The sequence below is a fragment of the Psychrobacter sp. NZS113 genome (assembly GCF_015864825.1).
GTDB lineage: Bacteria > Pseudomonadota > Gammaproteobacteria > Pseudomonadales > Moraxellaceae > Psychrobacter.
This window is the reverse complement of sequence record NZ_JADYWL010000003.1, coordinates 1-57,671: the sequence shown is the minus strand read 5'-3', so window position 1 is coordinate 57,671 and position 57,671 is coordinate 1. Positions and strand designations below refer to the sequence as shown.

The 57,671-nt window shown below is 41.8% G+C and carries 50 protein-coding genes and 3 pseudogenes (1 of these 53 running past the window's edge); 44 read left to right on the top strand and 9 right to left on the bottom strand.

Going from position 1 to position 57,671, the window contains the following annotated elements; genetic code table 11:
* Positions 1-744, top strand: partial view of an MDR family oxidoreductase gene (locus tag I6E61_RS05245; RefSeq protein WP_197130967.1) — the 3' portion only. 240 nt of this gene lie to the left of the window's left edge; the window shows 744 of its 984 coding nt (coding positions 241-984); its start codon lies off the left edge, out of view; it ends in the stop codon at positions 742-744.
* Between the two features lie 407 nt (positions 745-1,151).
* On the top strand, positions 1,152-1,784 hold the full coding sequence (locus I6E61_RS05240) for a hypothetical protein (RefSeq protein ID WP_197130964.1): 633 nt from the start codon (positions 1,152-1,154) through the stop codon (positions 1,782-1,784).
* Between the two features lie 293 nt (positions 1,785-2,077).
* Here the strand turns inward: I6E61_RS05240 and I6E61_RS05235 are convergent, their stop codons facing one another.
* Positions 2,078-3,952, bottom strand: a complete 1,875-nt coding sequence (locus I6E61_RS05235) for an autotransporter domain-containing protein (protein ID WP_197130961.1) — start codon at positions 3,950-3,952, stop codon at positions 2,078-2,080.
* A 385-nt stretch (positions 3,953-4,337) separates the two neighbouring features.
* On the opposite strand from I6E61_RS05235, the gene arfB reads away from it, so the two are divergent.
* On the top strand, positions 4,338-4,751 hold the full coding sequence (arfB, locus tag I6E61_RS05230; RefSeq protein ID WP_197130942.1) for an alternative ribosome rescue aminoacyl-tRNA hydrolase ArfB: 414 nt from the start codon (positions 4,338-4,340) through the stop codon (positions 4,749-4,751).
* 182 nt (positions 4,752-4,933) lie between these two features.
* Positions 4,934-5,635, top strand: a complete 702-nt coding sequence (locus tag I6E61_RS05225) for a hypothetical protein (protein WP_197130939.1) — start codon at positions 4,934-4,936, stop codon at positions 5,633-5,635.
* Positions 5,636-5,840: 205 nt separating this feature from the next.
* Here I6E61_RS05225 and I6E61_RS14390 read toward each other — a convergent pair whose 3' ends face one another.
* Together I6E61_RS14390 and I6E61_RS05215 are read right to left on the bottom strand one after the other, a co-directional pair.
* Positions 5,841-6,053 (bottom strand): RNA 2'-phosphotransferase, encoded by a 213-nt coding sequence (locus I6E61_RS14390; RefSeq protein WP_369074422.1) that lies wholly within the window; start codon positions 6,051-6,053, stop codon positions 5,841-5,843.
* Between the two features lie 30 nt (positions 6,054-6,083).
* The gene (locus tag I6E61_RS05215) at positions 6,084-6,773 is read right to left on the bottom strand and encodes a Crp/Fnr family transcriptional regulator (RefSeq protein WP_197130936.1); all 690 of its coding nucleotides are present in this window, start codon (positions 6,771-6,773) and stop codon (positions 6,084-6,086) included.
* An 85-nt stretch (positions 6,774-6,858) separates the two neighbouring features.
* Between I6E61_RS05215 and I6E61_RS05210 the strand changes: the two genes are divergently transcribed.
* The 4 genes from I6E61_RS05210 (at position 6,859) to I6E61_RS05195 (ending at position 10,490) form a co-directional block, all read left to right on the top strand.
* On the top strand, positions 6,859-7,650 hold the full coding sequence (locus tag I6E61_RS05210; protein WP_227685692.1) for a class II aldolase/adducin family protein: 792 nt from the start codon (positions 6,859-6,861) through the stop codon (positions 7,648-7,650).
* Positions 7,651-7,657: 7 nt separating this feature from the next.
* Positions 7,658-8,530, top strand: coding sequence for an alpha/beta fold hydrolase (locus I6E61_RS05205; protein ID WP_197130934.1), 873 nt, complete (start codon positions 7,658-7,660; stop codon positions 8,528-8,530).
* A 410-nt stretch (positions 8,531-8,940) separates the two neighbouring features.
* Positions 8,941-9,945: a 23S rRNA pseudouridine(2604) synthase RluF gene (gene rluF / locus I6E61_RS05200; protein ID WP_197130931.1), complete on the top strand. Its 1,005-nt coding sequence runs from the start codon at positions 8,941-8,943 to the stop codon at positions 9,943-9,945.
* Between the two features lie 101 nt (positions 9,946-10,046).
* Positions 10,047-10,490 (top strand): SRPBCC family protein, encoded by a 444-nt coding sequence (locus I6E61_RS05195; protein WP_197130928.1) that lies wholly within the window; start codon positions 10,047-10,049, stop codon positions 10,488-10,490.
* A gap of 70 nt (positions 10,491-10,560) precedes the next feature.
* On the opposite strand, the gene I6E61_RS05190 is transcribed toward I6E61_RS05195, so the two are convergent.
* Positions 10,561-10,872, bottom strand: a complete 312-nt coding sequence (locus I6E61_RS05190; RefSeq protein WP_110922810.1) for a DUF1244 domain-containing protein — start codon at positions 10,870-10,872, stop codon at positions 10,561-10,563.
* Between the two features lie 460 nt (positions 10,873-11,332).
* Here I6E61_RS05190 and I6E61_RS05185 point away from each other — a divergent pair, with 460 nt between their 5' ends.
* The gene (locus tag I6E61_RS05185; protein WP_197130927.1) at positions 11,333-12,127 is read left to right on the top strand and encodes a tetratricopeptide repeat protein; all 795 of its coding nucleotides are present in this window, start codon (positions 11,333-11,335) and stop codon (positions 12,125-12,127) included.
* A gap of 133 nt (positions 12,128-12,260) precedes the next feature.
* Here the strand turns inward: I6E61_RS05185 and I6E61_RS05180 are convergent, their stop codons facing one another.
* Positions 12,261-13,058: a hypothetical protein gene (locus I6E61_RS05180; protein ID WP_197130925.1), complete on the bottom strand. Its 798-nt coding sequence runs from the start codon at positions 13,056-13,058 to the stop codon at positions 12,261-12,263.
* Positions 13,059-13,514: 456 nt separating this feature from the next.
* Between I6E61_RS05180 and I6E61_RS05175 the strand changes: the two genes are divergently transcribed.
* Complete coding sequence (locus I6E61_RS05175; protein ID WP_197130923.1) at positions 13,515-14,012, top strand: hypothetical protein; 498 nt, start codon at positions 13,515-13,517, stop codon at positions 14,010-14,012.
* Between the two features lie 337 nt (positions 14,013-14,349).
* On the opposite strand, the gene I6E61_RS05170 is transcribed toward I6E61_RS05175, so the two are convergent.
* Complete coding sequence (locus I6E61_RS05170; protein ID WP_197130921.1) at positions 14,350-16,914, bottom strand: membrane-bound PQQ-dependent dehydrogenase, glucose/quinate/shikimate family; 2,565 nt, start codon at positions 16,912-16,914, stop codon at positions 14,350-14,352.
* 550 nt (positions 16,915-17,464) lie between these two features.
* Between I6E61_RS05170 and pqqA the strand changes: the two genes are divergently transcribed.
* From pqqA to I6E61_RS05135, 7 genes and pseudogenes are all read left to right on the top strand, one after another.
* The gene (pqqA, locus tag I6E61_RS05165; protein WP_075107140.1) at positions 17,465-17,539 is read left to right on the top strand and encodes a pyrroloquinoline quinone precursor peptide PqqA; all 75 of its coding nucleotides are present in this window, start codon (positions 17,465-17,467) and stop codon (positions 17,537-17,539) included.
* Between the two features lie 79 nt (positions 17,540-17,618).
* Complete coding sequence (pqqB, locus tag I6E61_RS05160) at positions 17,619-18,530, top strand: pyrroloquinoline quinone biosynthesis protein PqqB (RefSeq protein WP_197130919.1); 912 nt, start codon at positions 17,619-17,621, stop codon at positions 18,528-18,530.
* Between the two features lie 42 nt (positions 18,531-18,572).
* The gene (gene pqqC, locus I6E61_RS05155; protein WP_197130917.1) at positions 18,573-19,331 is read left to right on the top strand and encodes a pyrroloquinoline-quinone synthase PqqC; all 759 of its coding nucleotides are present in this window, start codon (positions 18,573-18,575) and stop codon (positions 19,329-19,331) included.
* Positions 19,328-19,624 (top strand): pyrroloquinoline quinone biosynthesis peptide chaperone PqqD, encoded by a 297-nt coding sequence (gene pqqD / locus I6E61_RS05150; RefSeq protein WP_197130915.1) that lies wholly within the window; start codon positions 19,328-19,330, stop codon positions 19,622-19,624. Before pqqC ends, pqqD begins: the two co-directional genes overlap by 4 nt.
* Positions 19,621-20,787, top strand: coding sequence for a pyrroloquinoline quinone biosynthesis protein PqqE (gene pqqE, locus I6E61_RS05145; RefSeq protein WP_197130912.1), 1,167 nt, complete (start codon positions 19,621-19,623; stop codon positions 20,785-20,787). Before pqqD ends, pqqE begins: the two co-directional genes overlap by 4 nt.
* A 2-nt stretch (positions 20,788-20,789) precedes the next feature.
* Positions 20,790-21,839 carry a dipeptidase gene (locus tag I6E61_RS05140; protein WP_197130909.1) on the top strand — a complete coding sequence of 350 codons (1,050 nt, stop codon included), beginning with the start codon at positions 20,790-20,792 and terminating at the stop codon, positions 21,837-21,839.
* Between the two features lie 338 nt (positions 21,840-22,177).
* Positions 22,178-23,430: pseudogene (locus I6E61_RS05135) on the top strand (IS3 family transposase).
* A gap of 275 nt (positions 23,431-23,705) precedes the next feature.
* On the opposite strand, the gene I6E61_RS05130 reads toward I6E61_RS05135, so the two are convergent.
* On the bottom strand, positions 23,706-24,503 hold the full coding sequence (locus I6E61_RS05130; RefSeq protein WP_197130907.1) for an IclR family transcriptional regulator: 798 nt from the start codon (positions 24,501-24,503) through the stop codon (positions 23,706-23,708).
* Positions 24,504-25,126: 623 nt separating this feature from the next.
* On the opposite strand from I6E61_RS05130, the gene I6E61_RS05125 reads away from it, so the two are divergent.
* From I6E61_RS05125 to I6E61_RS05015, 23 genes are all read left to right on the top strand, one after another.
* On the top strand, positions 25,127-25,438 hold the full coding sequence (locus I6E61_RS05125) for a non-heme iron oxygenase ferredoxin subunit (protein ID WP_197130904.1): 312 nt from the start codon (positions 25,127-25,129) through the stop codon (positions 25,436-25,438).
* A gap of 38 nt (positions 25,439-25,476) precedes the next feature.
* Positions 25,477-25,776 (top strand): recombinase-like helix-turn-helix domain-containing protein, encoded by a 300-nt coding sequence (locus tag I6E61_RS05120; RefSeq protein WP_197130901.1) that lies wholly within the window; start codon positions 25,477-25,479, stop codon positions 25,774-25,776.
* Positions 25,777-25,803: 27 nt separating this feature from the next.
* Positions 25,804-26,847, top strand: coding sequence for an aromatic ring-hydroxylating dioxygenase subunit alpha (locus I6E61_RS05115; protein WP_197130898.1), 1,044 nt, complete (start codon positions 25,804-25,806; stop codon positions 26,845-26,847).
* Between the two features lie 52 nt (positions 26,848-26,899).
* Entirely contained in the window at positions 26,900-27,658 is a 759-nt protein-coding gene (locus tag I6E61_RS05110; RefSeq protein WP_197130896.1) for an SDR family oxidoreductase, read from the top strand.
* Between the two features lie 49 nt (positions 27,659-27,707).
* Positions 27,708-28,640 carry a VOC family protein gene (locus I6E61_RS05105; RefSeq protein WP_197130893.1) on the top strand — a complete coding sequence of 311 codons (933 nt, stop codon included), beginning with the start codon at positions 27,708-27,710 and terminating at the stop codon, positions 28,638-28,640.
* A 53-nt stretch (positions 28,641-28,693) separates the two neighbouring features.
* Positions 28,694-29,914 carry an NAD(P)/FAD-dependent oxidoreductase gene (locus I6E61_RS05100; protein WP_197130890.1) on the top strand — a complete coding sequence of 407 codons (1,221 nt, stop codon included), beginning with the start codon at positions 28,694-28,696 and terminating at the stop codon, positions 29,912-29,914.
* A gap of 138 nt (positions 29,915-30,052) precedes the next feature.
* Positions 30,053-31,291, top strand: coding sequence for an MFS transporter (locus tag I6E61_RS05095; protein WP_197130888.1), 1,239 nt, complete (start codon positions 30,053-30,055; stop codon positions 31,289-31,291).
* Between the two features lie 84 nt (positions 31,292-31,375).
* Positions 31,376-31,897, top strand: coding sequence for a cupin domain-containing protein (locus I6E61_RS05090; protein ID WP_197130885.1), 522 nt, complete (start codon positions 31,376-31,378; stop codon positions 31,895-31,897).
* A 79-nt stretch (positions 31,898-31,976) separates the two neighbouring features.
* Positions 31,977-32,786: an alpha/beta fold hydrolase gene (locus I6E61_RS05085; protein ID WP_197130880.1), complete on the top strand. Its 810-nt coding sequence runs from the start codon at positions 31,977-31,979 to the stop codon at positions 32,784-32,786.
* Positions 32,783-33,577 (top strand): SDR family oxidoreductase, encoded by a 795-nt coding sequence (locus I6E61_RS05080; RefSeq protein ID WP_197130877.1) that lies wholly within the window; start codon positions 32,783-32,785, stop codon positions 33,575-33,577. Before I6E61_RS05085 ends, I6E61_RS05080 begins: the two co-directional genes overlap by 4 nt.
* A 22-nt stretch (positions 33,578-33,599) precedes the next feature.
* Positions 33,600-34,391 (top strand): aspartate dehydrogenase, encoded by a 792-nt coding sequence (locus tag I6E61_RS05075; RefSeq protein ID WP_197130874.1) that lies wholly within the window; start codon positions 33,600-33,602, stop codon positions 34,389-34,391.
* A gap of 24 nt (positions 34,392-34,415) precedes the next feature.
* Positions 34,416-35,885 (top strand): aldehyde dehydrogenase, encoded by a 1,470-nt coding sequence (locus tag I6E61_RS05070; RefSeq protein ID WP_197130871.1) that lies wholly within the window; start codon positions 34,416-34,418, stop codon positions 35,883-35,885.
* A gap of 70 nt (positions 35,886-35,955) precedes the next feature.
* A complete protein-coding gene (locus tag I6E61_RS05065; protein ID WP_197130868.1) occupies positions 35,956-37,596 on the top strand; it encodes a thiamine pyrophosphate-binding protein in 1,641 nt (546 codons plus the stop codon).
* 73 nt (positions 37,597-37,669) lie between these two features.
* Complete coding sequence (locus tag I6E61_RS05060) at positions 37,670-38,857, top strand: hypothetical protein (protein ID WP_197131977.1); 1,188 nt, start codon at positions 37,670-37,672, stop codon at positions 38,855-38,857.
* 835 nt (positions 38,858-39,692) lie between these two features.
* Complete coding sequence (locus I6E61_RS05055) at positions 39,693-40,601, top strand: LysR substrate-binding domain-containing protein (protein ID WP_197130867.1); 909 nt, start codon at positions 39,693-39,695, stop codon at positions 40,599-40,601.
* 234 nt (positions 40,602-40,835) lie between these two features.
* Positions 40,836-42,113, top strand: a complete 1,278-nt coding sequence (locus I6E61_RS05050) for an aspartate aminotransferase family protein (protein WP_197130866.1) — start codon at positions 40,836-40,838, stop codon at positions 42,111-42,113.
* A gap of 62 nt (positions 42,114-42,175) precedes the next feature.
* Positions 42,176-43,630 carry a VOC family protein gene (locus I6E61_RS05045; protein ID WP_197130865.1) on the top strand — a complete coding sequence of 485 codons (1,455 nt, stop codon included), beginning with the start codon at positions 42,176-42,178 and terminating at the stop codon, positions 43,628-43,630.
* A gap of 142 nt (positions 43,631-43,772) precedes the next feature.
* A complete protein-coding gene (locus I6E61_RS05040; protein WP_197130864.1) occupies positions 43,773-45,263 on the top strand; it encodes an aldehyde dehydrogenase family protein in 1,491 nt (496 codons plus the stop codon).
* Between the two features lie 139 nt (positions 45,264-45,402).
* The gene (gene nhaC, locus I6E61_RS05035; protein WP_197130863.1) at positions 45,403-46,860 is read left to right on the top strand and encodes a Na+/H+ antiporter NhaC; all 1,458 of its coding nucleotides are present in this window, start codon (positions 45,403-45,405) and stop codon (positions 46,858-46,860) included.
* Between the two features lie 17 nt (positions 46,861-46,877).
* Positions 46,878-48,164, top strand: coding sequence for an FAD-binding oxidoreductase (locus tag I6E61_RS05030; protein WP_197130861.1), 1,287 nt, complete (start codon positions 46,878-46,880; stop codon positions 48,162-48,164).
* Positions 48,165-48,331: 167 nt separating this feature from the next.
* Entirely contained in the window at positions 48,332-49,729 is a 1,398-nt protein-coding gene (locus tag I6E61_RS05025; RefSeq protein WP_197131974.1) for an FAD-binding oxidoreductase, read from the top strand.
* 93 nt (positions 49,730-49,822) lie between these two features.
* Positions 49,823-50,851 (top strand): ornithine cyclodeaminase family protein, encoded by a 1,029-nt coding sequence (locus I6E61_RS05020; protein WP_197130860.1) that lies wholly within the window; start codon positions 49,823-49,825, stop codon positions 50,849-50,851.
* A 95-nt stretch (positions 50,852-50,946) separates the two neighbouring features.
* Positions 50,947-52,200 carry an FAD-binding oxidoreductase gene (locus tag I6E61_RS05015; protein ID WP_197130858.1) on the top strand — a complete coding sequence of 418 codons (1,254 nt, stop codon included), beginning with the start codon at positions 50,947-50,949 and terminating at the stop codon, positions 52,198-52,200.
* 230 nt (positions 52,201-52,430) lie between these two features.
* Here I6E61_RS05015 and I6E61_RS05010 read toward each other — a convergent pair whose 3' ends face one another.
* Complete coding sequence (locus I6E61_RS05010; RefSeq protein ID WP_197130856.1) at positions 52,431-53,306, bottom strand: LysR substrate-binding domain-containing protein; 876 nt, start codon at positions 53,304-53,306, stop codon at positions 52,431-52,433.
* Between the two features lie 110 nt (positions 53,307-53,416).
* Here I6E61_RS05010 and I6E61_RS05005 point away from each other — a divergent pair, with 110 nt between their 5' ends.
* Complete coding sequence (locus tag I6E61_RS05005) at positions 53,417-54,121, top strand: SDR family oxidoreductase (protein ID WP_197130854.1); 705 nt, start codon at positions 53,417-53,419, stop codon at positions 54,119-54,121.
* A gap of 39 nt (positions 54,122-54,160) precedes the next feature.
* The gene (locus I6E61_RS05000) at positions 54,161-55,069 is read left to right on the top strand and encodes a DMT family transporter (protein ID WP_265091281.1); all 909 of its coding nucleotides are present in this window, start codon (positions 54,161-54,163) and stop codon (positions 55,067-55,069) included.
* A gap of 7 nt (positions 55,070-55,076) precedes the next feature.
* Here I6E61_RS05000 and I6E61_RS14175 read toward each other — a convergent pair.
* Positions 55,077-55,502, bottom strand: a pseudogene (locus tag I6E61_RS14175) (IS3 family transposase); the annotation flags it as partial.
* 289 nt (positions 55,503-55,791) lie between these two features.
* On the opposite strand from I6E61_RS14175, the gene I6E61_RS04990 reads away from it, so the two are divergent.
* Positions 55,792-57,420 (top strand): sodium/solute symporter, encoded by a 1,629-nt coding sequence (locus I6E61_RS04990; RefSeq protein ID WP_197130849.1) that lies wholly within the window; start codon positions 55,792-55,794, stop codon positions 57,418-57,420.
* 60 nt (positions 57,421-57,480) lie between these two features.
* A pseudogene (locus I6E61_RS04985) lies at positions 57,481-57,671 on the top strand (NAD(P)(+) transhydrogenase (Re/Si-specific) subunit alpha); the annotation flags it as partial.

Genomic DNA, 57,671 nt, shown 5'->3' with positions numbered 1-57,671 from the left:
GGTGACAAAGTATTGTTGAATGGTTGGAGTGTGGGTGAGAAGTATTGGGGCGGTCTGTCACAGAAAGCCAGATTGAATGGTGACTGGCTTATCCCGCTCCCTGAATCGATGACTGAACGTCAGGCGATGGCAATTGGCACAGCAGGATACACAGCGATGCTTTGTCTAATCGCATTGGAGCGTCATGGACTGACACCAGAGCGTGGTGAAGTGTTGGTGACTGGTGCTAATGGCGGCGTGGGTAGCTTTGCCATCGCACTTTTGGCAAACCAAGGTTACTCTGTCACAGCCTCTACGGGACGTCTAGAGGAGTCGGAGTACTTAAAAAGCCTTGGTGCAACGACTATCATTGATCGTGCCGAACTGAGTAGTCCGGGCCGCGCACTTGGTAAAGAGAGATGGGCCGCTGCAATTGATTCTGTTGGCAGTCATACGCTTGCCAATGTTTGTGCCAGTATATGTGAAGATGGTTTAGTCGCTACTTGTGGATTGGCTCAAGGCATGGATTTCCCTGCTACTGTTGCGCCATTTATTTTGCGCGGTGTGAGTTTGCTTGGTATCAATAGCGTGACGCGACCTTATGATGAGCGTATAGAGGCATGGAAACGCTTGAGTACGAGTCTGGATATGACACAGTTGGATGCTATCACAAGAGAGATTGGTCTAAGCGAAGTCATTCCGACAGCAAGTGAGTTGTTGGATGGCAAAATTCGTGGTCGCATAGTCGTTGATGTAAATCGTTAAGACATAGGTGATATGCTTAATGCTTTAACACTAGCGTTTCCATACTAATACTTAGCTTCGTACTAGCATATAAACAGGCGACTTATAGAAATACCGAAAGCTGAGTGTTTAAAGTGAAAAACAATTATTCACAAACAGGCACACACATCGGTATTTATTTTTTATCATTTAATATGCTATCATTATTGCGTTGTCTATCGTGGGTTTAACAGTTTTGTCATCACCGACTATTTTTGTAATAGCAGTGGTGCGCAAACCTTGCAACTTCCAGCACGATATAAAAGAACTCTGGTAAAGCGCATGAGCCTGTACTCCGACATCCTCATTTGTGCCTGATTTTATTTGCCCATATTGGCTTATATCATACTTTTTTGTCGGAGTTACAGGAGTCTAAGGTGTTTAATCTCATGAGCCACGTTGCTAACCAATCTAAATATATTCGTCGTTATCATCCACATCATCTTTTAGCGCAATACGTGATCAATCAAATAGACACGCTTGAGCTGCGTTCGCAAGCTATTATCAAAAAGATGGGTTATCCGCAAAAGCATACCATTCCTGCGTGTGAGCGCCTGCGTCATGTATTGTCGAGCAAGTTCCTTGGGCTTGATGGCAGCTATATTGATAAATATTTCACCGCTGATGAATTTTTAGCGACGCTATTTTCAGTGCTCGATATACCTTATGAACCCTTTGCAGATGATATTGCTCAAATCAAACACGACTTAGTCAATCCTCCAAAGTCTCTATGGAAATATAGTTTACGAGCAGAGATAGATTTTGAGTTTGTGAATGCCAATTGGATGGTTCGTTGCGGAGTATCACGTTTGGCTCATATACGTCTACCCAATGATTTTGCTGAAATGAATAAAGTAAAACGCACCTCGATCGTAAAAGACGCTATCTATGATCATTATCAGCAGTATGTGAGTGGTTTGCCTTATGATGGTGTGATAAAAGGCTACCGATTGATTGCTGAGCAGAATAATGAGGTAATTGAGAACATAGCGTATGGATTGCCAAAATCTAGCAATGTTTGAATATAAAGACTTCTATAGTATTAGTGATTCAACGATTAGAAAGTATTAGGTGTTGTAAAACAAAAAAGTCCCTATTCAAATGAATAGGGACTTTTTTGGGTCTATATTTTAAATCTATAACCAGTGCAAAGAAAATTATATATAGTCAAAGAAATCTAAAGCTATTGAAAATAGTCTCAGACACACAAAGAAAAACCGTCAAACGCTTTTTGCGTCAGACGGTTTTATAAGATTTTCAATGCAGTAGTTTTACACCCTAGAATTTACATTTCAATCCCTAATGACAGACTTATTTAAAATGCACCGCTAAGGCCGACGAATAAACTGGTTGATTTATCATCCTCACCTTGTGAATGGGTCACCCCAGCATTAGCATTTAGCTGACCAAAGTTTTTAGATAATCCAAGAGTCATGCCGAGGCTGTCATCATCAGTTTCTATCATTGGTGTGCTAAAGCTAATATTAGACAACGTGTTTAACCGTGCGGTGACGGCGTCACGATTGTCACTCAGTTGTTTTTGGTAATAAATATCACCGAACACGTTTAGATTTTCCATGACATTATGATTGGCTTTAACCCCAAGCTTGCCATAAGTGGTTGTATATTTTTGCTCATCGAATTGCATGGCAATTCCAGAGTTTTCTTGTTCTTCAAGTTCACTAATTTTTACACGGCTAGCGGTTGCACCAACATACGGAGTGATAGCCACGCTGCTGACTTGCATTGGGTAGCCTGCCTGCACGTTGGCGTAAAAACGTTTACCATCAGCATTGGATTTAAATTCTTGCTTATTGCTGCCCAGTGTGACGGCGCGCGTGACATCGACATCCATATTACCAAAGCCAATGGCACCGTTGATTTGTATGCCACCAAAATTGTCTAGCGTATTGCTATGGTAGACACCAAACCCTACTTCATCCAGCTCAATATTGCTTAAACCAGTAGAAACACCTGAGTCATCAAATTCTTTTTGGGTAATATTGCCATATAAGCCAGTGACTGCATTTGCTGAGTTGGGGTGAGCAAAGTCTACGCCGAACAGTACTTGTGTATTGTTGTCACTATCAAATCCTGCGATGTCTTGATTTTCAAATTCTCCTACAGCCCATAACGTGCGGTCAGGCTTTTGCTCGCTGCTTTGAATTTGATTAACGTGTGATTGTAAACGATCATTGGTCGCTAGTCCTGTGGTAGTCGCAATATGTGGTAGGACACCGATTAGGCTAGGTGCTGTGACAACTGCATTGGCGTAGTCAGCAATCAGTTGGTGGGCACTGCCTGTCGGATGGATGCCATCGGCAAAAAAGTAGGTTTCATTAGCATCTGTGGCGACTAAGTCGCTTGATCCACAGGTGAGCGAGCTGTCTGTAGTACAAGCAGGTGTTGTGATATTGGTAAAGCCGTAGGCGGTAGGATTGTCTGCGACCTCTTGCAATAAGCTAAAGGTATCAAGCGGTATGATATTTGCGCCAGTCGTCTCAGCACCAATATACATGGATTGGTTATAAAGGTTGGTAATGTAAGTGCTTTGCGCTTGTGCTGCAGCCCCTTGTTCTATGGCTCTAGGTGTGAGGCCAACATCAGGAATATTCGGTACTAAAATATAGTTTGCACCATTGCTTTGTAGCGTTGCTATGGTTTCGACTTGACTGTTTACTGCTGATGTAATGATGGTCGCAGCATTGTCAGAATCTTCTGCCGCGGCAAGTAAGTCATTTGCACCTGCCCAGACCACATACAGTCCATTAGGGTCAACCTGATTACTGGCAATGTAGTTGTTGACTTGGGTGTTGGCCGAGGCCACAGGAATACCAAAAGCAGTAACATCTTCGCCCGCTCTTGCGCCGCCAATGGCATAGTTATTCCCTGTTTGGCTGCCATCATAAGTATTGGCAACAGCAGTTGTACCCAGTTGTTCAGCGAATGAGGTGGCCCATGTATTGTCAGGGTTGGTTGTGAACTGACCTGATTCTCCTAGTCCAAAGATACCTTGGGTAAGAGGGCTAAAATAACCACCATCCGTTAAGCTGTCACCAAAAAATGTCACGCTACTATAGTCATTAGCATGAGCGAGTCCGGCCGTACATAGTGTAATGGCTAGTATGCTCTGAGTAAGGGTTTTTAGAGTAGGGCGTTTAATAACAGCATGAGGTGTATGATGAGGCATATCGACTTCCTTGTCGTAAATATGGCGGGATTATTAACCGATTGTAACTACTTTTTAAAAACCTAGCAATCTATTTGACTGTAGAGTCCTGTCTTATTTACCGGGTCTTGTTAGACTTGAAGTAGGTATGCTCTCAAAAATCTAAGCCATATTTAACGCTAGGGAACTTTGAAATGTCACTCGTTCATACTTGCGGTCGCTATCAGTATTGTATAATTGATTCAGTTTAAAAGAGAGTCAAGGCAACCGAGTGCAGATATATGTGATACTTCAAGCGAGGCTAACGCTGTCACTCTTTTGTAGAGGATTGACTATAAAGTAGCTGCTTTGTCGATGATGATTTATCATGAGCAGACATTATGGATTATTTATATAAAAGCAAATCATGATTTTCATTAGTAACACTATCCGGTTCAATGACCACGAAGTAGAGATTAGCGCCATACGTGCGCAAGGTGCTGGCGGGCAAAACGTCAATAAAGTCTCTTCTGCCATTCATCTGCGTTTTGACATTAATGCCTCAAGTCTTAGCGCTACGCAAAAAGAGCGTCTATTGGCCAGTAACGATAATCGCATTAGCAAAGAAGGCGTGTTTGTGTTGAAAGCGCAGCAATTTCGCACTCAAGAAAGAAATAAGGCAGATGCTATTGAACGCCTTCAACAATTTATCATACAAGCCACTTCTATCAGCAAAAACCGAAAGCCTACTAGACCTAGCAGAAACGCCAAGCGTAAACGTATGGATAAGAAAACCCAGCGAGGTAAAACCAAGGCGCTGCGAGGTAAAGTAGACTTTTAGCATACTAAAATCATCTCTATTTTGAGCAGCATATATATCTAAAATTGTCTGAATAAGAGACAATACGCCCATAGATTTTAAGGCACTGCGACATTGAAAGTAGTAGTGCGCTAAAAGGCTATTACAAATGAGTAATAGCACACATTTAACAACGTTAATCCAAATAAAAAAGGCAGTTCTGAATGACCAGTGATAATCCGTTTAACTTTTTACCCTTGCAGCCTATCGGCAGGAATGAGACTAATAGTGCTAATGCCTATGCTCCTGAAGACATGATTAAGATATACGAGCAGCAGTTTCTCATTCAAGTGCCTGAAGAGCAGCTGACTGAGTTTTTGCCAGCACTAAAAAGATTTTATGACATTGATAATAATACGTTAGACGTCAGTGCTATCATTTTTGAGGCCATCGCGGAATCCAGTATCATTTACAACCACAAAATCAAAGTAGGCGAATATCAAATACTAGGCGGATTGATAGAAGAAGCGATTGAATATGATGAAGACAATAAAAATGAAGAAGGTGTCGAAGAAGATATCCAAGCTTACACATTAGAATGTAAACGTGATTTTTTCATCAATGATGTAGAGATACCTTATCATTTCAATTTGTTTATTTATGGTGATGGCTATTCTACGTTAACAAAAAAAGAAAGCTTGTTAGAAAAAATGTATTGGTTCGTTAGAGGTAGATTCGAAGAGCATCTATTGGATGACGCTGAAGATAATGAAAGCTTAGAATCTATCAATGAGCAGCTAGCCAGCTTAGGCATTCGTGAAATGGATCTGTCGACTATAGATGGGATAGTTAACTATGTAGAAGACAACATCATAGATGATGCGATGGTCGAGGCATTGAACAAGTTATTAGATGATGCCGAGTAGTATGAAAGGTAAGCCTATAAACTAGGCTGTCGCGGCACATTGCACATTGCACATTGCACATTCTATATGAGCTGTGTCTAAGGCGTGTTGAGCATTCACCGATAGCTGCTATTAGGGCTATTATTGAACGTTCAATACGCCTTTATAGTGAGGGCATATGATAAGCTCATCAGGGTTTTAGTTGATGTAATCTAAAGAGTCTGTACTATTTATAGACGTTTATATAAGCGGGTGGCACTGCTAAAGTAAGCCAAATATTATTTTCTGCTTGATAAAACTTGCACCCATCTTCTTGCATTTTTTGACTATCAATATTTAATACAACAGATTTGCCATAACGCATGCCAACTTTTACAGCTGTCTCATAATCTGTTGCCAGATAAACATATTGCCTGTTTGAAAAATAGCATTGTCTAATAGCAGCGAGTAAAACAAATGATAAGACCAGTTATGCAGGATTCATCATCGCCATCAACTGAGTTTTGTCCTTTATAGTGATAAAGCCATAATGCATATCGATAAGGCTCTGTTTTTGCCACGATTGGATGATTTTATTGATGGTTTGTCTCGTAGTGCCTAGCATAAAACCAAGCTCTTCTTGCGATAAGCGCAGATCTATTTTGATATCATCTCCCATCTGCTTACCATAAATATCGATGAGCCCAATAAGCATGCTAGCCAGTCGCGCTGAGGTGTTGAGTGAAGTAGCATCGTCAATCCAATCAAATGCTCGGCGAATTCGTTGGCAAGTTATAAGTGCGAGGTGCTTGTATAAAATCGGATACGATTGCGCTGTCTGAATGACTAGGTTTCTAGGGATGGAGATTAGAGTCACTTTGTTAATCGTCCACGCATCATGGGTGCGAGGATTGTCATCTATGATAGATATCTCACCAAACCACTCGCCACTAGATAGATGCGCCAGTGTCATGGCATGCCCACTAGCGCTCACATTACACACTCTAATCGTACCCGACACAACAAAGTGTAGAGCGGCATCATCACCATCACCGATGGCATGAATCATTTGACCTTTTTGGTATACCTTTAGCACCGCATCGCCTGCCAGTAGCGGCTGCACAATGGCTGGTAGTTGACTAAACCATAGGTCGTTATTTAAATAATGATTAATATTCATAAGTGTAATGTTTTTGACAGATTTGGTTTTATAAAATGGTGTAAGGTAATCATTCGGGATATCTAAAACAGTAAAGGAATACACCATGCAAACAGCTATGCAAACCACTACATCAATGGATTCATCATCGAGTGTACACCATAATATGAGCGAACAAGAGTGGCAGATGCGAGTAAATCTTGCTGCCTGTTATCGAATGATTGCCTCTTATGGCTGGGACGATCTGGTATTCACTCATATCTCTGCCCGCGTGCCAGGCACTGAGGATGAGTTTTTAATCAATCCATACGGAATGTTATTCGAAGAGATTACAGCATCCAGTCTGGTCAAGGTCAATAAATCAGGCGAGAAAGTAGCACCATCAGAGTTCGACGTAAATCCAGCTGGATTTATCATTCATAGTGCTGTGCACGAAGCTCGCGAAGACGCGCACTGCGTCATTCATCTGCACACAAATGATGGCGTTGCCGTTTCAGCGCAAGAAAAAGGCCTACTGCCCATCTCGCAACAATCATTATTTCCGCTATCCAACTTGGCATATCACGATTATGAAGGCGTCGCATTAAACCCTGAAGAAAAAGTACGCTTGGTTGCCGACTTAGGCGATGCTCATTTCATGATTTTACGCAATCATGGTCTGCTTACTTGTGCCGATACGGTCGCCAATGCGTTTTTGTACATGTATATCATGCAAAGAGCTTGTGAGATTCAGATCAAAGCGCAGAGCGGCGGCGGTGCTTTGACGCCGATACCAGCTCAAATATTGGCAGGTATCCAAGCTGCATCAGAGCAAGTGACCCGAGGTGCGAATGGCGATATCGCATGGCCTGCGTTACTAAGAAAACTGCGCCGCACTGATCCATCATTTGAGGAGTAAGTCTCTAATGATAACTTTGGATGAGTGGCAACGGCAGGGGCAGTATGAATCCGTTCATGGGCACCAAATCTTTACTCGGTATGCAGGGGATAAAAGTGCGCCTGTATTGCTATTGATTCATGGTTACCCTAGTGCCAGTTGGGACTGGGAGGGCATGTGGGAGGCGCTAACCGAGCATTATTATGTCATCACCCTTGATATGCTGGGGTTTGGTTTGTCAGACAAACCCAAAAACGCGCGCTATCTAATCAGTGAGCAGGCCGATATTTATCAAGCGGTTTTAGAAAAGCTGGGCGTTAGTGATTATCATATATTAGCGCATGACTATGGTGATACGGTGGCTCAAGAGTTGCTAGCCAGACAAGTTGATGGTAGTACTGAGCGATACATTGCTAGCGTATGCTTCTTAAACGGTGGTCTATTCCCTGAGACGCACAAACCTATCTTGGTACAGAAGCTATTGCTATCGCCATTAGGCCCTCTGGTATCGAAGTTAATTAATAAACAGAAATTTGCAGGCAGTCTACAGCAGATATTTGGCCCTGACACGCAGCCTACGTCAGAGGTAATAGACACGCTATGGCAGTTGTTAAATCACAATAACGGATTGGCAGTGATGCATAAGTTGATTAACTATATTCCCCAACGCCAGCAGTACCGCGAGCGATGGGTAGGTGCCATTATCAACAGTACTGTACCTGTGAAATTGATTGCTGGTGCCAAAGATCCCATCTCAGGACAGCATATGATTGATCGTTATCGTCAGTTGATACCCGATGCTAATGTAACCAATATGCCTATGTTGGGTCACTATCCGCAGATAGAGGATGCAGCGGCAATCACAGCGGCCTATTTACAATTTAGAAGCAGCATTCTGTAAATACCGTTCAATCTAAAAAAGCAGAGCATCAAATGGTGCTCTGCTTTTTTTATTCTATTATCATTACTTGATTCTCAAGTGCAGATAAGTGATGAGCCGAGTTAGAAAAACGCATCACGGAATGAATAGCATAGGTCAAAGTGAGTTAGTTTCAAAAAACTGCCGAGACAAGCTTAATCTGTCGTAGATTTTCCAATGCTTATCTATTTTTTAAACCTTTGATATGATAAAGAAGTGATTTTGACGCCATTCTGGTTGACACAACTCTGGATATATTTCTAACTCTTCGCTCATCTCTCCTCAAAGGGACACTGAATTTCCTATATAATGAGAGCTATTTCGTTATTGATAATCCATTCAATTTAGGCTTTTTGAGCAAAAAAGCTTTTCCTCAGGTAAAACGGTGCTCTATGTTTAACGCTTCCTCGACTCGTTTGAATAAATACATCAGCGAAAGCGGTATCTGCTCCAGGCGAGATGCTGATCGCTTTATTGAACAAGGTAATGTGTATATTAATGGCAAGCGTGCTCAAGTAGGCGACCAAGTGGTTGCTGGAGATGCGGTAAAGGTCAATGGGCAGTTGATTGAGCCACGAGAGCCCGATGATTTTGTGTTTATCGTCTTGAATAAGCCGGTAGGTATTGTGAGCACCACAGAAAGCTCTGAGAAAAATAACATTGTCGATTTTGTGAGACATAGTTTACGTATTTTCCCGATTGGACGTTTGGATAAAGACTCCCAAGGGTTAATATTTTTGACCAATAATGGCGATCTGGTCAACAAGGTGCTACGTGCTGGTAATAACCATGAAAAAGAGTATCTGGTCACGGTCAATAAGCCGTTAACCGATAGTGTTATTGAAGGTTTGGCGGGCGGTGTGCCGATGCTCGGCAAGATGACGAAAAAATGCCCAGTGACTAAAGTAGCGCCTAATGTGTTTAACATCACGCTAGTTCAAGGTCTAAACCGTCAAATTCGCCGTATGTGTGAGCATTTTGGCTATGAAGTCGTGAAGCTTGAGCGTACACGGATTATGAATGTAAGTCTCAAGGGTACGCCCGTTGGAGACTGGCGAGACTTAACGCCAAAAGAGTTGTCTGTATTACTCAAATCTGTAGAAGACTCTTCTTCGCAAGACAGTAAGTCATCTAAGAAATCTAGTAATGCGCCACGAAAAAAACCTCGTACCGATGCTTCATCAAAGTCAAAATCGTCTTCAAAATCGGCAGGTGCAGCAAAGGGGCGTAACAAATATGCTAAGGATGATGCTAAAAAGCCAGCAGGTTCTAAAGGTAGAGATGGACGTCCTGCTGGTCGTGGTAAGCCGTCAGGGGGTAATGGTAAGTCTGGAGGCAATGGAAAACCTGCTACCAATGGTAGGCGTCCTTCGAAAGGTAGAGGGTCTAAGCGGTAGTAGTTTCGCGATCATAAGTTTTTAACGTGCGACTGCTTTATTCATTTTTTAAATGTCAGTAAGCTAAATAATTTTAACTTTGACCTTAACAGGATAATATTATGTTTAAAATAAAAGTAGAACGCATTGTCAAGAAACCGATTGATGAGGTATTTGAGGCACTGAGTGACCACGCCAGTTATGGCTCATTTAAAGCGGTGGGGGTTGCTAAGTTGGTGAATGAAGGTGACGAGGAGCGCAATGGCGTTGGGGCTTTACGTAGTATTCAAACGGGACCTGTTAAGTTTTGGGAGCGAATTACGGCGTTTGAGCGTCCTACTCACATGCAATACCAAATCGAAAAATCTAAACCTATAAAAATGCGACATGATAAAGGCGTCATTGATTTAAAAGACTTGGGTGATGGCACCACATACGTGACTTGGGTATCTGAGGGTCGATTGACTGTACCATTGCCATTAGTCGGTCGCCTATTTGACCGTCAAATGCAGAAACGAGGAACCATAGGGTTTAGTAGCATACTCAAATCTATAGAAAGCCACTAAATGTATTAATGTGCTAATTGATGACACGCCCTAGTGATGGCTTATTTTATTTGAGCCATCACTGTCAGCTTTAATCTGCTTTGTTCTTAGCAGCTTCAATCTCGTTAAAACGTGCTAACTGCTCTGGTGTGGCTTTTTGTTGATACTTCTCCTTCCACTCAGAGTAAGGCATGCCATACACAAGCTCGCGCGCATCCTCGTATTCGATTTCAATACCACGCTCTTCACCGGCAGCTTTATACCATTTGGATAGACAGTTACGACAAAAGTCGGCAAGGTTCATCAGTTCAATATTTTGTACATCTTTACGTTCATCTAAATGAGCCAATAAGCGACGAAATGCTGCGGCTTCTAATTCAATGTTTGATTCTAATTTTGCCATAATATTTTTCCTAATTATTAATGCTGTTACTGTTTTATAGAGGATTGATTATATAATCAAGAAGTCGATGTTGCTGTTAGGGTCTGTTGAACATTCAAATATTAGGGCTGCTGATTGCTAAAATTGCACCAAACTAGGCGCAAGCTGACGATAATGTCGAGACCTTAACTAGGATTGCAACAACGTTTGGGGTGATTTTAGCATCAGCCTTTCAGGGCAGTACTATTTTCTGCCAATATATGGCGAAATTATTTAACCTAGAATGACTAGGCGTCAAAAATTTCACTGCATATTGCCTAAAAAATAGTGACTGCCAGCACCACATTTGAATGTTCAACAGACCCTAATTGCACTAGCCTAGCTTATAAATAAAATCCTGCATAGTCAAAAAAAGTACGAAATGTCTGCGAATTGTCTATGCTATTTAATGAGATATTTGCTTTTCGTAGGGAGAGTAGTAATGAGGTCTAAATTTAAAACTTCTGTTATTTATAACGTGTTAATTCTGAGCTTGTCATTTGGTTTAACGTTATCAGCTGCTAATGCAGACCTTGCAACGACTCAAGCTATGGCGGAGCAAGGTAATGCGGATGCTCAATTTGAGCTTGGTGTTCTCTATCACGAAGGCAATGGTGTGGAGCAGGACTCTAATAGAGTGGTCGAATGGCTCACCAAAGCGGCCAATCAGGGACAAGCAAAGGCTCAATATGTTCTGGGCGCTATGCACTATTTTGGTAAAGATGTTAAACAAGATTATACCAAGGCTAGGGAGTGGTGGCAGAAGTCAGCTGAGCAAGGCTATGATGAAGCACAGTATAGCCTTGGCGTCATGTACAGTCATGGCGAAGGGGTTGCTCAAAGCGATAACCAAGCATTTAATTGGTATCAAAAAGCAGCTAAGCAAGGACATGCTGATGCTCAAAATAATCTTGCGGTCATGTATGAGAACGGCAGTGGCATGACTAAGGACTATGCCAAAGCAGTCATGTGGTATCAGAAGTCAGCAGCTCAAGGATTAACTGAAGCCGAATATAATCTGGCATGGATGTTCGAGAATGGCTATGGTGTAGATCAAGATTATAAGCAAGCGTTCAACTGGTATCTGAAAGCGGCTGAGCAAGGTGATGCCATGGCAGCATATGTCATCGGTATGATGTACAACTATGGCAGAGGGGTACAGCAGGATAAATCTCAAGCCGATATATGGCTCAATAAAGCTTGTGGGAGTGGGGTGCAAACGCGCTGCAATCAGTAACAACTGTTTTGTTAGACAGGTTTACATCATTGGGTATGTTTACTGTAGGCAATTAAAAATTTAACAGGCACCTTTAGTCGTGTATAGAGTCAAAGAACTCTAAGATAATGTTCGCTTGAATTGAGGACATGCCCTAGCAGCAAGGCACTCTTTTCCATTTACCCTCTACACGTTGTAAGGTGTCGTCGTCAAAGCGTGCCAGTTGCTTGTGCGGATAACGTGTTGCATAGCCTAAAACTGCCTCTAACGTTTTATTACGCACGAACTTTTTGCTGTGTGGATCATAAAGCCAGTAAATATATTTCTCACTGTGGTCACCTTCTGCGGCGTTCAATACCAGATCGAAATAGCCGTCGTAGTTCATGTCTACGTATCTGGTACTGTACGCAGATGCCTCAAACCCCGATAGCTGCTGCACCAGTTTTTTAGTGTCTTTATCAATGACATCTACTCGGGTAATAGTAGAGCGATACCAAAGGTCATTGTCAACGCCATAATATTTAAAAGAAAACTGTGGATAGGTTTTAATAGGAATCGCTGGCGTAAAGGTGGTTTTTTTGATTGTCGCTTTGCCCTCAGGATAGTGGGTGACGGTTCCGACCAAAGTATTGCTGCGTAAATTTAGAGTGCCATCGATAGCATATTCTGGTGGCGCTTCTAAACCCACCTCTGGATCATATGATTTTAAGGTAATATTTAATCCTTTTTGAAACCCTTCGACTGAAACACCGTCATCCTTGTTTAGATAGAATAAAGTGCCATGCGGATTCCACACCCCGGAATATATCGTTAATAAAAACTTTCCATCATCTGAGCGCCAATCACGCTCGGCATAAGTGATGACGTCCGTAATTGGTTTGATAGGTTTTGTAATAATAGCTTTACTGATAGAAGGCGTTTTTATAGGCGTAGCTGCTTGAGTGTTAGGCATCGTAATCATTATTAGTGCTGGCAATAGTAATCCGCTCAAAGCACTTTTGAGTGTTATGTATCCGCATTTTAATCGAAGCATTAACATATCCTATTCTCTTATCAAACGTTTGTGTGGTGATACGTCTACATCTTAGTTGCCGATTGAATGAGAGCCACACATTGCGCTCACCTTCCTTGGGTGCACTGATTTTTTATTATAGCGCTGTTCAGCTGGTGTCACCGAGCATTTATTGTTAATAGAGTTGGTTTGGATTTTATGATTTAGGTATTTTTAATACGACTATAGGTTATTTGAGTTTGGGCTAAACGATAGGCAGATTGAACGCTGGATTGGTCGGCTCTTATCTCTGGTTATACGGTCAACAGTTCGACTCCTATATATCGCACCAATCACGATTTAATACTATTTTCAGGCTTGCAAAGCTTATTAGTCAATATAAGGTTAATTAAAGAAATGGCTCATTTGGATATACATGCTAAAGCAGAGATTGGCAAATCCTTAGCAGGGTTCACACTAGGTGAAAAACTGGAAAGCTTTTTGCCTTATGTCGATCAGAGTGTAGATGGAAATAAAGTTCCTTGGACTGTTTATTTAGCTTTAGAAAATACAGGTGTATTACTGTACGAGATACAGAATAAAAATGGATATAGAATATATTTTTCGGATCCTAAGCTGGAATTTGTATTTAATAAGCAAAGAACTTTATGCATTATTATTGCTGGTACTGGTTATCAAGGCGAAATATTTGAGGGTGGTATCAAAATTGGTAGCCGTATCGGTGATATAAAGCACCCTCTAGTTTTGGATGATACGGAAGATGTGCATTATTTAGCGGATGGTGCAGGACAGTTCATTGAAGGGATATATTTCGTAGCTGGGGGCTTAGAGCTTGAAGAAGATCCCGACTCCATCATAGAAGAAGTTAGGATTTATAATTATAACTTAATATAGTAACTATTCTGGTCTAGATAATATATTACTCAAATAATCTTGAACCGCTCAAACAGTACACCGTGGCGTACACTAGACTTGGTAAAGGCAGAGCAGTTGGACAAAGCTTTAGCGGGTACAACTAAAAAGATACACCTAGCCGATGCCGATGTATATCACCTCGATTTTACAGTCATTGGCAGTGGAGTCCATGACAGTCAAGTTGAAGGGGTTTGATAGCATAAGCGGATTACTTTAATACTGATAAAAGCTATGATTTAAAGGCATTTCATAGTAATAAAGCGGCAATGAATCGAATCATTGCCGCTTTATTGTTAAGCTATGACGTTACTTGGCTTTACTTTGATTTGTCACCAAGTTTATAAGCCAAGACATAATCACCAATGGTTGTACCAACTGAACCATGTCCACCAGCAACCAATAGTACCATTTGCTCACCTTTCGAGTTCAAATAAGTCATTGGTGTGGCTTGACCGCCTGCTGGAATACGAACATTCCATAGCACATCACCATTTTTCAGATCATAAGCTCGGAAGTTGTTTTCCGTCGCTGCTGATAAGAAGGCTACGCCGCCCTTAGTAATGATAGGACCACCGATACCAGGGACACCCAATTCCAGTTTGATAGGAATAGGAGACAAGTCTTGTACGGTACCGTTTTTACGCTGATAGGCGATATCACCTGTGGCCAGATTTGCACCTGCTATCGTGCCCCATGGTGGCTGCTGACAAGGAACACCTAGCGGCGATAAGAAAGGCCCAAGCTCAACCGCATAATCTGCGCCTTCGTTCCCATTGACCCCTTGCTCACCTTTGTTGGTTTCTGCATCACCCAATGTGTCTCTAGGAATGAGTTTTGAGGTAAATGCCAAGTATGTCGGCATACCAAACATCACACCATTCTCAGGATCGACCGCGATGCCGCCCCAGTTAAAGGTGCCGAAGTTACCAGGATAGATCAAACTACCATTGGTTGATGGTGGTGTATAGCGACCATCATAATTGAGCTGATTGAACTCAATACGGCACATCATTTGATCAATGAGACTGGCACCCCACATGTCCTTTTCAGTCAATGGTTCAGGCTCAAAGCTCAAGCCAGAGTAAGGCTGAGTCGGTGCTGCATGCTCTCCTGCTACTAGATACCCTTGCGGCGCATCACGTTCTTTAATCGGTACAATTGGCTCGCCAGTTGCACGGTTCAAGACATAGACGTCACCTTGTTTGGTCGGTACGACCAACGCAGGCTGGACACCATCAGCGGTATCTAAGTCAAGCAGTGTTGGCTGAGCAGGGGTGTCCATATCCCAAAGATCATGATGGACAAACTGCTGAACCCAGCGTACTTCACCTGTTTTGAGATCTAACGCGACCACAGATGTTGCATATTTTTCTTCAGCGGCATTTCGATAACTGCCGAGCTGATCAGGCGTACGATTGCCCATTGGGAAGTATGCCAATCCAAGCTCTTCATCGGCAGTGGCGATTGACCATGAGTTTGGTGAGCTGGTCTTATAAGTTTGGGTTGGGTCATTGACATCGAAAGGCGCTGTGTTTTCAGGATCGCCTGAGTCCCAGTTCCAAAGCAGCTCACCAGTATTGACATTATAAGCACGGATCACACCAGAAGGTGAGTTGACATCATAGTTATCGTTGACAGCACCAGCTACGATGATGGTATCACCGGCGATTACTGGTGGTGACGTCGAATAATAATACCCTGCTTGATTAAATGGCATGTTATGCATCAAATCTAGTGCACCATCATCACCAAAATCTTGGCAGCGTTGTCCAGTGTTTGGATCAAGTGCATATAATTTAGCATCAGAGGTTGGAATAAATATCTTGGCATCGCATTGTTTAGAGGCGTTTTCAAAAGTATTACCAGTGATTTTTTCAACCATCACATTGCTGGTGGCCGCCGCTTCATTAGTAATGGCGCTGTTATTGCTTGTTTCGTCATTAGCAAGGACAGGCGTCGTATCAGAGCCCGATTGACCAGCATAATAAGACACACCACGGCAAGTTTGATGCTGGCGTTGTAGGTTTTTCTCTACTTTTGGATCAAACGTCCATAGTGACTCACCAGAGTCAGCATCTAGTGCCATTACCCAATTGTGAGGCGTACATAGGTACAGCGCATTGCCAATTTTTAACGGCGTTGCTTGATAAGTGGTCTCGCCGACATCGTCAGGACCTTTGACATCACCTGTTTGGATTTGCCAAGCCAGCTCTAAATCTTTGACATTATCAGTGTTGATCTGAGTTAGAGGCGAGTAGCGTTGCCCATAGTCAGTACGACCATACGCGCTCCATTCACCATCTGGCGTTTTCTGGCCGTTTGATAGAGGATCACCAAGATTTGCAGCAGTATCGGTTGATGTTGCGTTTTGCTCGCCATCATCTGCGGCGCTCAAATCAAGCTCGCCCAATTTATCAGTGGCGTTGTTTGCCAAACTACCAAAAGAGAGCAACGCGCCTACGCCGACACTAGCAAGTAGTCCCCAATAATAAAGTGGGCTTTTCTTGTTCGTCTCTGTGGTCGTGTTTGTTGAAGTGCTAGTAGTGCTCGTCGATACGGGAGTCTTATGCCCACGCATCTTATTCGATACCCATGGCAATAGCATGAGCAAACCAAATATGAGCGGGAAACCAACTCGAGGTGCTAGTGCCCACCAGTAAAAGCCAGATTCCCAAAGTGCCCAGACAATGGTCACGACTATAAAGAGAGCATATAGCCCGTAAGCACTCCAATGTTTTTTGAACAATAAAAATGCTGTCGTTAGCATGATAACGCCAGCAAAGAGATAGTAAGGACTACCGCCTAAAGAGAGCAAATAAGCGCCACCGATAAGTAGAGGGGCGGCGAAAATTGCCATAATGATCGCTACGAGTTTTTCCATGAGCGGTATCACCTGTTTACAGAAAGTCAAATTGACATGCAGTGGTCGACACCCAGTAGCCATTAAACGTCTAGGCGTCCAGCAATACATGCATAAATAAAAAACAGAACGTTGGATGACGTTCTAGACTCTATTTTATCATTTGTGCATAAGTTCGGTAAAGGTGGGGTAAGCTGAGAGTAACGGTTCAGCAGGGTTTTTTAGTTGTTGAATTGTTTCTGACACAGTTACATGAAGTCGCGACTATACTGACATATTTCTGCATCATCACGTACTGCCATCAAGCGGTTAAATTCTGATAGTTCCTATTTTAATAGGCTAAAAATCTAGCTTGCCGTTTGCATAGCAGATATTGTGTATAGTATGTGCTTTATTGACTGTGGTATATGTCAAGATAATTATGGCCTGATTATTACCGTTAGACTGCGTGACTCAAATATCCCAAGCCAGTTTTTACAGATTTGACAGCAGGGGGCAGATTATAATACCATTAAGAATTCCCTTTCTTAATCTTACTTACTAAGTAGTGAGATCCTGTCGGAGTAACCTCATGCAGTGGACTAAACCAGCTTTTCAAGACATCCGTATCGGTTTCGAAATCACCATGTATTTTGAAGCACGCTAAAAACTAATAAACCTGCATACATTAAAAGCCCTAGATGACTAGGGCTTTTACTTTTTTAGCAATTTGGAAATATTGATCTATGTATATTCACGTTTTAGGCTCAGCAGCGGGCGGCGGCTTTCCGCAGTGGAATTGCAATTGCCATAATTGTCATGGTGTTCGTCAAGGCACGATTCAAGCAAAGACTCGTACCCAATCTTCGATTGCCATATCAGAAAATGGCATAGATTGGATTTTATTCAATGCGTCTCCTGATATACGCCAACAGTTATTTGAATTTAAGGCGGCACAGCCAGCACGTAACTTAAGAGATACTGGCATCACCAATGTGGTGTTGATGGACAGTCAGCTTGATCATACGACGGGGCTATTAACCCTGCGCGAAGGTTGCCCGATGCCTGTTTGGTGTACTGACATGGTCTATCAAGATCTCACGACAGGATTTCCTCTTTTTAACATGTTAAAGCACTGGAATGGTGGCCTGCAATATCATCAAATTGATCCAAAAAAGACCTTTAAGATTGAAGGCTTTGGCAATTTAGAGTTGACGCCTTTAGTTATTAGAAGCTCTGCACCGCCTTATTCCCCGCATCGCAATGATCCACATGACGGCGATAATATTGCGCTGATTGTGAAAGATTTAAAAACACAAAAACAACTCTTTTATGCGCCAGGTTTGGGCAAAATTGACAATGACGTTATGCAGATCATGAAAACCTCTGATTGCGTGATGATTGACGGCACCCTATGGACTGACAATGAGATGCAAGAATGCGGCGTCGGTACCAAAACTGGCCAAGACATGGGACATTTGCATATTAGTGGTGAAGACGGCTCGCTGAATTATTTAGATCAGTTAGACAACGCGCGTAAGGTGTTGATCCATATCAATAACACCAACCCAGTATTGGACGAACAATCTGAACAGGCTGCGACATTAAAACAACATGGTGTTGAAGTGGCGTTTGATGGTATGCAGATTGAGCTTTAAGACAAACGGTAAGGCGACGACAGCAATCGTAAGGTGAATGCAATGCAACAAGAAAAAACAGCACTTAGCCCAGAAGCGTTTGAACAAGCGATTATGGATAAAGGTCAGTATTATCATATTTATCACCCTTTTCATGTCATGATGCATGAAGGGCAGGCGACACAACAGCAAATCCAAGCGTGGGTCGCCAACCGATTTTATTATCAGATCAATATTCCATTGAAAGACGCGGCCATTATGGCAAATTGCCCCGATCAGCGCGTACGTCAAGAGTGGATTCAACGCATGATTGATCAAGATGGAGTATATCCTGATGGCGGCGGGCGTGAGGCGTGGTTAGGCCTAGCAGAAGCGGTTGGGCTGACTCGTGAGCAAGTAATATCTGAAGAGTTGGTGCTACCAGGTGTGCGTTTTGCCGTCGATGCTTACGTGAATTTCGCACGTCGTACCTCATGGAGAGAAGCTGCCAGTAGCTCACTTACAGAGCTATTTGCCCCGCAGATTCATCAGTCGCGTTTAGAGTCTTGGCCCAAGCATTATCCTTGGATTAAGGAAGAAGGTTATACCTATTTCCGCTCGCGCTTGAGTCAAGCGCGCCGCGATGTTGAGCATGGTCTGACCATCACACTCGACTCATTCAAAACGGCCGAGCAACAAGAGCGAATGTTAGAAATTCTACAGTTTAAACTCGATATCTTATGGACGATCTTGGATGCTTTAAGCTTAGCTTATGTTCATGACCAAGCCCCTTACCAAAGCGTCACCTCTGATAACGTCTGGCATAAAGGATTGTTCAAATGAGTATACCTGCTAGTTTACCTGAGCTGGATCAATCCATCGTACCGGTGTGGCGTCACGGTTATCGTTTTCAATTTGAGCCTGCTCAGAATGCGTATGTCTTACTATACCCTGAAGGCATGATCAAATTAAATGAGAGTGCCAGCATCATTGGGCAACATATTGATGGTCAAGCAACCATCGCTGATATTATCCAAAAGGTGCAAGCCATGTTTGGTGATATGCCTGAAATCGAGCAAGACATCATTGAATATATGCTGGTCGCCCAGCGTGAACATTGGATTGATTTAGTATGACCACACCAGTCGGGCTTCCGCTATGGCTACTTGCTGAGTTGACCTATCGTTGCCCATTACAATGCCCTTATTGCTCCAACCCCATTGATTATGCTCAGTATAAGCAGGAGCTGACGACCCAAGAATGGTTTGATGTGTTTGATCAGGCACGGCAAATGGGTGCGGTGCAACTGGGGTTTTCTGGTGGTGAGCCATTGGTGCGTCAGGACTTAGAAGAGTTGGTCGCTTATGCACATAACCAAGGTTTTTATACCAACTTAATCACCTCAGGCATGGGATTGAACGAAGCTAGGATTGCACATTTAAAAGAAGCTGGCCTTCAGCATATCCAGATCAGCTTTCAAGCCAGTGATCCAACGGTGAACAATGCCTTAGCAGGTTCAAAACATGCCTTTGAGCAAAAATACGAAATGTCACGTCTGGTCAAGCAATACGACTATCCAATGGTGCTCAACTTTGTGATTCATCGGCAAAACATCGATCAGATTGACCAGATTATCGAGCTGTGCTTAGAGCTGGAAGCCGACACGGTTGAGCTGGCTATTTGTCAGTTTTACGGCTGGGCGTTTGAAAATATAGAGGGTTTACTACCAACCAAAGCGCAAGTGGTTCGAGCCGAACGCATTACCAATGAATACCGCAAGCAAATTGAAGAACGTGGTATTAAATGCAAACTTATTTTTGTGGTGCCTGACTATTACGAAGAACGTCCGAAACCTTGCATGGATGGTTGGGGCAAGATTTTCTTAACAGTAGCACCTGATGGCACAGCGCTACCTTGTCATGCTGCCAGACAACTGCCAATACAGTTTCCTAATGTACGAGACACCCAGCTGTCAGATATTTGGTATGAGTCTGCGAGTTTTAATCAGTTTCGCGGTGATGACTGGATGCCCGACATCTGCCAAAGCTGCCCAGATAAAGAACACGATTACGGTGGCTGTCGTTGCCAAGCGTTTATGCTGACTGGAGATGCAAAAAACGCCGATCCTGTGTGTGGCAAATCACCTTATCATTATCTAATCGAGGAAGCGCGTATCAATAGCGAGACGCCTGTACCTTTTGAGGAATTGCGTTTTCGTAACCCTAAAAACTCTAAGCGGCTAAGCAACAAACAGCTGAATGAAGAACAACTGATACCTACTCGTACGGTAACGGATTGAATATGAACGCTCAACCTGTGATATTTGATGGACATAATGATCTGTTGACCCGCCTTTGGCTGAGTTCAGCTACCGATCCTGTGCATGATTTTATTTATGGCACGTTACCGGGACATTTAGATTTACAACGTTGCCGACAAGCGAATTGGATGGGCGGATTATTTTCTATTTTCCTGCCGCCCTACGCTTATGTGAAAAACAACCATCCTGAAAAACTATCTAATCCTACAAACTCAGACTTCACTCCGCAAGAAATCGTCGATATTTGCTGTGCGCAATTGAAACTGGCTCAGCAACTAGAGGCAAGATCTGACGGTCAGATTCAGATCTGCACCTCGTTAGAACAAATTCAGGCCTGTCAGCAGAATAAGCAACTGGCCATTGTATTGCATTTGGAAGGTGCTGAGTTTTTGGCCATACAGCCTGATCTGCTAGATGTGTTTTATGAGGCAGGACTCAGAAGCATTGGCCCACTATGGAATAGAAAGAGCCTCTTCGGTGATGGCTTAAATGCGTCTTTTCCGCATTCTCCAGATACGGGAGCTGGGCTCACGACTCAAGGCAAAGACCTCATTCTTAAGTGCAGTGAAAAGCATATGCTGATCGATGTGTCACATATGAATGAGCGTGCTTTTTGGGATACGTTAGAGATTATTAATCAGCCCATTGTCGCGACACATTCCAATGTTCACGCTTTATGTCAGCAAGCTAGAAATTTAACTGATCAGCAATTAGAAGCTGTTAAACAAAGCAATGGTATGGTTGGGGTGAACTTCGATGTTGCTTTTCTTCGTGCGGATGGGCAGCGCAATACGCAAACCTCACTTGACGTGATTGTCGATCACCTTGATTATCTGGTTGACCATATAGGCGAAGATCATGTTGGTTTTGGCTCTGATTTCGATGGTTGTTTATTACCTGATGGATTGTCAGATATCAGTCAACTCTCTATGCTAATTGAGCGGATGCAACAACGCCATTTCTCTGATCCATTGATTGAAAAGATCACGTCAAAAAATTGGTTTACTGTGCTTGATAAGATATGGGAATGATAGTTGATACGATCGAAAGTATGCTGACATTCAATCTTCCTCTCCTCATAAACAGTCTCTGAAAACTGCCTAAAATTTAGATCGCGACTGATACGAGCCTCCGCTCTATCAGCCAGTGGCTATTATCTCCTGTGCCCGTCCACTCTTTGGAAAGTAAGCAGCATAGTCAAAAATTCCTAGGGTTACTTTGCCTATGCTTTGGTTAGGTATGAGCTACGAGAGTAGTAGAGAAATTAGAACTTGGGTTGCGAGATAAAGGTACATGTACTCATATGAGCTATGCTGAAGAAACCGTACACCTAAACTTGGTAAACTAACGACTCGATTAGGAGTTTACCATGACCAAGAAAATCAGAACCTACAGTGCAGAATTCAAAGCCGAAGCTGTCAAGAAGATAGCGGATAATAACGGCAATATTTCAGCTACTGCAAAGCAATTTGGCATCGCCAAGCAAACGCTATCGAACTGGCATAACAAAGCTAATCAAGGCAAGCTTGAAGGAACTGAGCAGTATGATCCACAGCTTATGGCCGTGATGGAAGAGAACAAACGCCTCAAAAGACAGCTTAAAGTTGCCTAGGAGGAACGAGAGATATTAAAAAAGGCGACGGCGTACTTCGCCAATGAGGAACGTTAAAAAACAGTCTAGTAGACTGTCTTAGTGATGCAAGACGTAGGGCTATGCCCGCAGTAACAGCTAGTAAGGTACGCCTTTGTTGAAGACAACCAGTCCCTCTTAAGCATTACTACTATATGCGGTGTGCTAAAGATTAAGTATTTAAGCTACTACGACTGTCTGGCTGAGTCGCGATATCAGCGACCAGCAGATACATCGCGACCATTGCGAACTACTGGTGAAAGCCGCTCACAGTGAAATTCGTGAGCGCTATGGTGTTGAGCGACTACATGCAAAGCTAACCGAGCAAGGGCACGATATCAGCCAATATATGGTTCAACGTATTAAAGAAGAGCATGGTATGAAATGCCGTCGCCACAAACGTTTTAAAATCACTACTGACTCCAAATATAACAAGCTTTTCTATTCAAACATACTAAATCAGAAGTTTGATGCTAAGCGTCCTAATAAATTGTGGGTCAGTGACATCACCTATATTCGGACTGCTGAGGGTTAGTTATACTTAGCAGGAGTAAAAGATTTATACACCAAAGAGCTGATTGGCTACGCCATTAATGACCGCTGATTTAGTTTGCAAAGCACTTATGGCCATTAAGAGCAAACGTACAAGCCAAGGGCTGATTGTACATTCAGACAGAGGCAGTCAATACTGTAGACACGCGTATCACAAGATCATCAAGCAGCATCTGTTTATAGACTCAATGAGTGGTAAAGGCAAGTTTTTCGACAACGCTCCAATAGAAAGCTTCTGGGGCATGTTGAAGGTTGAAGAATGAGCTGGTATATCATCAAGACTATAAAACAAGGTTCATAGCCATCAACGATATCATCGGCTATATCGAGCTCTACTACATGAGGAGCTATTAGAAAAGCACTGTTTTGCAGCGACGCAAGATAAGAGCTGTGCTCGCAATGAAACGAGAATTCAAAAGGGGTTAGGCTATAGATCGTAAAGGCAGGTATGGTTTGACTTTTAACGTCAGGCTGCGTAACTAAAATCTCGCAAGTTTAGTTATACGGATTTGTCAGCATGAGTCAGTACTTACTAAACTAGGAGTTAGAGTTCGAAATATAGACTATGGATGATTAGGGTCAAGCTTCTAAGTTGTTGAGATAACTACAGTATGAACCGCCTTAACGCTAGCATTAGGGCGGTTCATTTTTTTTGATACATTTATCGGTTTTATAAATATTTATTATTAGGTTATGACAATAAGTTTAAATCTAATTACCAACTACCATCAGGTTTATAAATTTTACTAAGATTATTAGCTGAATTGACAATGGAAGGGGTTATATGTTCCTCGAAATACTCCAATGTAAATGCATGCACTGGAAAACTAACAGAAAGCGAATATACAATTTTGTTAGATGATAAATCTTTAACTGGAGCAGTACAAGCAACCATGTCATTATTGAACTTTTGCCAGCTAGTAAGGTGGCTTTTTCCTCGAGCTTGATCTACTAATTTTAATAGTTCATCAATATTAGTAGGAGTTGCGTCAGAATAAACTTTCCAATCTGAGAAATTATGAAATCTTCTTTCTATCTCTTCGTTCGGTAAATCACTCAATAACATTTGTCCAATAACTGTTGCATAAGCAGGCCACCTCAATCCAGGTAATATATTTGATATAAAACTGCTCAAAGGTTGGATATTCTGTAAATTGACGATCTCTGTTCCATCTAACGTAAAGAGGTGTACAGCAGTACCAGTATCATCTCTCAATTTCTCCATGACAGCATAAGCTTCGTGCTTGAATGAGATAGATGTTAAATACGAATGAGATAAATCAACCACTTTAATGTCTAACATGTAGTTTTTATTACTGTCTTTTTTAATATAACCCATTTGCTCTAAAGTAAACAGAAGTCTGTAAGCGCTAGACTTATTTATTCCTAATTCCGCTGCTACTTCTGATAATGACATCTCAACAATCTCACTATTATTGAACAACTCCATCAACAAAAGCCCGTTTTTTAGGCTGTTTACCATATATTTATCATTAGGTAATGATTCAGACATTATATCGATCTCGAAAAATTAATTAGAAATATTCTATCATATAAGGTGATTTATCTTGTAGTCCACACACAAGACTTCGATACGAAATGGGTAGTGTTTAGTAACTTAATTAATCATCATATCTATATAAACCTTTATTGTTCTTCTTAATGTTGGAGATAGTAGTCCTGTTTAATCAATTCTGTGCAAAGGTTACCGAGATTGTATTGTCTACTGATTAGAATGGTTAATTCATCAAACCATGCTATGGAGGGCGTCTGTTCTAGATCATTTATTCAAATTATTATTTTTAGTTTTAGATAAAAATAATAATACGCTTGTCTCTTTTACGGTTTTGCTAGTTCCTTATTATCCTCAAACTTTGTATCCCTTTTCTTATGCTTTCTTGCTATTGAAATTCTGCTTGCCTTTCTTTTTTATATTAAATAATCATAAATATTTTATAAACGATAACCTTAGAAATACGGCTATTTTTTATTTAAGTATTTGATTATAAGTGTATTTACTGGTTATAAATCCTGTTTGTTTTCATTTCATATGCGGTTGACAACAGTAGAAAATATAACTATATTAAGTTTTACACATTAAACATAGTTTTATATACAAAACTAAGGACGATTTACATGGACTGGTTACCAATATGCGATCTATCAGATATCAATGAAGATGAACCTAAATCTGTAGAAGTAAACGGCAAGAAGATTGGGATTTTTCAAATTGAGGACGCTTATTTTGCATTAGAAAATATATGTCCACATGCTTATGCTTTGTTGACTGACGGTTTTATTGAAGATGAGACAGTAGAGTGTCCGTTGCATGAGGCTATTTTTGACATCAAAAGTGGCAAGTTATTGAGTGGACCTGCTGATCGAAATCTATGTACCTACGCTTTAAAAATCGAAGCAGACAAAATATACCTTCAAGATAAAGTCTAAAGAGGGCCTAGAAGTTAGGATCATAAAGGAGAAGAGTGATGCAGCAATATAACGAAAGCTTGATCCGTTGGAAGCAACATAGTCCTAGTAAGGATGCAGGTATAAACAACATTCAAATGCCAGGACAGCCAACGCTCATGGTCTGGCAAACACGCGATCACGAGCCGACAGACTATGAATTGTCTTTGGCAAAAAATCTAATCATGGCGTTTTCATCTGGTGCTGAAACTGTAGAAGATGTTGTCAGCGCTCTCAATATGCAAGGCATGCTCCATGGAGATGGAAATGCGTTTACCACTGAGTCATTTGAACGAGAAATGGCACGGTTGGGTTACTAAAAATCATCAAGTAGGGAGTACAAGGCGATGAGACAGTTTCAGTCATTAGAAGAGTATTTGTCATTAGGACTTAGGAATCGCTGGCATCCAGTCCTATCTTCTTGGGAAATAGAAGCGAATCCAATTGGTATCACTCGTTTGGGTGAAAACTTAGTGCTGTGGAGAGATGAAGAAGGCGAAGTTCATGCATTAGAAGATAGATGTCCGCATCGTGGTGCCAGACTGTCGTTAGGTTGGAATTTAGGTAATAAGGTTGCCTGCTGGTATCACGGCGTAGAAGTGGATAAGACGGGCACGGTCATCGATGTCCCTGCGGTTAACGATTGCCCAATGAAAGGTCAGGCTTGCGTGCGTACTTATCCAGTACAAGAGTCAAATGGTGCCATATTTGTCTGGTTTGGTTTAGAAGATGGTCAAACGCCAACGCCACTTGAGTTGCCAGAGCAGCTAGCAAGTGATGATTGGAGTAGCTTTTTGTGCATGGCTGATTGGGAAGTTAACTATCAGTACGCCGTTGATAACGTCATGGATCCCATGCACGGTGCTTTCTTACATGCTACCTCTCATTCTATGGCAGAAGGAGATAAACAGTCTGATATGGAGTTTAGACGGACTGAAGACGGTTTTATATTCGAAAAAACAGGTCAAAAAGGCGTGAATTTTGACTGGGTAGAATATGGCGACACTGGCAGCCCTTGGTTAAGACTGTCTATTCCTTATAAGAAAGATTTTGGCCCAGGCGGTGTGTTTTGGATTGTCGGTTTTGCCACTCCTATTGATGAGAATCACACGCGTGTCTTCTTTTGGCGCTGCCGTGAAGTACAAGGCTGGCAGCGCGACACATGGCGCTTTATGTACCGCGCACATCTTGAAAAATTGCACTGGGATGTCTTAGAGCAAGACAGAATCATTTTGGAGAATCTGGCACCCAATGCTCAGGCTCATGAATTTTTGTATCAGCATGACGTAGGTCTTGCGCGTTTAAGACGAATCTTCCAAAAAGAAGGTAAAAAACAATTCAATCAGTTGCAAATATTAAAAGCGTCTAAAGAAGAGCAAGCCAGTGTTTAACGGTTAGTGTTCTCAAGCGTGGTTTATCAATCTAAAGGGAGTTTGAGCACAAATGAGCAATCTATTATCAGACAAAAGAATTGTGATATCGGGCGCAGCCCGCGGGCTGGGACTATCTTTTGCCATCGCTTGTGCTAAGCAAGGAGCAGACGTGATTATGTTAGATATCTTAGAAAGTGAGGTTCAAAATCAAGCCAATATATTAAAAGAGCAAGGCTTCAAGGCAAATGCTTGGCAGATAGATTTGGCAGATGCGCCAAACATTAAATCGACAGTTGACAGCTTGATCGCCCAAAACGATAAGATTGACGGGTTGATAAATTGTGGGGCATTGGCGACTGGCGTCGGTGGCAAAAGTATGATGGATTATGATGAGGAACTTTGGGATCGTGTGATGCAGATCAATGTAAAGGGCACGTGGTTATTAAGCAAGGCGTTAACACCCTATCTCAAGACATCTAAAGCAGGAAAAATTGTCAATATTGCCTCAGATACCGCGCTTTGGGGTGCACCAAACTTGATGGCTTATACCGCAAGTAAAGGTGCCATCATCTCTATGACTCGCTCCATGGCGCGTGAGCTTGGTGTAGACAATATCTGTGTCAATTGTATTTTACCCGGTCTTACCATCGTTGAAGCAACCGCTTATGTACCACAGCAACGCCACGACCATTATGTCAATGGACGCGCGCTCAACAGAAAGCAATATCCAGAAGACATAGATGGCACAGCAGTATATCTCTTGTCCGATTTGGCGTCATTTGTCACAGGTCAAAATATCCCAGTAAATGGTGGCTTTGTATTTAACTAGGAAGCTTGCGTCACAGCGAGTGACCAAAGCATTCCAATAAGGATTTCACATGATAAACGGAATTAAAACCTTAAAATTCGGTGTTGAAGACCGAAAAAAATGTCAGAACTTTGCAATTGATTTTGGGTTAGAAGAAGTCAGCTCAGACATAGAAGGCACGACAAAATTTAGCATGGACAACGGTAGTGCCATTTATGTCTACGACAAAGATGACACCAGATTGCCGCCTGCTTTTGAAGACGGCTCGACGCTAAGAGAAGTGACTTGGGCAGTCGATGATCAAGAGAGTCTTAACACGCTAAAGGATCGCTTACAAGGTGTCGATGGTTATAAAGCAGAGACAGATATGTTGTATTGCCGTGATCCAAATGGGCTGACGTTGTCTTTTGAAATCAGTGTCATGCAAACCAGTCTCGATAAAGCAAGCGCGGGTATCAATCAGTATGGTTCTATTAATAGAATCAATGAAGCCAGTCCAGTGTATGAAAAAGCAGCACCATTAGGCGTCGGTCATGTTGTCCTCTTTAGTCCCAATCTTGTAGCGGCACAAACATTTTACGAAGATAAATTGGGCTTTTATCTATCAGATGCTTATAACAATCGAGGGGCATTTTTACGGTGCTCCGCGGAAGGCTGGCACCACAATCTGTTTTTATTAAAGCTGCCTCACAGAGATGCGTCTGGGTTAAACCATGTGGCCTTTATTGTTAGAGACATACATGAGGTCATTGGCGGCGGTCTGCACATGAACCGAAAAAAATGGGATTCGTTTATCGGGCCTGGTCGCCATCCTGTTTCTTCTGCGTACTTTTGGTATGTGCATTCACCATTTGGCGGGGCATTTGAATACTACACTAACGACGATTACTTAACGCCTGAATGGCAAGCTCGTCATTATGATTATTCACTTGATTTGTTTACAGAGTGGGCAGTCGAGGGCGGTATTGATGATACTACGAGACGGCAAATCAATAACATGTAAAGGCAAATCTTCTTTATATGTAAAGGAGTCGAATATCAATCAGGAGATTTACCATGGATAAGGTAGTCGTAGTTGGGGCGGGTCAGGCTGCTATATGGACGGCAAAGACGCTAAGATCAGAAGGTTACACAGGTAGCATCACGATCATAGGTGATGAAAAGTATGCCTTTTATGAACGGCCTCCTTTGTCGAAGCAGGTGTTACTGGGTGAAGTTGTTCATGAGTCCTTAAAGATATTTAAAGACGAAGTTGTGGCAGAGCTTAACATTGAGCTCTTAAAGCCAGTCAAAGTAACTCACATCGATCGTCAAAATAAAACGGTCTATACCAACACTGACCAAACAATTACATATGACAAGCTGTTGATTGCCACTGGTAGTAAGGCAAAAATTCCTGTCAAAAAGTGGTCTACTTTTCATAATGTCGTTAGCCTACGCAATATTGAAGACAGTCTTCTCATAGAAGAAAAGCTCAATAATGTGGATAAAGTTGGCATCATTGGTGGCGGTTGGATCGGTCTGGAAGTTGCTGCTTCTTTATCCAAAAGAAATATCGACGTCACTGTCTATGAAATGAACGATCGATTATGTACCAGAAGCGTGAGTCAAGCGGTTTCAGATTATCTGTTAAAACTTCACAAGCAACATGGCGTCCATATCAAACTATCCTGTAAAAAAATCGACCTGAATAAATCCGACGTGAATCAAAGCATCAATGTTCGAATCGACAATGATGACGATATTGTCACCTATGATTTGGTCTTTTTAGGTACAGGCGCGCATATCAATAAAGAAATAGCTGAGATGTCAGGTCTAGATACAAGTGATGGTATTGTCGTTGATGAGTATTGCCAAACTAATGATCCCGATGTCTATGCCGCAGGCGATGTGGCGATTCATCCCAACTTGGGATTTTGCATTCAGTCTTGGTCAAATGCTCAGCATCAAGGTGTCATCGCTGCTCAATCTATGCTTGATCAAAAGATTGCTTATGAAGAGACACCATGGTTATGGTCGGATCAATACGATAAAAACATCCAAATATTGGGCTCCCCCGTTGATATCGATGACTGTCAACTAGTTATTAGAGCTGATGATTCAAATGACGACTGCTTTTTTTATCTCGATGATGAGAAAAAACTACGTTATTTAGTCGCTGTCAATAACAACAAAATTGTCAAAATAGCAAAGCGATGGATTAAAGCAGAATTGCCACTTGATCCAGAGGTTTTAAAAGACAACTCATTCAATCTTATGAAGATAAAACCTAAATAGTTATTCACTGAAGATAAGGATTTTAATCACTCAGTACTATTTTTTGTAGATGAAAGACGCTTTTAATAACCGATTTGAGTGGCATTCAATCACTGATTTAGTCATCAAATTTTAAGTCAATTATCAAGGATAACGGAAATGGATACAACCGTAGATAATGTCGATGCTGTAGGTGTACAAAGAAATAGACCGGGTGGTTTTAAATACTGGTTGCCCGCCATTGTATTGATGATAACGGTGATACTGGCTTTTTTTGATAAAATTAGTATTGCCGTCCTTTTTTCAGATCCTGCTTTTTTATCTGATTTTGGTATTGCAGGGGATAAAACTAAACTTGGTTGGTTGATGAGTATCTTCTTATTGGCCTATGGTCTCTCATCTGTGTTTCTAAGCTTTGTAGGTGATATCTTCGGTCCAAAAAAGATACTTCTATGTGGTATCGCCAGTTGGGGCGTGTTGATGTTCTTAATGGGTACGACCAATAGTTTCTATATGCTTTTATTCTATCGCGTATTACTCGGCATAGCTGAAGGGCCGTTATTGGCTTTATGTTATAGCATCGTCAAGCAAAATTATACGGAATCCGAGCAGGCACGTGCGTCTACCTTATTCTTATTGGGTACACCGCTGGGTGCGGCGCTTGGATTTCCGTTAACCGCTCTTATCCTGCAAAACTACCACTGGGAAGCCACTTTCTTCTTCATGTCGTTCATCACCATATTCCTATTCATCATCGTATTCTTTGGCTTAAAGGGTATTACGTATGTGAAAGCGAATAGAAAGAGTGTTGACCATAAAACGAACTTCACAACACTGTTAAGTAGTAAGCCATTTTGGTTGGTTACCTTCTTTAATGTCGGGACGTTGGCCTACCTATGGGGTCTAAACAGCTGGATACCGACTTACCTAATAGAAGCAAAAGGTTTTGATTTAAAGCAGTTTGGCAGCTTATCTATGATTCCATTCTTAGCCATGCTTATTGGCGAGATTATTGGTGCATTTAACTCAGACAGGTTTCCAAATAAGAGAGCGTTACAAGTCTTTGGCGGACTATTTGGCGCAGGGATTACGATGTTTTTATTGATTTATCAAGAAGGTGTAGTGAATGTTCTCATCTTCATGTCTGCCAGTGCTTTTTTATGGGGCTTCAATGTTTCAGCGATTTTCGCTTTGCTTGCTAACACGACGGCAAAAGAAGTGGCGACAACAGCAGGCGGCATCTTTAATGGATTTGGGAATTTCGGTAGTGCCTTAGCACCCGTTATCATCGGCTATATCGTTGTTTATACAGGCAATATTGACTACGGAATTATGTTTTTAGCAGGTGTGGCTATCGTATCCTCTTTCTTCTTATTGCCATTGCTTAAGAAATACTAGATTTAAAAAGAAAGAGCGTAAACAGCACAAAATTTTTTTAAATCAACCGATTAAATAGTGAGTGAAACCACAAGGAGTGCAGTTATGAATACTAAAAATACTGAAACTTGGAAAAGACCAGAAGGCAGTACGCTAAAAGATTGGATATCAACCCGTGTTGCAAGATTTGAAAATCGCGAATACGACTTTAGCGCACTGAAGTTTCAAGCAGATTTTGATCCTAAATACAGACGCGCTCAAATGCGTTATATGGGAACAGGGGCGACCGGTATTTCTGGGGATACCAATACGGTGCCAGCTGAAAACTTTACCTTTTCGACAATGCTGTTACCAGCAGGGTGTGAAGGCCCGCCACATGTGCACACCGATGCTGAAGAGGTTTTCTTTATGCTGCGCGGCTCTATTGAGTTGACGGTAGAAGAGAACGGTGAAGAAACCTCTTTGGTTTTGAATTATAGAGATTTGATCTCGATACCGCCCAATGTGTACAGAGGGCTTCGCAATCATACGCAAGAAGATGCGCTGATGTGCGTCATGATTGGTAATCCAAAACCTGTCATTCCGACTTACCCAAATGACCATCCGTTGTCTAAGATTAAACGTTAGGTTTTGCGAAAACGTTTTTGTTTCATCGATGGTAACGAGATGAATCGACTCTGATTTTTGGATACATAAAGGAATCTGTATGAAAAATTTTGACAAGGAATATGACTCCATCAGTCGTATTGAGTTTATTCAAAATGATGGGCTGGGTGAGGAGACGATTGTCTTTTTACATGGTATCAGCTCAGGTTCTGATTCTTGGTCAAACCAAATAGATGCCTTGGCAACTAATGGGTCTGTTTTAGCGTGGAATGCGCCTGGATATGGCAACAGTGAGCAAGTTGAACAAGAGGTGCCTACTGCGCTTGACTACAGCCAGCGTCTATTGGCGCTTCTCGAATCAAAAAATATTGATCGTATCTATCTCGTAGGCCATTCCTTAGGTGCGCTTATCGCTGCAGGTTTTGCCTCTGAATATCCAGGCAAGGTAAATAAACTGATCTTGGTCAATCCTGCTCAAGGCTACGGAGAGTTTGAGCAAGCAAAGCAAGATGAGGTTGCCAATATGCGTCCAAAGCGTCTGCGTGAATTGGGAGGTGCAGAGATGGCAAGGCAGAGGAGTAGTGCCTTGTTATTCGATGCTAGCAATGACAAGGTTGCGCTGCTCGAAAAAGTAATGGAGGACATTACGATAGAAGGGTTTGAAAAATCATCACGGTTATTGGCGCATGACAGTATCCACCATTATCTAGCAACGATAGACAAACCTGTCGACTTAATTTATGGCACTGAGGATGGTATTACCACCCCCAAGATTATGTTTGAGATTGCAGCACGGGATAAAAATATCACATTGCATGCTATTGATGCCGCCAGCCATTTATCGTACTTGGATCAGCCAGAGCGTTTTAACCAAGTACTTCTCTCCATTATTAAAGGTGATGATTTATGAGTTTTAAAGTAAGAGATAAGGTAGTCATCATCACTGGTGGCTCCTCTGGTATAGGACTCGAGTTGGTCAAGCTATTCCTAGCAGAAGGTGCCAACGTCGCTTGGTGTGGTAGAAACCAAGAAAAGCTTCAATCAACCTTCGACGCGTTGAGTGCAGAATACGACGCAAACCAGATGTTCATTCATCAATGCGATGTGCTCGACAAAGAGCAGGTAGCAGATTATGTCGCGTTAGTGATCGAAAAATTTGGCGCAATTGACATGCTTGTGAATAACGCCGGACAAGGCAAAGTGGCAGATTTTTTTGCCACCGAAGAGCAAGACTGGGTTGATGAGCTTAAATTAAAGGTTTTTAGCGTGGTGAATATGATTAATGCGACGTTACCACATCTAAAGCAGTCCGATATTGCGTCGATAACCAACGTGAACTCTTTACTAGGTCTAAAGCCAGAAACGCACATGGTAGCAACCTCAGTCGCCAGAGCAGGCTTATTGAATCTAAGTAAGAATCTCGCTAATGAGCTGGTCAAAGAAAACATTAGAGTTAATTCTATATTGATTGGGTTGGTGGAGTCTGGGCAGTGGCGCAGACGTTTTGAGGAACGATCAGACCAAAGCAAAAACTGGCAAGAATGGACGGCCCACGTCGCTACCAAAAAGCAGATTCCACTTGGCCGTCTAGGTAAGCCCGAGGAGGCAGCTTACGCACTTCTGTTTTTGGCATCGCCATTATCCTCTTATACCACAGGCTCGGTGGTTGATGTCTCTGGTGGCTTGAGCAAAGAAATATAAAAGATATAAACAGGAGTAAGGCATGAAAAGAGTGATGTTCATAGGCTACGGATCAATGGCAAAAAAAGTACATGAGATGTTGCCTCAAAATATCGTTTTATCAACGGTAGTTGCCAGTCCTAAAAGCGCAGAGAGTATCAAGGCGGAGATAGGCGACTCTATCGAGGTGATTACTTGCGTTGATGATTTAACTAACATGCCTGATTTGGCCATTGAGATGTCAGGACAAAATGGACTCAAAGAACATGCCATCAAGATTTTAGAGAAGTGCATACCCCTTGGTATTGTCTCTGTCGGGGCGTTTACCGATGAGACGTTTGCCGTCGCACTTGCTGATGCTGCACAAAGAAACGGGGTGAATATTCGTATCTTAGCGGGTGCCGTGGCTGGCATTGATGGTATCAATGCGGCAAGTTTGGCGGGACTGGACCGTGTAGTGTATCAAGGCAGAAAGCAGCCAGACAGCTGGAAGGGCAGTCATGCTGACCAGCTTATTGATTACGATCATTTAAAAGAAGCAACGGTTTTCTTTACGGGTACTGCGAGGGAGGCCGCGGCTTTATTCCCAGCCAATTCAAACGTTGCTGCCACCATTGCGCTGGCAGGTGTTGGTCTTGATCATACGACAGTAGAGCTAATCGCTGATCCAGCACTTGAGCACAATATTCATCATATCACCGCTGAAGGCGTATTCGGCAAGCTTGAGATCAGTATGACTGGATTACCCTTAGCCGAAAACCCTAAGACTTCAAGTTTAGCAGCCTTTAGTGCTTTGCGCTTGTGCTGTCAGATTGACCAAACCTTACAAATATAAAGCGCCATTAATGTGAGAAACCTTATGAAAAAAATATTTATTGCAGGTAAGTGGAAGCTTGGTGGTGGCAAACCGTCAAAAAGTTATTACCCAGCCGATCATTCAGAAAATGCGGAAATATCATCCGCAAGTTTGGATGATGTCGATGAAGCCATTTTAGCGGCTGATGCTGCTTGGAGACACTCAGACTGGCGCGACACATTACCCTCAGAAAAGGCCACCATTTTATTTAAAGTGGCAAACCTATTAGAAGATAAGAAGACATTTTTAGCCAAACTGCAAACCCGAGATAATGGTAAGCCGATCTCCGAAACCATGGGTCTGGTAAATAGTGCGATTGCCACGACTCGATATATCGCCAGTTGTCTTGAAACCTTAGACAACGAGCTGACCAATCAGCGCATCAAGTCTGTCTTGACGTTCACCACTTATGAGCCGTTAGGGGTAATTGCCGCGATCACACCATGGAACTCTCCAGTTGCATCAGAGATACAAAAAATCATACCCGCGCTGGCAGGGGGCAATGCCGTTATCCTAAAACCTGCTGAAGCAACCTCTCTTATCGCCCTTGAGTTGGCGACGATATTTGAAGAGGCCGGCTTACCAGCAGGTTTATTTAGTGTGTTGACTGGTAAAGGCTCTGTCGTTGGAGAAGCGATTGTCAAACATCCGCTGGTACAAAAAATTTCTTTTACTGGCAGTACCAGTACGGGTAGACACTTAGCGCATGTGGCAGCTGAAAAGCTTATTTCTACGTCCTTAGAGCTGGGTGGTAAATCCCCTACGATTGTCTTTGAAGATGCCAACGTTGATATTGCAGTAAACGGTGTGATTTACGGCATTTTCAGCTCATCGGGCCAAGCTTGTATTGCAGGCTCAAGACTATTTATTCATCAGAGTATTTACGACAAGTTTTTAGATGCTTTGATTGAGAAAACCAAGAAAATCATCGTAGGTGACCCAGAAGCACCCAACACACAAATGGGGCCTTTAGTCAGTGAAGCGCATCTTAATACGGTTGATGACTACGTCAAAATGGCTAAAGAAGAGGGCGGTAATGTCGTGACTGGCGGCTACAGACTCACTGGCGAAAACTTTGACAAAGGCTCTTACTATGCACCAACTATCATCACCGGGTTAACCAACCAAGCCCAAATCTGCCAAGAAGAGATATTCGGTCCTGTGCTAGTTGCAATGCCATTTAGTGACGAAGACGCATTGGTGGCTGAAGCGAATCAGAGTGTCTATGGTCTTGCCGCTGGCATATGGACAGAGGACTATCGAAAAGCGCTTGATATGGCGAAACGTCTTGAGGCCGGAACAATATGGATCAATACGTATAAAAAATTCTCTATCGCTACCCCCTTTAGTGGGCACAAAGAAAGTGGCGTCGGTAAAGAAAAAGGAAGATTGGGTATTTTAGATTATATGCAAACAAAAAGTATATTTCTAAACCTTGATGAAACACCAAACCCATGGTGTGAAGTCAAATAGTTATATATCAAATAACTATATTTAATACATGTATTAAACAACCAGATTATTAACATACAGGGATGAGATTATGACAGTCAAAGTAACCGTCGGTGAATTAGTAGCGAGAGTTTTGGAAGAACATGGTGTGAGCGATGTTTTTGGCTTGATTTCTATTCATAACCTACCGATTGCCGATGCCATTGGTAGAAGAGATAAAATCAGATTTATTTGTTCACGGGGAGAAGCGGGATGCGTCAACATGGCAGATGCGTATTCTCGATTCAAAGGGTTAGGTGTGGCCATCACCAGTACGGGTGCAGGTTCAGGCAATGCTATTGGCTCTTTGGTTGAAGCATGTAATGCGGGTAGCCCAGTTATTCATATCACAGGACAAGTTGAAAAAGAATACTTGGATCGTGATGCAAGCTTTATCCATGAAGCGGCTGATCAGCTTGGTTACTTAAAATCCAGTAGTAAAGCGGCTTTTAGAATTTTGAGTCCTGAGCACGCGGTTGGCATGGTGAGAGAGGCGATTCGAGTAGCGACTACTGTGCCCAAAGGCCCCGTCAGTATTGAAATACCGATTGATGTACAAGCGACAACCATTGAGCTACCTACTGAGTTATCGTATGTGGGCGCTATGCAATTACCTGACGCCCATAAGAAAGATGTGGATTTTGTTGCTGAGCAAATCCAATCTGCCAAAAACCCTATTTTATGGATAGGCGGCGGCTGTCTCGAAGCGAGTGCTGAGATCGAAAAATTGGCTGACATGGGCATACCTGTGGTGTCTTCCACTCATGCGCGCGGTGTCTTAGCCGATACGCACCCAAGAAGTTTAAATGCGTTTCATAACTCATCCGCAGTCGAAGCGCTCATCACAGAGAGTGATGCTTGCATCGTTATTGGCTCTCGCTTACGTAGTAATGAGACAAAAACCTACTCACTAAAATTCCCAGAAAACCTGATACAGATCGATGCAAGCCCAATGGCGCAGCAAAGAAATTATTCGGTCAAACACTTCTTTTGTGCTGAAGCAAAATCTTTTTTGCAGAATGTCATCCAGAGGTTAGGAGACACATCCAAAATAGATGCAGACTATGATCAGCGTATCAAATCGGCAAAGGACTTTGCCATTAATGCATTGGAGACTCAGCTAGGGCCGTATGCTGATCTGTGCTACTTGTTGCGTAAAGCCTTGCCAGAAGACGGCATATTGGTGAGAGACATTACGATGTCGGGCAGCACGTGGGGCAGTCGATTGTTCCCAGTCAATAAGCCGTTACAGAATATTCATTCTTTGGCGGGCGCGATTGGTTTAGGCCTATCACATGGTATTGGTACGGCAATTGCTAACCCAGATAAAAAGACGGTGGCTCTAGTAGGTGATGGTGGTCTAATGCTTGGCGTAGGTGAAATTGCCACAGCAATACAAGAGAATGCCAATATGGTTTTATTAGTGATGAATGATGGCGGTTATGGGGTCATGCGCGGTATTCAAAAAGAGTACTTTGATGGTAGACAGTATTACAACGAGCTACATACACCCTCTTTCATTGCACTTGGTGAAGCGATGGGTTGCAAATCTTACAAAGCAGACTCTCTAGAAGAGTTTGATATCAAGATTAATGAAGCTATGAAACAAGATGGTATGTGCTTGGTTGAAGTCAATATGAATGCGATTGGTCCGCTCAAGTTTGCAGGCCCACCACAGAAGAAGTTGTATTAAATATTGATATCAGTTGGTTTTACAAGAAGGATTTTTACTAATTGGATAATAGGAATTTCTCATGACTAAACTAATTTTCAAATCTTTAATTGTGTTAGCGCCAGTGTTATGGCTACCAACAATCACCAGTGCTCAGGCCAAAGTAATTGAACTAAAAAGTGAGGATGGAACTAAGGAGCTAAATGTTGGTGGCGTTATAAGATTTAATCAGCGTTATCAGAGTTGGAGTGAGGATAAGTACAACTCTGATTTAGGTGATCCTGATTTTGATATTTTTCGTTTAGATGTTGATGGAAAATATGATGATTTTTATTTAAATGGTAGTTATATCTTTCAAGACGATGATAAAACTTCTATTGAAAAGGCCTATGTGGGTTATAACGTAGATGAAAGAAACAGCGTTGAGGCAGGGTTGGTTTATAAGCCTTTTGCGATTTATCCTTATCCTCAAAATGGCTGGACATACCATTTACCTTTCTTTTTGGGATATGGTAACAATATTGCACCCGGTATAAATTTCAATCATGAAAGTGAGGACTGGGATGTGAAGCTTGGGTATTATCCTGAGATGTTATCTGAAAGTCTTAGATACTCGCCTGAAAGTGGGGCTTATAGCGAATTGGATAATACGTTTCCTTCTATGAGCCAGTATGAGAATGAAAAAAAGAACCAATTTAATGCGCGTGTGGCTCGCAAGTTTGAAACGGAGGCGGGTAAGCAGGAAATTGGTGTGTCGGGTGCTTATTCCCAATTAGAGAATGGCTTAACCAATGATGATGGTAGCTATTATGCGGTAGGATTACATACCAATAATAATTTTGATCAGTTCAATGTTCAAAGTTCACTTATACATTATGACTATGATGCCAAAAATCCTAGTGGTGTTGATGATAGTATGACATTGATGGGCGCAAATGGATTAACCCCAGCATATTTTATTGCCTCAGAAGGTACCGTCGGTAGTTTAAACTTGGCATATACAGTCCCAATGAAAGATATGGGTGCATTGAAAGCTGTCAAAGTATATAACGACTACAGTTATCTTAAAAAGCATCATGGTGACTGGGCTGATTCGCAAATGAATACCACAGGTCTGATGTTTATCGCACCTCCGTTTTTGGTTTGGTTAGATCATACTTACGGTAAGAATTCTAATATTATCGGTGGCGCAACCAACAGTACAGGCTTTACGTCAGCTACCTCTGAAAATAGTGATGAGTGGCTTTCCAGAGTCAATTTAAATGTAGGCTTTAGCTTTTAAAACTTGATATGAATGTTATTACACTTTAACTATCATTGGTATAACTTGTGAATATCATGACTAAAAAGGTTGTTCACGCTACATATAGCATGAACAACCTTTTTAGTATTTCTTTTTACTTCTGAGTAATATTAAGATTACGTTTAAGAATTTTGTCTTTTTTTATTATTATAAGTTCAGGATTATATTGCTTAGTGCCGACAAGCTTGATTCTTCAAGTTAGATAAATTTTACATTGTTATGCTTAGCTGAAATATTACTATGATTATCCACTATCTTTTTGATAGCTTCAGATTTAAAAGCTGTACTATGGGTTCCAGACTTTTTAGTTATGATAACCTCTTGTTTACCTAGCTATTCTTCTAAATTTATCTCTATATATCCTTCAATATAGATTACAAATAATATAGTAGTCTATTTCAACACTTACTTATCTAAAATATGCAGACAGTGCCGCTCATTGTTGGTTAAAGTAATGTGGTAAATAGAGTGTTAACCTATTCAAGAAATGATGATCTTTATCACGTTGCCTTTATTATAAAGTCTGGGTCACTTAAAAACCAAACAAAAAGATAGCGCCTAATATGGGCGCTATCTTTTTATTTGAACATTCTGAGATAATCGTATTCTCTCAGAATTTTCAAATTGGGACTAGAATGCAGAAGGGTTTTAGCTATAAAAAACCAATATAAGTGTAGTTTTATTATTATCGTTAGGCTGCGTAAGTCAAACCTCCTAAGTTAAAGACTAGGAGATTGACAGCACAGGTCAACCCGAGTAAAACAGAATATGTTTTTACACTCCAAATCATATTGTACAAAAGAATAAATAAACTATGAAAACTGAAATCAAAACCCCACTAGCTTTTAGAAAATATCCTTCAACGACAGCTTTGCAATGTTTTGAGACGGCGGCTCGACATTTAAGTTTTACTAATGCTGCACAAGAAATGCATATGACTCAAAGCGCCGTTAGTAAGCAGGTTTCTCAGCTAGAAGAGATGTTAAATCTTTCTCTCTTTTATCGTACACCTCAACGTATCTCCTTAACGCCTGCTGGAAAAACATATTATATTGAAGTCTTAGGTATTCTTAAGCATATTGAATTTGCGACTACTAACTTGATGTCGCATAGTAGTAATACAGAAGTACTCAAAGTGGTAGCACATCCAACTTTTTGCTCGCGTTGGTTGATTCCTGCATTGAAGGGATTTAGCAAAGAATACCCGTTAATTACATTAGATATTAAGGAAGAGGTTTGTCCGTTTTTTCCTGAAGATCAAAATGTTGATATCGCTTTTTTGTATGGTGATGGAGTCTGGGGAGGAATGGAGACGATTAAGTTGTTCGATGAGTATTGTGTCGCAGTTTGTCAGCCTGAATACTTACAGGAAAAATCACTATGTATTGATAATTTAGATGCATTTATATTACTGCAATTAAGCTCTCGTCCTAGCGCATGGTATGAGTATTTTAGACAGCAAAATATCAGTGTTGATGGAACATTCAGAGGACCAAGATTTGATACTTTTCATGCTTGTATTGCTGCTGCTTTGCTCGGGTATGGTATTGCACTCGTGCCGTTACGTTTGGTAGAGCTTGAGCTAAAACTGGGAACCTTAATAACCGTATGGGATTATGAGGCAAGGGGTCGGGGCGCGTACTACATGTCTTATCCTTTATCTTTGGGTAACTCACATAAAGTGAAAGCTGTTTTAGAATGGATTGCAGCATCTATGGATTGAAATGCTTATCTGAATTGAGGCCTATTACTTTACTTTGTGAGTGCCATATAGGTGGCTTGATGTTTAGGGTTTATAAAAAATAATCTAGGTTTGCGCCTAGATTTTTTTTATTCAATTTTTTAAATAATAGTCGTACTGACAAAAAGGAATGAAAGCACAACTATTATTCGTTTGCTGAGCACATCAGGTTTTGCTGAAATGAGGGTCAAACTTAAGGAAGATAAGAGACTCTTAATGAATAAGTTATACAACGTCACTGATGCTTTTACGATGGTACACCCCATCACCTTAATTAAGGGTAAAAATGCAAAAGTGTGGGACGATAATGATCAATGCTACATCGATTTTGTGGGTGGCATTGGCGTCTTAAATTTTGGTCATTGCCATCCTCACATCGTAACCGCCATTATCAATCAAACCCAATCCCTCATTCACTATGCCTACAATGCGGCGGCTCATACACCCTACCAAACCTTCATGCCACGATTATGTGAGCTCATTCCTATCAGTGGCGAGCTGTCAGGTATGCTCACCAACTCTGGTGCAGAGGCTACTGAAAATGCTATAAAAATTGCGCGTCTCAAGACCAAGCGTACCGGGGTCATTGCTTTTGATGGCGGGTTCCATGGCCGTACACTGGCTGCTGTTAATCTAAATGGCAAGGTTGCCCCTTACAAGCGAGGGTTGGGACCGTTAGCCGGTAGTGTCTATCACATTCCTTTCCCCAGTCCAGACAATGAGGTGAGTGACCAACAGGCAATCGATGCGCTAGATCGTTTGTTTGAAGTAGAGACTGATATCAATAATATTGGTGCGATTATCGCAGAGCCAATACAGGGGGAGGGTGGGTTTCAGTTAATGTCACCCTCTTTTGCTCAGTACCTGCGTGCCTTTTGTGATGAGCACAGTATTTTGCTGATTATGGATGAGATTCAATCAGGCTATGGACGTACTGGCTCACCATTTGCCTTTTCACATTTGGGCATTGAGCCAGATATGATACTACTTGGTAAAAGCATCGCAGGCGGCTTGCCCTTAGGTGCAGTCGTAGGTAAGGCCAGTGTCGTAAATGGCTTGCCTAAAGGCAGTTTGGGCGGTACGTACTCTGGTAATCCAGTGGCATGTGCAGCGGCCAATGCCACGATAGACATTATGCAAGAGGATGAAGTATGGGCATCTGCTAAACACTACGTGCAAATGATTGAAACAAGTATTACGCAATGGCAGGCGGAAGACGTTTCCCCTTGGCTATATGGTCTCACTGGTATTGGTGCCATGCGAGGTATTGAGCTTCGTCATGCAGAGTATGGCTCTCATCCTAATGTGATGACCCACGTACTAACCCAAGCACGAAAGCGAGGTTTACTGCTCATGCCAAGTGGTAAATACCGTCACATCATTCGATTGTTACCACCACTGACTATCGAGCCTGAAACACTCCAGGTTGGCCTTGATATTTTGAGAGACGTCTTAAGCACGATTCCTGATCAAAATCCAGTCGACTGGTCTTAAATATACAGCTCAATTAATAATGGGATTCAAGCCCGCGGTAGATATAAAAAGGATAAATATCTATGAGTAATCACGATTTTATGAGTAGTGATGATATTCGCCATGAGTTTTCGATGGCTATGTCCGCTATGTATCAAGAAGAAGTGCCGTTATACGGCAATCTTATCGATCTAGTCAGTGAGGTGAATGCTGAGGTCTTGACCACGCATCCTGATACCAAAACTCAATTATTACACACGGGAGAAATCGAGCGCTTGAGTATGGAGCGTCATGGGGCAATTCGATTGGGTACAGCAACAGAGTTGAGCATGATGCGCCGTCTTTTTGCAGTTATGGGTATGTATCCTGTGGGCTACTATGACTTAGCTCCTGCTGGAGTGCCAGTGCATTCGACGGCATTTCGAACACTAGATCCTCATTCGTCGCATAAAAGCCCTTTTCGGGTATTTACCTCATTATTGCGTCTAGATCTCATTGGTGATGAGGCTCTTGAAAGAGAGGCAACTGCGACACTGCAAAAGCGTCGTATTTTCACCGATGAAGTGATTGGCCTTATTGAACGTTTTGAGATGCAAGATGGATTAATACCTGAGGATGCTCAGTGTTTCATAAAAGAAGCGTTACAGACTTTTCGGTGGCATGACAAAACTCCTGTGACAAAAGAGCTATACCAGCGGTTATTACATCAGCATCCTCTGATTGCTGATGTGGTGGGTTTTAAGGGCCCTCATATCAATCATTTAACACCCAGAACATTGGATATTGATGCGGCTCAACAGAAAATGCAGGCAGGAGGTATACCGTCAAAAGCCATTATTGAAGGCCCACCTCGAAGAGCTTGTCCGATCTTGTTAAGACAAACAAGTTTTAAAGCGTTGGAAGAGGCTGTGAGCTTCAAAACTGCCAATATAGGTGATTTAGATGAGTGCTGTGATGGCTATGAGCAAGGGTTTCATACAGCACGCTTCGGTGAAATTGAGCAACGTGGAGTAGCTTTAACGCCAAAGGGTAGAGCGTTATATGACCAGTTGCTTAACGAAGCTCGTAACCAGTTAGGGATAACACCTAATGAAGACAATGCGTCTCAGTACTATCAGATTCTAGACGAGACATTTAGCAAATTCCCTGACAACTATCAGGCCCTACATGATACAGATCTGGCTTATTTCTATTATCAGCTGACGGATAACATTCATGACTCTTGTAAAGATCGAGCATTGTTAGCAGCAGCATTTGACAAGGTTGATTTGAATGCAGTATCTCGTGCTGAGATCAGCAAACTTATTGATGATGGAGTCATTCGTATTGAGCCAATTGTTTATGAGGATTTTTTACCTGTGAGTGCAGCAGGAATTTTTCAATCTAACCTCAATCAGAGTAAAAATAATAGCTACGATAACGCTTCAAACCAGCAGGAGTTTGAAAAAGCGTTAGGGTCTAAAGTCTATGACGAGCTCAAATTGTATGAAGAAATACAGGCACAAAGCCTAAAAAAATGTCTCGCTGGTTGCAGTTAATAGTGATATTAACGCATATATTTAAGGCCCATTCCTAAATGGAATGACTACAAGAATTTTATTATTTTGCAACTTATTGGTCTGCAAGGTAATTTAAGAAGTGTGTTGAGAAACTAATAAACCAATATATAAAGGATTGATTATGATTAAGCAATATATGTCTGCAATGGGCGTACAAGAAGAACAATATCAAAATGGTGACTTTGAAATAAATACCCCGATTGATGGCACTGTTATTGGCAAAATTACCTTAGACAGCATTGCCGAAGTTAATACCAAAATTCAAAACGCCAAAACTGCTTTTCAAGCATGGCGCACGGTTCCTGCGCCAAAGCGTGGTGAGCTGATTCGTCTGTTAGGTGAAGTATTGCGTGAGCATAAAGAAGATTTGGGTTTCTTAGTATCGCTTGAAGCTGGCAAGATTAAAGAAGAAGGTCTTGGCGAAGTACAAGAGATGATCGACATCTGTGACTTTGCAGTAGGGGTGTCACGTCAATTATATGGTTTGACCATCGCATCAGAGCGTCCGGGTCATCATATGCGTGAAACTTGGCATCCACTTGGCGTCATTGGTGTTATCTCGGCCTTTAACTTTCCAGTGGCAGTTTGGGCTTGGAATACAGCGCTTGCTATCGTTTGTGGTAACCCTGTTATTTGGAAGCCATCAGAAAAAGCACCGCTTGTCGCATTGGCTTGTCAGGCCATGTTCGAAAAAGCATTAGCAAAATTCGGTGATGCCCCTTCTCATTTGTCACAAGTCCTATTAGGCAAAACGGATGTAGGCAATGCTTTAGTCGAAAGTAAAGATATTGCATTGGTTAGTGCCACGGGCAGTACCCGCATGGGTAAAACGGTTGGACCTAAAGTTGCTGAACGCTTTGGTAAATGTTTGCTAGAGCTTGGTGGTAATAATGCAATGATCTTGGCCCCAACAGCTGATTTGGATTTAGCATTACGTGGCATTCTATTTTCGGCAGTGGGTACTGCAGGTCAGCGTTGTACAACATTACGCCGTCTGTTTGTTCATGAAACCGTCAAAGATGATATTTTGCCACGGGTTAAGGCTGCATATTCGACAGTCAGTATTGGGCACCCATTAGAAGGCAATCTAGTAGGTCCACTGATTGACAAAGACAGTTTCGAAAATATGCAAGAAGCATTAGAAAAAGCAAGAAGTGCTGGTGGCAAAGTCACAGGCGGTGAGCGTGTATTGTCAGATAAATACCCAAATGCTTATTATGTGACGCCTGCTATTGTCGAATTTGATGAGCAAAACGATGTCGTAAGAACTGAGACCTTTGCACCCATTCTATATGTCATGACTTACAAAAAATTTGATGATGCGCTAGAGATGCAAAACGATGTGCCTCAAGGATTATCATCATGTGTATTTACCAATGATCTGCGTGAGGCTGAGATATTTTTGAGCGATCGTGGCAGTGATTGCGGTATTGCCAACGTCAATATTGGTACCAGTGGTGCTGAAATTGGTGGGGCATTCGGTGGTGAAAAGGAAACAGGCGGTGGTCGTGAGTCAGGATCAGATGCCTGGAAGAATTATATGCGTCGTCAAACTAATACTGTTAATTACTCAACAGAGTTGCCACTTGCTCAAGGTATTAATTTTGGCTAAGAGAAATATGCTTCGTGTCGTTAAAATTCTTAAGCCACAAATTAGCTAAGGATTGATTATTCCAACTATTGATAGTGAGTTTTATAACTATCAATAGTTACTACTAGTAATGGTTATGACTAAGGAAGGTAGAACTATCATGATTGATGACAAACAACACGATCCTACTAAAGATGGCTACGAAGCCTCCTCTAGTTTCTTACTCGATATTGCTCCACTGCTCTTAACCGCCATGATTTTGATGGTACAGTTTTTTGTGTTCAAAGACTTTACTCCTCATATTCCATTAGCTTGCGGCATTCTAATCACTGGCTTATTTATGAAGCTGCGTGGCCGAGATTGGATGGGTATGGAGGAGCGATTTTTAAAAGTGGTAAAAATAGGCTTACCCGCCATGATTATTCTGATGGGCGTGGGCATGCTGATTGGGTCTTGGATTATAGCAGGGACAGTGCCGACCATTCTTTATTATGGATTTAGCATTTTTTCGCCGTCTTCATTTTTGGTCTCTGTCTGTCTTATTTGTGCCATTATCTCGGTTGCTACTGGTACATCTTGGGGTACTGTGGGCACAGTAGGGCTTGCCATGATGGGTATTGGTATGGGCCTTGGTATCCCGGCACATTTTACAGGCGGAGCTATTGTCTCTGGCGCTTTCTTTGGTGACAAAATGTCGCCGTTGTCTGATACAACCAATTTAACCCCTGCCGCCGCTGGTGTGGATCTTTGGGACCATATCAAAGGTATGTTACCGACGACAATTCCTGCGATGCTCACAGCTTTAGCGCTGTATGCTTGGATTGGCATTAGTTACGGTGATGATAGTGTCGACATGTCTTCTATTCAAGCATTGCAAAGCACACTAGCCGATAACTATAGCTTGAGTATTATTACTCTATTACCTGCTGTGGTGGTAGTTGGTGCTGCTATTATGAAAGTACCCGCTATACCTACTGTGTTGAGTGGCGTGGTGGTCGCCTCATTAGTAGCATTCTTCATGCAAGGCATTGGTGTTAGCGAAATTTTCAATGTTTTACAGAATGGTTTTAAGAGTGAAACGGGTTTTGAGGTCGTTGATAAATTATTATCAAAAGGTGGCCTAATGTCGATGACATGGGTTGTCACTCTAACTATTTTTGCACTAGCGTTTGTGGGTTCGCTTGAGCATTACGGTACGCTCAAAGCCATTATGGTAAAAGTAGATAAAATAGTGAAATCGCGTTTAGGCTTGATTCTCACAACCTATGCCAGTGTTCTTGGAGTAGGAACGATTATTGGTGATGTCTATACCACGTTGGTACTCCCAGGACGTCTGCTCAAAGATAAGTATAAGGAAATGGGCTATAAACGAACCACACTGACACGATCTATTGAAGATGCGGGTACGCTATTATCACCGCTAATTCCTTGGAACATGGGTGGTAGTTTTGTCGCCGCCACGCTAGGTATAGCAACATTAACCTATGCACCTTTTGCCTTTGCCTGTTGGTTGTCTCCTTTATTTGGTTTGCTATGGGCTGTGTTGGATAAATTCATACCGCGTGACGAACCTGTTGCGGCTACAGATACCACAGTACCTTCTCTCAATAAATTATAACTTCACCGGAGTACGAAATGTTGCAAGAGCAATGTTTGTGGAGCGTAACTGCGCCCAAAATTCATCCCTATGATGAGCTTCGTAGCGATACCCAGACCAGTGTTTGTATCATTGGTGGCGGTTATACAGGATTATCAGCTGCTATCCATTTAGCAGAAAAAGGGGTCAAAGTCACCCTGTTAGAGAGCCAGAGTATTGGTAGTGGTGGTTCTGGGAAAAGTGTTGGTCTGGTCAATGCAGGTACTTGGGCACGTCCTGATGATTTAAATATAGCTTTGGGCGAAGTTGAAGGTGAGCGTTTGACAGAGGCATTAGGACATGCGCCCAGTCTTGTATTTGACTTGATTTCACGCTACGGAATTGATGCACAAGCCACTCAAAATGGCAATATTCATATGGCTCATAATGCTAAAGGTGAGGCTGATGTTGATATTAGATATGAGCAACTGAAGCGCCGCGGTGTGAATGTAGAAGTACTAAAGGGTAGCCGTTGCCATGAATATTGTGGCACTACTAGCATTAATAAGGCGCTATTAGATCACCGCACAGGCACGTTGAACCCATTAGCTTATGTGAATGGTCTTGCAAAAGTAGCAACTGAATTAGGAGTGATGATTTATGAGCATTCTATGGTCAGTACTTTAGAAAAATCTGATGGGGAGTGGTATGTAAGAACGCCTAAAGCTAGCGTAAAAGCAGAGCGCGTTATTATCGCAACCAACGCTTATACTGAAGGTGAATGGACCGAAGTATCTAAGACTTTTTACTTTGTCTCTTATTACCAAATAGCTTCTGAACCTCTGACGGGTGAGTTGGCCGATCGTATCTTGCCTCATAAAAATGGGGCTTGGGATACCCGCTTGGCCTTGTCTAGTTTTCGCCGCGATCATGACGACCGTCTGCTACTCGGTACAGTAGGTGGTAGAGCTTGTAAGCCCAAATCTTTTTATCAGTCATGGGCAGATTGTGTGCAAAAAAGCTATTACCCCGATTTACCTAAGTTTAATTGGCAATATGAATGGTATGGAAATTTTGGCTTTACGCAAGACCATATTTTTCGGGTATTAGAGCCTGATGAAGGCATTCTAACAGCCACAGCTTACAATGGCCGTGGTATTACCACTGGTACACTAATGGGCAAATGCTTTGCTGATTATATTCTAACGGGAGATAGAAGCAGTATCCCACTGCCTTTTAAAACGCTAAAGGAATCCAAAGTCGCTTTATCGAGTATGAAGTCTGTATTTACCGAGGTAGGCCTTACTCTGTATCATGCAGGGCAATGCTTAAAAATTATTCGCTAACGTAAATATCAGGTAGCAATAATAGATATTTCATTAAAGGTCTCACTGATAATTATCAATATAAACACCATTGGTATGGTACGTGGTAATTAGGTGGTCTGTTCTATCTTTCATCATAGTAGGGAATACATCTGGTGCATGAACTTTTAGAATCATCTCAAGTCGTTATCAATACCCTAATACAGTCGCTATTACATGACTATAAGTACGATGCTAGCCAAATCAAAACTGACGCTGAGAGTTTAGAGCATTGGGGCAAAGACTGGACCAAGCATTTTGCCCCAGCTGCATCTGCTATCGTCTTTCCAAAGAGCACAGAGCAAGTGCAATCCATCGTACTTCTTGCCAATGAACACAATATTGTCTTGACCCCCAGTGGTGGTCGTACAGGACTCTCTGCTGGTGCTGTCGCTGCCAACGGTGAAATCGTCGTCAGCATGGATAAAATGAATCATATCGGACAGTTCTATCCTGCAGATCGCATGGTTGAAGTTGAAGCAGGCGTGATCACTCAGCAGCTGCAACAGTTCGCAGAGTCCAAAGACTTGTACTATCCTGTCGACTTTGCCTCAGCAGGATCAAGTCAAATCGGTGGCAATATCGGAACCAATGCTGGCGGTATCAAAGTCATTCGTTATGGTATGACGCGCCAATGGATTATGGGACTGACTGTCGTCACAGGTAAAGGTGATATCTTGCATCTCAACCGCGGTATGGTAAAGAACGCCACGGGTTATGACTTACGTCAATTATTTATCGGTAGCGAAGGCACGCTTGGCCTAGTCACTCATGCACAAATCAAGCTTGAGCGTCAGCCACAAGACTTAAGTGTCATGGTACTCGGCATGGACAGCTTTAACGATGTGATGAACGTGCTATCCGCTTTTCAAGCGAAGATTGATTTGACCGCCTTTGAATTCTTTGATGGTGTGGCCATTGATAAGCTGATGGCACATGGTCAAGTGCAAGAGCCGTTTGAATCTCGCACCAAATTTTATACGCTATTAGAGTTTGAAACACCCTACGAGCCCATCATGGATAAAGCCATGGCCATATTTGAGGATTGCATGGAACAAGGTTGGGTTGTAGATGGTGTCATGAGCCAAAACCTCACGCAAGCGGCAGAGCTGTGGAAGCTGCGAGAGTATATCTCAGAGACTATCTCGGTATTTACGCCTTATAAAAATGATGTGTCTGTGCTTATCAGCCATGTGCCAGAGTTTATAGAACAAATTGATCACATCGTTAGCAGTAATTACCCTGACTTTGAAGTCTGTTGGTTCGGTCATATCGGTGATGGTAACTTACATCTCAATATCCTAAAGCCTGAGAATATGAACAAGGATGATTTCTTTGCTGAGTGTCAGGTTGTCAATAAACACGTGTTCGAGACGGTACAAAAATATGGCGGTTCAGTCTCTGCTGAGCATGGCGTGGGTATGACCAAAAAGCCTTATCTACAGTACAGCCGTAGCGAAACTGAAATTGATTATTTACGAGAAGTCAAAAAAGTATTCGATCCAAACAACATTATGAACCGCGGTAAGATTTTTGATATTGAATAAAAGAACTTAGGTATTAATGATGTTTAATTTCTATGCTCTATAACATCTTTATAATCCGTAATAACAAATTCACAGGGCAGTTTGGGGATAATTATGCAAATTTTAGATATTAATACGGTAAAAAAACAACTGACGATGTCAATGGCAATCAACGCTATTGAGGATTTACTCAAAGTACAAGGCGATCATCCAACATGGATTAAGACACCTGAGCGCCTAGTGATTCCTACTTTTGAGGAAAGTAACAAAAACACATCTGGCTCACATCTATCTATGCCCTCAGTAGTTTTTGATGGTGATAACGAGTATGCAGTGGTAAAGCTGGTAAATATCTGTCCAGACAACCCTAAGCGTGATAAGCCAACAACCATGGCAGTCATTACCGTATCAGACAATGAAACAGGAGAGGTACTGGCATTTTTGGATGGTATATATATCACTCAAGTACGAACAGCAGCACTGTCCGGAATTGCGACTAAATATTTAGCAAATCCAGCTAGTAGTGAGGCAGCGGTGATAGGCACTGGAGGAATGGCATATGAGCAACTCAATGCGATACTCACTGTGCGTCCAAATATTAAAAAAGTAACTGTTTGGAACAGGACACCTCAGACGGCACATAAATTTCAGAACAAATTTGAGCAAGAATATCCACAATGGCAAGTCGATTTTAAAGTTTGTGAAAGTGTCGAAGAGGCTATCAAAAACGCTGATATTATTAATCTTGCGACACGAGCAACGACAGGACTTTTTGAAGCTTCACAAGTAAAGCCGGATGCTCATATTAATGCGGTTGGTGCTTATCAAGCAACGATGAAAGAGGTTAGTAACTCGGTTATAGAAGCCAGTACTGCTATTATTATCGATGATGCAGAGGGTGGTTTACATGAGGCAGGTGATTTAATACAAGCTCATAATGACATTCAAAGCACTTGGATATGGGATCAACTGACAGGTACGTTAAGTGATCTGGTCAATAAAAAAATCAGTATTGATGCGAATGAGGGTAAAGGTATTACGCTATTTAAGTCAGTTGGTGCAGCAAGCTTTGATGCAGCAGTTGCCATAAAGATTGCCCAAAAAGCTAAAAAAGAAGGTTTAGGTCAGTCTATTGAGCTATAAAAATATTCAGCCAATAAATTGATTTTTTATGAAAATCCATGTAAAGAAAATTACTTTAAATTAATGAAATGGGCTTACTATTTAAGGATATTAATATGCGCTATGACGTGATCGTTATTGGTGCAGGTATAGTAGGAACCTCTATAGCCTGGCATCTTCAAAAAAGCAACTCTCAAGTTCTCTTGCTCGATAAAAAGCAACCAGGAGAAGAAACGTCATATGGTAATGCAGGTATTATCACAAGAGAAGCCGTAAATATTAAACCATTTCCTAGAAGTTTTAGAGAAGTTTTCAGAGTATTGCCGAATAATAGTACCGATATTCGATACCGTTGGTCTGCTATCTATAATCTTCAGCGCCCCTTATTACAATACTGGATAAATTCCAGTCCGAAAAAGGTTAAAGAGATAGATAAAGAATGGTCTACGCTCATTCAGCATTGTACAAACGAGCATGACCCTATGATTAAAGCATCAGGCGCTGATGAGCTAGTTAGAAAAATAGGCTGGATTGAGCTTCATCGTCTATCCAATAGTTTTGAAAAAGCCATTGGCAAAGCAAAAAAAGCGGCTAATCAAGGCGTGGAGTATGAAGTTTTATCGCTAGCAGCGCTAAAAGAGTTAGAGCCAAACATAAATTTTACAGACTATGTCGGTGGTATCCATTGGAAAAATTCTTGGCAGATAAAAAGCCCTGGCAATCTTGTCAAAGCATATGCTGAAAATTTTGAAAAAATGGCTGGAGAGATAAAGCAGTCAACGGTAAACAGCGTTATACAGACGGAAGAGGGTTGGCAGGTTACGACAGATGGCGAAACCTACTCATGTCAGAAATTAGTAATTGCTGCAGGTCCTTGGTCAGCTAATCTCATCGAGCCATTGGGTTATAAGATCCCATTATTTCCTATGCGTGGTTATCATCAACACTTTCAAATGACTGATAAAAGCGCGTTTTCTCACAGCTTATTTGATGTAGAAAAAGGCTTTGTAATGGGAGCTATGGATCAAGGTATTAGAATTACGACTGGAGCTGAAATGGCAATGTCAGATGACCCAAAAAACTTTGATCAGTTAGAATCAGTACTGATGTATGCACGCAAGATTCTACCGCTTGAGATTGCTGTAGAATCTGAAGCATGGTGTGGTACAAGGCCTTGCATGCCTGATATGAAGCCAGTTATTGGGCCTGCATATAAACACGCCAATTTGTGGTTTGCTTTTGGTCATGCGCATCAAGGTTTAACGCTTGGGCCAGTGACAGGGCGTCTTATTGAAGAGATGATCCATGGTAAGCCATTATTTATTGATGCAGAGCCTTTTAGTAGTGATCGCTTTGTTTCCAAATATTAAAGCATATAGGTTTCAAGTTGATTCATTCCTATTTAAAGCGAGGTCATCAACACCTGTAATTATTACAGAAAGTTATTTTTATCGTTAAATGACAGTCGTTCAAATTTGAGACGTACTCTAGTACTCTGGAAAGAAAGGCTACCGCAATAGCAATATATTTTGAACGGTATCTAAATATCTTTATAGTTATAAAGAATGGGCTAACTCACGTTATACCTTTTATCCACTCTTCAGTTGATTGCTAAATTTTTAATACACCAGTTCCACACTGCATCTACAGTTGGTCGTGAGTTAGATGTTCGTTTGCGTACAAGGTAATAATCAGGTTCAACCGTTAAGATTGAATCACTGACTTGAACCAACCGACCTGCAGATAAGTCCGCTTGTACAAATACCTGACAGGCAATAGCAACTCCCTGACCAGCTAATGCAGCATCGATAGTGAGCGCTGTTTGATTAAATACTGTACCTGATAGTTTGTCAGTAGTGTTAAAAAAACGTGGCCAGTGGTTATGTGAGTCATGTAGTAGTGTCATATCACGTAAGTGATTGAGTGATATAGGTAGTGTTATATGACTAATAAGATGAGGGCTTGCAACGGGCACAAGTTTTTGGGTAAACAGTAGCTGGGTTTCAAATGAAGCAGGAAATGGTGGGCGAGTAAGGCGTACAGCAATATCTACCTGATCACGGTCGAAATCTGCAATGGATTCGGTTGCGACAGTACGTAAATCTGCTTCAGGAACAGCATTTGTTAGTGAAGAAAGCTGTGGAAGTAATAGCTTGGTGGCAAAAGTAGGGGTCACACTAATAGTGACTGTATTAGGCTCCTTTAGTATTTGTGCCGTTGCCTTTTTTAAAATATCAAAAGCACGTGTGACTTCTGCAAAGTATATGGTTCCTTGGCTTGTAAGAGCGACTCCTTTTGGTAGCCTTTGAAATAAAGGGAATCCCATGTGCTCCTCTAGTGTACGAACTTGCTGAGCAACAGCTCCTTGGGTCACAAACAGCTCATCCGCTGCAGCCCGAAAATTTAGCTTACGACCAGCGGCTTCAAATGCACGCAATGCATTTAATGGTGGTAGTGGGCGATAATACTCTGGCATGACATTCTTCTAGGCAGTAGATTTTCTACAGTCTAGCATCTTTTATTATGGTGCGAGAGTTTGGATTATATTAGCTATCATAGATAAAACAATAACTGATGGAGAATATTATGACTATAGAAAAAGTGGCCCTTATCATGGCAGGTGGTTCAGGTATAGGTGCAGCAGCAGCTCGTAAGCTTGCACAGGATGGCTATAAGGTAGCTATCTTATCCTCTTCTGGAAAAGGTAAGTTGTTAGCAGAGGAGCTAGGGGGCGTTGGTGTCACTGGTTCTAATTTGATAGATGCTGATGTTCAATGCTTGGTTAATTTAGCTATGGAAAAATGGGGCCGTATTGATGCGCTAGTGAACTCTGCAGGTCATGGCCCACGAGCGCCTATTTTGGAAATTACTGATGAAGATTGGCATAAAGGAATGGAGGTTTATTTTCTCAGTGCGGTGCGTCCTATTCGTTTGGTTACTCCTATTATGATGGCACAATGTGGTGGTTCTATTGTCAATATTTCTACTTCTTGGGTATCGCAACCAACCTCGCTTTTTCCAACATCAACAGCCTTCCGTGCCAGCCTTGGTGCTTTTACAAAGATTTTTTCTGATGATTATGCAGCACAGGGTATTCGAATTAATAGTGTTTTACCCGGCTGGATCGATAGCTTACCTGAAGTGACTGAGCGCCGTGAAAATGTACCGATGGCACGTTATGGTGAGGCTAAGGAAGTAGCCTCAGCCATTGCTTTTTTATTATCAGAAGATGCTGGTTATATTACTGGTCAGAGTATACGTGTTGACGGTGGTGTGATCCGTTCCGTCTAATGAGCCAATTAACGTTTGTATACCTAAGAGAGTTGCCTCATGAAGATTGATTCTATGTTTCGCGCATATGCTGCATTGGTTTTACTTGGTGTGATCTGGGGGTCAAACTTCATTTTTATGAAATGGGCTACAGCGTTGATCTCACCCTCTCAAACCGTATTTTTGCGAGTATTATTTGGATTTTTGCCATTAGCACTCATAGCATGGCGTACTAAAGTTATTACTCGCGAACAGCTGAAATATTTACCTCACTTTATCGCAATGTCGGTGCTTGCAACCTCGTTCTATTATTATGGGTTTGTTGCGGGTACGGCTTTATTGCCCACCAGTATTGCTGGCTTACTAAGCGGATCAATTCCTATATTTACGTTTTTAGGTGCGGCATTATTCTTGCCAGAAGAGTGCCCCACCAAGCAGATGGCGATAGGAATTATTTTAGGGTTTGCTGGTATTGTATTGAGTGCACAACCATGGCAAGGAGATGCAGGAGTATCTGTTATAGGTGTTTTATGGATGCTTACTGGCTCTTTGAGTATTGGTGCGTCGTTCGTATATGCACGTCGTTTTTTATCTTATCTAAAGCTGCCACCACTGGCATTAGCTACATGGCAAATAGGTATCGCTGTTATCACGCTTGCGGTACTGATTGATTTTGATGGCATTACTAATATAGCAACAGACAGTCACGCTATGTGGGGAACGTTTTTTGGGCTTGGTATATTAGGAACGGGAGCCGCTTTTCTAATTTATTACTATATCATTGAGACGCTAGGCTCGGTGCGTGCGGCTGGCGCAACTTATATTGCCCCAGTTGTTGCTGTTATTATTGGTGCGATAATAGGAGAGGATATTACTCGTTTAGAGGTTATAGCTTTACTATTGATTCTTGGTGGCGTTCTGCTTATTCAGACTGGTAGGAAGAGGGTAGTTCAGACAAGTCCAATCTGACAAATTAAAACTTCTGATTTAGCACGTTTGGATAGACAAGCTTGTTATGATCGGAGTTGGTAGTAATTTTAAAGCGCTTGTGACGACGGCGTTTGATACCGTATTCTTCTTTGATGCTTCTAACCATATATTGACTGATATCGTATCCTTGCACACTTAGGTAGGCATACAGTCAATCCTCATTTGGGATCTCTCGTTCGTTTTAAGCCACTTTAAGCTGCCTTATTCCCTGCATAGCGACCATAAAATCTAGATCATATTGTTCTGTGCCGGAAATCTTATCTTAATTGGCTCTACTATTCCAGTTTGATAAGGTTTGCATCACTGTGCCAAACTGTTTAGCAGTGGCTGAAAAGTTGCCATTGCTGTCCGCAATCTCCTTAAAAGCTTCTGCTTTAGATTCTATGCTGTAAGTTCTGATTTTGTTGGTCATGGTAAGTTTCTTTTCTAGTCGTTAGTTTACTAAGTTTATTTCTACGGTTTTTTCAGCATAGCTCAGTAATTATAATTTTACTATTCCTGCAATACCTCTCACTTTAAATAAGTCTATTTTGACGCTCATCTAAGAATAAGAGCAAGCCAAAACACACTGTACAAATTTATTGCATTCGAATTCAATATTAAATATACTCAAGTCATATTGATTTATAAGAAATCCTAATCAAGCTCATAAAGTTTTACTTTACGCACTTGAGAGGGCCATTAATAAAAGGATCTTGATTATGGAAAGTTTTGGTACCCTCAACTGGGTGATTGTCATTGTTTATTTATTAGCCAATCTTTTGCTTGGCTGGTTTATGAGTCGGAAAATCTCTACGGCGGAAGATTATTATATTGGTGACCGTTCAGCACCTTGGTGGGCCATTGGCATTTCCGTAATTGCTACTTACATCAGTGCCTTGTCATTTTTAGGTGGACCTGCTTGGGCATATGGTGATGGTATGGCAGCCCTCGCCATTCATATCAACTATCCCATAGTCATCTTCATCGTTGTTGTATTTTTCCTACCTTTCTTTTATAGCAGTGGCGTCGCCTCTATTTATGATTATTTAGAACGTCGGTTTGGTAAAAAATCTCGAGCCATTATAAGTGCACTGTTTCTGGTTACCCAAACTATTACTACAGCCTCTATCCTAACTGCTACGGCTTTTGTCATTACTTTTGCGACAGGTATAGATCCAAAAACTGCAATCATCTTTATGTCAGCTATTGTTGTAGGCTATACCCTAATGGGTGGTATGAATGCTGTGATTTGGACAGACGTCTTGCAGGGATTTATTCTATTCCTTGGTGCGGGAATTATCTTTTACATATTAATTGGAGAAGTCTCACCGATGTCAGGAGCTCTCACTATGCTGGGAGAAAACGATAAGCTAAATCCATTGAATTGGAGCCTAGACTTTTCTGTTGCCCCAACGGTTTGGGCAGGGGTGGTCGCGATGACATTGTTTCATATCACAGTATACGGTGGTAATCAAATGATGGTACAGCGTACCTTAGGTGCAAAGAGTATGGGAGATGCCAAAAAATCCTATCTGCTAATGGGCTTTGCTGCATTTTTTATCTACTTTCTATTCTTTTTTATTGGCGCTTTATTATATGTGTATTTCAAAGGCAAAGTATTTGCAGAACCAAATCAAATTATCTTGATATTTGCAAACATGCTGGCTATTCCGGGTTTAATGGGCATTATCGCTGCCGCAATCTTATCAGCTTCAATGTCAAGTTTATCGTCGGCATTGAACTCTCTAGCGACAATATCCGTACTCGACTTTTATCAGCCATATATGAAAAAAGATGGCGACGAGAAGCATTATCTAACAGCCTCTCGTATTTTTACCATCATTTGGGCAATATTCATTATCCCTATTGCATTCGCATTCATTGACAGTAAAGGATCTATCTTAGAGACATTTACAGAAGTGTCTTCTTATTTTGTTGGTGCACAATTGGCTATTTTTGGTTTGGGTTTCTTTTCAAAACACACTACAGAGAAAGGCCTTATTATTGGTGTAATTGTTGGTTTTATCGGTGTGTACGTGTTTGCAGCAGGTATTCCGTTTACCAGTTGGACGCCACCAACCATCGCATGGCCTTGGTTTGTCGTCATCGGCGGCGCTATCAACATTGTTGTGTCAATCGTTGCAAGCTTGATACTTGATGGTAAGCAAAAAAATTGGCACGAACAGACGGTGAAAGGTCAGCAGTTAAAATTTGCAGCTGAAGGTTTACCTGAGAAAGTTGATGGTTGGTATGTTGTACCTGGTAAGGTTGATAAAGTAGTGTGGTTATTACCCATATTATTCATCTTCATCATGTTATTCCTAGCATATTTCAGTACGTTAGGCTAAAGCTTGTTGCTAATTGAGTGACGAAAACGGAAGAATAATCACTAGACGTAAGGAGACGGTATGAAAATCGGTGTAATCAGTGCAGATAGCGCGAGCGAGAGCCGTGTCGCACTAACCCCAGACGCAGTAAAAAAACTGCGTAAGCTTGGGTTTGACGTTGTCATTCAGTCAGGCGCAGGTCAAGCAGCGTACTACGCTGATGAGTTGTATCAAGCTGCCGGTGCCGACATTGCCAGTAGCAGCACCGAGGT

Bases quoted from the DNA above. Each gene is read 5' to 3' on its own strand.
- rluF (WP_197130931.1), top strand. From the start codon at position 8,941: ATGTTTAACGCTTCCTCGACTCGTTTGAATAAATACATCAGCGAAAGC.
- I6E61_RS05115 (WP_197130898.1), top strand. From the start codon at position 25,804: ATGAGACAGTTTCAGTCATTAGAAGAGTATTTGTCATTAGGACTTAGG.
- I6E61_RS05195 (WP_197130928.1), top strand. From the start codon at position 10,047: ATGTTTAAAATAAAAGTAGAACGCATTGTCAAGAAACCGATTGATGAG.
- pqqC (WP_197130917.1), top strand. From the start codon at position 18,573: ATGCAACAAGAAAAAACAGCACTTAGCCCAGAAGCGTTTGAACAAGCG.
- I6E61_RS05080 (WP_197130877.1), top strand. From the start codon at position 32,783: ATGAGTTTTAAAGTAAGAGATAAGGTAGTCATCATCACTGGTGGCTCC.
- pqqB (WP_197130919.1), top strand. From the start codon at position 17,619: ATGTATATTCACGTTTTAGGCTCAGCAGCGGGCGGCGGCTTTCCGCAG.
- I6E61_RS05045 (WP_197130865.1), top strand. From the start codon at position 42,176: ATGAGTAATCACGATTTTATGAGTAGTGATGATATTCGCCATGAGTTT.
- I6E61_RS05005 (WP_197130854.1), top strand. From the start codon at position 53,417: ATGACTATAGAAAAAGTGGCCCTTATCATGGCAGGTGGTTCAGGTATA.
- I6E61_RS05210 (WP_227685692.1), top strand. From the start codon at position 6,859: ATGCAAACAGCTATGCAAACCACTACATCAATGGATTCATCATCGAGT.
- I6E61_RS05170 (WP_197130921.1), bottom strand. From the start codon at position 16,914: ATGGAAAAACTCGTAGCGATCATTATGGCAATTTTCGCCGCCCCTCTA.
- I6E61_RS05185 (WP_197130927.1), top strand. From the start codon at position 11,333: ATGAGGTCTAAATTTAAAACTTCTGTTATTTATAACGTGTTAATTCTG.
- I6E61_RS05000 (WP_265091281.1), top strand. From the start codon at position 54,161: ATGAAGATTGATTCTATGTTTCGCGCATATGCTGCATTGGTTTTACTT.
- I6E61_RS05140 (WP_197130909.1), top strand. From the start codon at position 20,790: ATGAACGCTCAACCTGTGATATTTGATGGACATAATGATCTGTTGACC.
- I6E61_RS05205 (WP_197130934.1), top strand. From the start codon at position 7,658: ATGATAACTTTGGATGAGTGGCAACGGCAGGGGCAGTATGAATCCGTT.
- I6E61_RS05055 (WP_197130867.1), top strand. From the start codon at position 39,693: ATGAAAACTGAAATCAAAACCCCACTAGCTTTTAGAAAATATCCTTCA.
- I6E61_RS05235 (WP_197130961.1), bottom strand. From the start codon at position 3,952: ATGCCTCATCATACACCTCATGCTGTTATTAAACGCCCTACTCTAAAA.
- arfB (WP_197130942.1), top strand. From the start codon at position 4,338: ATGATTTTCATTAGTAACACTATCCGGTTCAATGACCACGAAGTAGAG.
- I6E61_RS05085 (WP_197130880.1), top strand. From the start codon at position 31,977: ATGAAAAATTTTGACAAGGAATATGACTCCATCAGTCGTATTGAGTTT.
- I6E61_RS05010 (WP_197130856.1), bottom strand. From the start codon at position 53,306: ATGCCAGAGTATTATCGCCCACTACCACCATTAAATGCATTGCGTGCA.
- I6E61_RS05090 (WP_197130885.1), top strand. From the start codon at position 31,376: ATGAATACTAAAAATACTGAAACTTGGAAAAGACCAGAAGGCAGTACG.
- I6E61_RS04990 (WP_197130849.1), top strand. From the start codon at position 55,792: ATGGAAAGTTTTGGTACCCTCAACTGGGTGATTGTCATTGTTTATTTA.
- I6E61_RS05030 (WP_197130861.1), top strand. From the start codon at position 46,878: ATGTTGCAAGAGCAATGTTTGTGGAGCGTAACTGCGCCCAAAATTCAT.
- I6E61_RS05070 (WP_197130871.1), top strand. From the start codon at position 34,416: ATGAAAAAAATATTTATTGCAGGTAAGTGGAAGCTTGGTGGTGGCAAA.
- I6E61_RS05215 (WP_197130936.1), bottom strand. From the start codon at position 6,773: ATGAATATTAATCATTATTTAAATAACGACCTATGGTTTAGTCAACTA.
- nhaC (WP_197130863.1), top strand. From the start codon at position 45,403: ATGATTGATGACAAACAACACGATCCTACTAAAGATGGCTACGAAGCC.
- I6E61_RS05225 (WP_197130939.1), top strand. From the start codon at position 4,934: ATGACCAGTGATAATCCGTTTAACTTTTTACCCTTGCAGCCTATCGGC.
- pqqE (WP_197130912.1), top strand. From the start codon at position 19,621: ATGACCACACCAGTCGGGCTTCCGCTATGGCTACTTGCTGAGTTGACC.
- I6E61_RS05050 (WP_197130866.1), top strand. From the start codon at position 40,836: ATGAATAAGTTATACAACGTCACTGATGCTTTTACGATGGTACACCCC.
- I6E61_RS05120 (WP_197130901.1), top strand. From the start codon at position 25,477: ATGCAGCAATATAACGAAAGCTTGATCCGTTGGAAGCAACATAGTCCT.
- I6E61_RS05125 (WP_197130904.1), top strand. From the start codon at position 25,127: ATGGACTGGTTACCAATATGCGATCTATCAGATATCAATGAAGATGAA.
- I6E61_RS05095 (WP_197130888.1), top strand. From the start codon at position 30,053: ATGGATACAACCGTAGATAATGTCGATGCTGTAGGTGTACAAAGAAAT.
- I6E61_RS05065 (WP_197130868.1), top strand. From the start codon at position 35,956: ATGACAGTCAAAGTAACCGTCGGTGAATTAGTAGCGAGAGTTTTGGAA.
- I6E61_RS05240 (WP_197130964.1), top strand. From the start codon at position 1,152: ATGAGCCACGTTGCTAACCAATCTAAATATATTCGTCGTTATCATCCA.
- I6E61_RS05100 (WP_197130890.1), top strand. From the start codon at position 28,694: ATGGATAAGGTAGTCGTAGTTGGGGCGGGTCAGGCTGCTATATGGACG.
- I6E61_RS05075 (WP_197130874.1), top strand. From the start codon at position 33,600: ATGAAAAGAGTGATGTTCATAGGCTACGGATCAATGGCAAAAAAAGTA.
- I6E61_RS05105 (WP_197130893.1), top strand. From the start codon at position 27,708: ATGATAAACGGAATTAAAACCTTAAAATTCGGTGTTGAAGACCGAAAA.
- I6E61_RS05020 (WP_197130860.1), top strand. From the start codon at position 49,823: ATGCAAATTTTAGATATTAATACGGTAAAAAAACAACTGACGATGTCA.
- I6E61_RS05190 (WP_110922810.1), bottom strand. From the start codon at position 10,872: ATGGCAAAATTAGAATCAAACATTGAATTAGAAGCCGCAGCATTTCGT.
- I6E61_RS05130 (WP_197130907.1), bottom strand. From the start codon at position 24,503: ATGTCTGAATCATTACCTAATGATAAATATATGGTAAACAGCCTAAAA.
- I6E61_RS05015 (WP_197130858.1), top strand. From the start codon at position 50,947: ATGCGCTATGACGTGATCGTTATTGGTGCAGGTATAGTAGGAACCTCT.
- pqqD (WP_197130915.1), top strand. From the start codon at position 19,328: ATGAGTATACCTGCTAGTTTACCTGAGCTGGATCAATCCATCGTACCG.
- I6E61_RS05175 (WP_197130923.1), top strand. From the start codon at position 13,515: ATGGCTCATTTGGATATACATGCTAAAGCAGAGATTGGCAAATCCTTA.
- I6E61_RS05180 (WP_197130925.1), bottom strand. From the start codon at position 13,058: ATGCCTAACACTCAAGCAGCTACGCCTATAAAAACGCCTTCTATCAGT.
- I6E61_RS05110 (WP_197130896.1), top strand. From the start codon at position 26,900: ATGAGCAATCTATTATCAGACAAAAGAATTGTGATATCGGGCGCAGCC.
- I6E61_RS05040 (WP_197130864.1), top strand. From the start codon at position 43,773: ATGATTAAGCAATATATGTCTGCAATGGGCGTACAAGAAGAACAATAT.